This window comes from Pseudovibrio sp. Tun.PSC04-5.I4, assembly GCF_900104145.1.
In the GTDB taxonomy this organism is placed as follows: Bacteria; Pseudomonadota; Alphaproteobacteria; order Rhizobiales; family Stappiaceae; genus Pseudovibrio.
Genome location: NZ_FNLB01000008.1, coordinates 461,371 through 519,041, shown reverse-complemented (window position 1 = coordinate 519,041; position 57,671 = coordinate 461,371). Strand labels below are relative to the sequence as shown.

The 57,671-nt window shown below is 49.9% G+C and carries 53 protein-coding genes and 3 pseudogenes; 39 read left to right on the top strand and 17 right to left on the bottom strand.

The features are described from left to right. The first annotated feature begins 764 nt into the window (after positions 1 to 764). The 7 genes from BLS62_RS29950 to BLS62_RS29920 are packed head-to-tail and all read left to right on the top strand — an operon-like array spanning position 765 to position 6,372. Positions 765 to 1,265: a hypothetical protein gene (locus BLS62_RS29950; RefSeq protein WP_093191427.1), complete on the top strand. Its 501-nt coding sequence runs from the start codon at positions 765 to 767 to the stop codon at positions 1,263 to 1,265. Then, positions 1,262 to 1,987 carry a nucleotide-binding protein gene (locus BLS62_RS29945; RefSeq protein WP_093191422.1) on the top strand — a complete coding sequence of 242 codons (726 nt, stop codon included), beginning with the start codon at positions 1,262 to 1,264 and terminating at the stop codon, positions 1,985 to 1,987. The genes BLS62_RS29950 and BLS62_RS29945 overlap by 4 nt, the downstream gene beginning before the upstream one ends. 9 nt (positions 1,988 to 1,996) lie before the next feature. Next, positions 1,997 to 2,590 carry a hypothetical protein gene (locus tag BLS62_RS29940; RefSeq protein WP_093191417.1) on the top strand — a complete coding sequence of 198 codons (594 nt, stop codon included), beginning with the start codon at positions 1,997 to 1,999 and terminating at the stop codon, positions 2,588 to 2,590. A 14-nt stretch (positions 2,591 to 2,604) separates the two neighbouring features. Next, the gene (locus BLS62_RS29935) at positions 2,605 to 2,925 is read left to right on the top strand and encodes a hypothetical protein (RefSeq protein ID WP_143521645.1); all 321 of its coding nucleotides are present in this window, start codon (positions 2,605 to 2,607) and stop codon (positions 2,923 to 2,925) included. A 20-nt stretch (positions 2,926 to 2,945) separates the two neighbouring features. Further along, positions 2,946 to 3,272 (top strand): hypothetical protein, encoded by a 327-nt coding sequence (locus BLS62_RS29930; RefSeq protein WP_093191409.1) that lies wholly within the window; start codon positions 2,946 to 2,948, stop codon positions 3,270 to 3,272. Continuing rightward, on the top strand, positions 3,269 to 5,623 hold the full coding sequence (locus BLS62_RS29925; protein ID WP_093191406.1) for a VirB4 family type IV secretion system protein: 2,355 nt from the start codon (positions 3,269 to 3,271) through the stop codon (positions 5,621 to 5,623). Before BLS62_RS29930 ends, BLS62_RS29925 begins: the two co-directional genes overlap by 4 nt. After that, a complete protein-coding gene (locus tag BLS62_RS29920) occupies positions 5,605 to 6,372 on the top strand; it encodes a hypothetical protein (RefSeq protein WP_143521644.1) in 768 nt (255 codons plus the stop codon). The genes BLS62_RS29925 and BLS62_RS29920 overlap by 19 nt, the downstream gene beginning before the upstream one ends. On the opposite strand, the gene BLS62_RS29915 is transcribed toward BLS62_RS29920, so the two are convergent. Further along, a complete protein-coding gene (locus BLS62_RS29915) occupies positions 6,351 to 6,953 on the bottom strand; it encodes a hypothetical protein (RefSeq protein ID WP_093191397.1) in 603 nt (200 codons plus the stop codon). The genes BLS62_RS29920 and BLS62_RS29915 overlap by 22 nt on opposite strands. A 58-nt stretch (positions 6,954 to 7,011) precedes the next feature. Between BLS62_RS29915 and BLS62_RS29910 the strand changes: the two genes are divergently transcribed. The 13 genes from BLS62_RS29910 to traI all read left to right on the top strand — a co-directional run bounded on the left by BLS62_RS29910 (position 7,012) and on the right by traI (position 21,899). After that, positions 7,012 to 8,046: a type IV secretion system protein gene (locus BLS62_RS29910; RefSeq protein ID WP_159436612.1), complete on the top strand. Its 1,035-nt coding sequence runs from the start codon at positions 7,012 to 7,014 to the stop codon at positions 8,044 to 8,046. Positions 8,047 to 8,062: 16 nt separating this feature from the next. Continuing rightward, a complete protein-coding gene (locus tag BLS62_RS31160; protein ID WP_159436611.1) occupies positions 8,063 to 8,233 on the top strand; it encodes a hypothetical protein in 171 nt (56 codons plus the stop codon). After that, on the top strand, positions 8,220 to 8,990 hold the full coding sequence (locus BLS62_RS29905) for a VirB8/TrbF family protein (RefSeq protein ID WP_093191389.1): 771 nt from the start codon (positions 8,220 to 8,222) through the stop codon (positions 8,988 to 8,990). The genes BLS62_RS31160 and BLS62_RS29905 overlap by 14 nt, the downstream gene beginning before the upstream one ends. Continuing rightward, positions 8,987 to 9,973: a TrbG/VirB9 family P-type conjugative transfer protein gene (locus tag BLS62_RS29900; protein WP_093191385.1), complete on the top strand. Its 987-nt coding sequence runs from the start codon at positions 8,987 to 8,989 to the stop codon at positions 9,971 to 9,973. The genes BLS62_RS29905 and BLS62_RS29900 overlap by 4 nt, the downstream gene beginning before the upstream one ends. 2 nt (positions 9,974 to 9,975) lie before the next feature. Next, positions 9,976 to 11,094, top strand: coding sequence for a TraB/TrbI/VirB10 family type IV secretion system protein (locus tag BLS62_RS29895; RefSeq protein ID WP_093191381.1), 1,119 nt, complete (start codon positions 9,976 to 9,978; stop codon positions 11,092 to 11,094). Between the two features lie 21 nt (positions 11,095 to 11,115). Then, positions 11,116 to 13,242, top strand: a complete 2,127-nt coding sequence (locus tag BLS62_RS29890) for a hypothetical protein (RefSeq protein WP_093191377.1) — start codon at positions 11,116 to 11,118, stop codon at positions 13,240 to 13,242. Between the two features lie 133 nt (positions 13,243 to 13,375). After that, positions 13,376 to 14,332 (top strand): ATPase, T2SS/T4P/T4SS family, encoded by a 957-nt coding sequence (locus BLS62_RS29885; RefSeq protein WP_093191371.1) that lies wholly within the window; start codon positions 13,376 to 13,378, stop codon positions 14,330 to 14,332. Beyond that, positions 14,329 to 16,278, top strand: coding sequence for a type IV secretory system conjugative DNA transfer family protein (locus BLS62_RS29880; protein ID WP_208991306.1), 1,950 nt, complete (start codon positions 14,329 to 14,331; stop codon positions 16,276 to 16,278). The genes BLS62_RS29885 and BLS62_RS29880 overlap by 4 nt, the downstream gene beginning before the upstream one ends. A gap of 18 nt (positions 16,279 to 16,296) precedes the next feature. Next, complete coding sequence (locus BLS62_RS29875; RefSeq protein ID WP_093191366.1) at positions 16,297 to 16,686, top strand: hypothetical protein; 390 nt, start codon at positions 16,297 to 16,299, stop codon at positions 16,684 to 16,686. Beyond that, the gene (locus BLS62_RS29870) at positions 16,686 to 16,895 is read left to right on the top strand and encodes a hypothetical protein (RefSeq protein ID WP_093191362.1); all 210 of its coding nucleotides are present in this window, start codon (positions 16,686 to 16,688) and stop codon (positions 16,893 to 16,895) included. The genes BLS62_RS29875 and BLS62_RS29870 overlap by 1 nt, the downstream gene beginning before the upstream one ends. After that, complete coding sequence (locus BLS62_RS29865) at positions 16,892 to 19,270, top strand: zincin-like metallopeptidase domain-containing protein (RefSeq protein ID WP_093191359.1); 2,379 nt, start codon at positions 16,892 to 16,894, stop codon at positions 19,268 to 19,270. The genes BLS62_RS29870 and BLS62_RS29865 overlap by 4 nt, the downstream gene beginning before the upstream one ends. Continuing rightward, positions 19,267 to 19,659 carry a hypothetical protein gene (locus BLS62_RS29860; protein WP_093191356.1) on the top strand — a complete coding sequence of 131 codons (393 nt, stop codon included), beginning with the start codon at positions 19,267 to 19,269 and terminating at the stop codon, positions 19,657 to 19,659. The genes BLS62_RS29865 and BLS62_RS29860 overlap by 4 nt, the downstream gene beginning before the upstream one ends. Continuing rightward, positions 19,656 to 21,899: a TraI/MobA(P) family conjugative relaxase gene (traI, locus tag BLS62_RS29855; RefSeq protein ID WP_093191353.1), complete on the top strand. Its 2,244-nt coding sequence runs from the start codon at positions 19,656 to 19,658 to the stop codon at positions 21,897 to 21,899. Before BLS62_RS29860 ends, traI begins: the two co-directional genes overlap by 4 nt. Positions 21,900 to 21,948: 49 nt before the next feature. Here the strand turns inward: traI and BLS62_RS29850 are convergent, their stop codons facing one another. Continuing rightward, complete coding sequence (locus tag BLS62_RS29850; RefSeq protein ID WP_093191350.1) at positions 21,949 to 23,136, bottom strand: M48 family metalloprotease; 1,188 nt, start codon at positions 23,134 to 23,136, stop codon at positions 21,949 to 21,951. 704 nt (positions 23,137 to 23,840) lie between these two features. Between BLS62_RS29850 and BLS62_RS29845 the strand changes: the two genes are divergently transcribed. Continuing rightward, entirely contained in the window at positions 23,841 to 24,920 is a 1,080-nt protein-coding gene (locus BLS62_RS29845; RefSeq protein ID WP_093191347.1) for a helix-turn-helix domain-containing protein, read from the top strand. Here the strand turns inward: BLS62_RS29845 and BLS62_RS29840 are convergent. Further along, positions 24,883 to 26,267 (bottom strand): annotated as a pseudogene (locus BLS62_RS29840) (IS3 family transposase); the annotation flags it as partial. The gene BLS62_RS29845 and the pseudogene BLS62_RS29840 overlap by 38 nt on opposite strands. Before the next feature lie 153 nt (positions 26,268 to 26,420). Between BLS62_RS29840 and repC the strand changes: the two are divergent. From repC to BLS62_RS29800, 7 genes and pseudogenes are all read left to right on the top strand, one after another. Continuing rightward, on the top strand, positions 26,421 to 26,906 hold the full coding sequence (repC, locus tag BLS62_RS29830; protein WP_093191344.1) for a replication initiation protein RepC: 486 nt from the start codon (positions 26,421 to 26,423) through the stop codon (positions 26,904 to 26,906). An 18-nt stretch (positions 26,907 to 26,924) separates the two neighbouring features. Continuing rightward, positions 26,925 to 27,410, top strand: coding sequence for a hypothetical protein (locus tag BLS62_RS29825; protein WP_093191340.1), 486 nt, complete (start codon positions 26,925 to 26,927; stop codon positions 27,408 to 27,410). 4 nt (positions 27,411 to 27,414) lie between these two features. After that, positions 27,415 to 27,843 carry a putative periplasmic lipoprotein gene (locus BLS62_RS29820; protein WP_093191337.1) on the top strand — a complete coding sequence of 143 codons (429 nt, stop codon included), beginning with the start codon at positions 27,415 to 27,417 and terminating at the stop codon, positions 27,841 to 27,843. Between the two features lie 482 nt (positions 27,844 to 28,325). After that, positions 28,326 to 28,820 carry a helix-turn-helix domain-containing protein gene (locus BLS62_RS29815; RefSeq protein WP_093177166.1) on the top strand — a complete coding sequence of 165 codons (495 nt, stop codon included), beginning with the start codon at positions 28,326 to 28,328 and terminating at the stop codon, positions 28,818 to 28,820. Positions 28,821 to 28,911: 91 nt separating this feature from the next. Beyond that, entirely contained in the window at positions 28,912 to 29,565 is a 654-nt protein-coding gene (locus BLS62_RS29810) for an Abi family protein (protein WP_093177169.1), read from the top strand. Between the two features lie 574 nt (positions 29,566 to 30,139). After that, positions 30,140 to 31,650, top strand: a protein-coding gene (locus BLS62_RS29805) for an IS3 family transposase (RefSeq protein WP_208991317.1) whose coding sequence is annotated in 2 segments (ribosomal slippage) — positions 30,140 to 30,560 and positions 30,560 to 31,650 — 1,512 coding nt in all. Because the reading frame shifts where the segments join, the coding sequence is not laid out codon by codon here. Positions 31,651 to 31,791: 141 nt separating this feature from the next. After that, a pseudogene (locus tag BLS62_RS29800) lies at positions 31,792 to 31,950 on the top strand (IS6 family transposase); the annotation flags it as partial. 317 nt (positions 31,951 to 32,267) lie between these two features. Here BLS62_RS29800 and groL read toward each other — a convergent pair. From groL to BLS62_RS29750, 9 genes are all read right to left on the bottom strand, one after another. Beyond that, on the bottom strand, positions 32,268 to 33,917 hold the full coding sequence (groL, locus tag BLS62_RS29795; protein WP_093191332.1) for a chaperonin GroEL: 1,650 nt from the start codon (positions 33,915 to 33,917) through the stop codon (positions 32,268 to 32,270). Between the two features lie 65 nt (positions 33,918 to 33,982). Further along, positions 33,983 to 34,270, bottom strand: coding sequence for a co-chaperone GroES (gene groES, locus BLS62_RS29790; RefSeq protein WP_093191327.1), 288 nt, complete (start codon positions 34,268 to 34,270; stop codon positions 33,983 to 33,985). 554 nt (positions 34,271 to 34,824) lie between these two features. Then, positions 34,825 to 35,352 (bottom strand): hypothetical protein, encoded by a 528-nt coding sequence (locus BLS62_RS29785; protein WP_093191321.1) that lies wholly within the window; start codon positions 35,350 to 35,352, stop codon positions 34,825 to 34,827. A gap of 8 nt (positions 35,353 to 35,360) precedes the next feature. Further along, positions 35,361 to 35,888, bottom strand: a complete 528-nt coding sequence (locus tag BLS62_RS29780; protein WP_143521643.1) for a hypothetical protein — start codon at positions 35,886 to 35,888, stop codon at positions 35,361 to 35,363. Continuing rightward, positions 35,827 to 36,273, bottom strand: a complete 447-nt coding sequence (locus BLS62_RS29775; protein WP_093191312.1) for a toxin-activating lysine-acyltransferase — start codon at positions 36,271 to 36,273, stop codon at positions 35,827 to 35,829. Before BLS62_RS29775 ends, BLS62_RS29780 begins: the two co-directional genes overlap by 62 nt. Positions 36,274 to 36,711: 438 nt before the next feature. After that, a complete protein-coding gene (locus tag BLS62_RS29770; protein ID WP_093175281.1) occupies positions 36,712 to 37,971 on the bottom strand; it encodes an IS256 family transposase in 1,260 nt (419 codons plus the stop codon). A 46-nt stretch (positions 37,972 to 38,017) separates the two neighbouring features. Further along, entirely contained in the window at positions 38,018 to 39,244 is a 1,227-nt protein-coding gene (locus BLS62_RS29765; RefSeq protein WP_093191307.1) for a glucose-6-phosphate isomerase, read from the bottom strand. A gap of 51 nt (positions 39,245 to 39,295) precedes the next feature. Then, complete coding sequence (locus tag BLS62_RS29760) at positions 39,296 to 40,573, bottom strand: TRAP transporter large permease (RefSeq protein ID WP_159436609.1); 1,278 nt, start codon at positions 40,571 to 40,573, stop codon at positions 39,296 to 39,298. A 576-nt stretch (positions 40,574 to 41,149) separates the two neighbouring features. Next, positions 41,150 to 42,187: a TRAP transporter substrate-binding protein gene (locus BLS62_RS29750; RefSeq protein ID WP_143521642.1), complete on the bottom strand. Its 1,038-nt coding sequence runs from the start codon at positions 42,185 to 42,187 to the stop codon at positions 41,150 to 41,152. 468 nt (positions 42,188 to 42,655) lie between these two features. On the opposite strand from BLS62_RS29750, the gene BLS62_RS29745 reads away from it, so the two are divergent. The 8 genes from BLS62_RS29745 to larB all read left to right on the top strand — a co-directional run bounded on the left by BLS62_RS29745 (position 42,656) and on the right by larB (position 51,810). Continuing rightward, positions 42,656 to 43,558: a PfkB family carbohydrate kinase gene (locus BLS62_RS29745; RefSeq protein WP_093191287.1), complete on the top strand. Its 903-nt coding sequence runs from the start codon at positions 42,656 to 42,658 to the stop codon at positions 43,556 to 43,558. A 3-nt stretch (positions 43,559 to 43,561) separates the two neighbouring features. Beyond that, positions 43,562 to 44,425: a class II fructose-bisphosphate aldolase gene (locus BLS62_RS29740; RefSeq protein WP_093191282.1), complete on the top strand. Its 864-nt coding sequence runs from the start codon at positions 43,562 to 43,564 to the stop codon at positions 44,423 to 44,425. A gap of 42 nt (positions 44,426 to 44,467) precedes the next feature. Beyond that, the gene (locus BLS62_RS29735; protein WP_093191277.1) at positions 44,468 to 45,898 is read left to right on the top strand and encodes a lactate racemase domain-containing protein; all 1,431 of its coding nucleotides are present in this window, start codon (positions 44,468 to 44,470) and stop codon (positions 45,896 to 45,898) included. Between the two features lie 15 nt (positions 45,899 to 45,913). Continuing rightward, positions 45,914 to 46,864: a triose-phosphate isomerase gene (locus BLS62_RS29730; RefSeq protein WP_093191273.1), complete on the top strand. Its 951-nt coding sequence runs from the start codon at positions 45,914 to 45,916 to the stop codon at positions 46,862 to 46,864. Positions 46,865 to 47,060: 196 nt separating this feature from the next. Continuing rightward, a complete protein-coding gene (locus tag BLS62_RS29725) occupies positions 47,061 to 48,926 on the top strand; it encodes a SulP family inorganic anion transporter (RefSeq protein ID WP_208991305.1) in 1,866 nt (621 codons plus the stop codon). Positions 48,927 to 49,074: 148 nt separating this feature from the next. Further along, positions 49,075 to 50,346, top strand: coding sequence for a nickel pincer cofactor biosynthesis protein LarC (locus tag BLS62_RS29720; RefSeq protein ID WP_159436607.1), 1,272 nt, complete (start codon positions 49,075 to 49,077; stop codon positions 50,344 to 50,346). After that, entirely contained in the window at positions 50,339 to 51,142 is an 804-nt protein-coding gene (gene larE / locus BLS62_RS29715) for an ATP-dependent sacrificial sulfur transferase LarE (protein WP_093191260.1), read from the top strand. The genes BLS62_RS29720 and larE overlap by 8 nt, the downstream gene beginning before the upstream one ends. Then, a complete protein-coding gene (gene larB, locus BLS62_RS29710; RefSeq protein WP_093191256.1) occupies positions 51,142 to 51,810 on the top strand; it encodes a nickel pincer cofactor biosynthesis protein LarB in 669 nt (222 codons plus the stop codon). Before larE ends, larB begins: the two co-directional genes overlap by 1 nt. Positions 51,811 to 52,132: 322 nt before the next feature. On the opposite strand, the gene BLS62_RS29705 is transcribed toward larB, so the two are convergent. From BLS62_RS29705 to BLS62_RS29700, 4 genes and pseudogenes are all read right to left on the bottom strand, one after another. Next, positions 52,133 to 53,455, bottom strand: a complete 1,323-nt coding sequence (locus BLS62_RS29705; protein ID WP_208991304.1) for a protein kinase domain-containing protein — start codon at positions 53,453 to 53,455, stop codon at positions 52,133 to 52,135. Positions 53,456 to 53,598: 143 nt separating this feature from the next. Continuing rightward, positions 53,599 to 53,730: a hypothetical protein gene (locus BLS62_RS32700; RefSeq protein WP_280141895.1), complete on the bottom strand. Its 132-nt coding sequence runs from the start codon at positions 53,728 to 53,730 to the stop codon at positions 53,599 to 53,601. A gap of 93 nt (positions 53,731 to 53,823) precedes the next feature. Continuing rightward, a pseudogene (locus BLS62_RS32435) lies at positions 53,824 to 53,972 on the bottom strand (IS6 family transposase); the annotation flags it as partial. Positions 53,973 to 54,315: 343 nt separating this feature from the next. After that, positions 54,316 to 54,624, bottom strand: a complete 309-nt coding sequence (locus BLS62_RS29700) for a hypothetical protein (RefSeq protein WP_093191251.1) — start codon at positions 54,622 to 54,624, stop codon at positions 54,316 to 54,318. A 67-nt stretch (positions 54,625 to 54,691) separates the two neighbouring features. Here BLS62_RS29700 and istA point away from each other — a divergent pair, with 67 nt between their 5' ends. Further along, positions 54,692 to 55,945: an IS21 family transposase gene (istA, locus tag BLS62_RS29695; RefSeq protein ID WP_093189048.1), complete on the top strand. Its 1,254-nt coding sequence runs from the start codon at positions 54,692 to 54,694 to the stop codon at positions 55,943 to 55,945. Further along, positions 55,942 to 56,769 carry an IS21-like element helper ATPase IstB gene (istB, locus tag BLS62_RS29690; protein WP_093175407.1) on the top strand — a complete coding sequence of 276 codons (828 nt, stop codon included), beginning with the start codon at positions 55,942 to 55,944 and terminating at the stop codon, positions 56,767 to 56,769. Before istA ends, istB begins: the two co-directional genes overlap by 4 nt. An 18-nt stretch (positions 56,770 to 56,787) precedes the next feature. On the opposite strand, the gene BLS62_RS29685 is transcribed toward istB, so the two are convergent. Further along, the gene (locus BLS62_RS29685; protein ID WP_159436606.1) at positions 56,788 to 57,480 is read right to left on the bottom strand and encodes an IS5 family transposase; all 693 of its coding nucleotides are present in this window, start codon (positions 57,478 to 57,480) and stop codon (positions 56,788 to 56,790) included. A 40-nt stretch (positions 57,481 to 57,520) separates the two neighbouring features. On the opposite strand from BLS62_RS29685, the gene BLS62_RS29680 reads away from it, so the two are divergent. After that, complete coding sequence (locus BLS62_RS29680) at positions 57,521 to 57,655, top strand: helix-turn-helix domain-containing protein (RefSeq protein WP_280141898.1); 135 nt, start codon at positions 57,521 to 57,523, stop codon at positions 57,653 to 57,655. Positions 57,656 to 57,671 lie beyond the last annotated feature (16 nt).

Here is a 57,671-nt window from a genome sequence, read left to right as displayed (position 1 = left end):
AAAATCAAGACCAGCGACCAGCAGATGAAGAGGGGATTTACGAACAAAGGACTGGTAACTGTGCGCCAATGCAAATTGTACGTTGCTCCTTTGGGGGGAGAGTTTTGGTTTATCAGGATGACGCTTTGATTTCCGGCTGCGGTGTTTGGAATACCGGTATAGCTCGGGTTTGGAAATTCCAGCAGTAAGGAAGATGGTGCTAACTAGAGGATAGTATCTGGTTTCTCGTGCTTGCTTAGGTCTAAGTTAAATAAAAATTTTACTATGTAGCATCAAGCAAGACCAAGAAGCAGCCCCAACAACATTAAGAATTAGAATCAGTTAATTGTGTATTTTAATAAAATCGATTTTGAGTTCGCGTATTCTATAGCGAACGTTCCCAAAAATTAACCATGAATGCGTGTATAGCAGCAAAAAATAACAACCAATGGCTGTGGATAAGCGGAGTTGTGATTACGAACTGCGACTTTATACGTATAGGCAAATTGATTCCGGCGGGACTAGGTTGAAGGTGCCCGGACGACCAAACTTAAAAAAGTCGTCCGAGCTGGCACAAGCCATGCGTCAACATGTTTGTGCCAGCAAGTAACATCCATTCCATGTCACCTGCTTAGGAGGTATTCTCAAAATTCATTAGGCCCAGCCAACAGGCGCACAATATCGTGCGCTTGGCTGGCCTTTTATTTTTTATACTCCACCACATCCCAATCTCAAACTTTAACGCAATTCAAGGCGCTCGACGTTGCTTGAGCGAATGATGACGCATGTCTGAATTAAAGCGGATGATCCGATTAACATGGGGTCAGGCTCAAATTGAAGCTAATTTTCTCAAGGATGCAGCATATCCACTTGTAAAACAAGGGCTTGCGGCCTCTGAGATAAAACGAAGGTTGTCGCAAGACACACCCGTCGAAATGTCTGACAGGGCATTTCGCACCTTTATCGGTGTGTTGAAAGGCGAGTGGGATCGTGAACTTACGGGGTCTATTGGCAAGATTATTAGTGTGAATAACTGCAAAGGCGCCCCTTTGGATGCTCCGCAAAGCGCCTTTTTGCCGCCCAAAGCCACACCTTCGCCAAAGAGTGGTCCCGCCAGAGTGGTGGCTGATTCCATAAATCCCTCAATTGTTGCTGAGATTAGCGACACAGAACCCGGCAATGCGGCTGCGAGCGATGAAATCGCAAGCACACCAAAAAACGGCCCTGGCGGTTTCAAGTTTAATCCCAATCCTGACCCCAAAAAGATATTCGGTGAAGATAAATGATCTACGTTCATATCGGCCTTCAGAGTAAAGGCGGGGTTGGAAAAACATATTCTGCAAGTGCCCTTGCGCAATACTTTCAGCACAAAGGTGCTGATCTGACTTGTATTGATGCAGATTCAAGTACACCCACACTTTCTTCTTTCAAATCCTTAAAGGCTGTGCAGATCGCCATCACAGAAGGGAGCCGGATCAATATTCGTGGTTTTGATGCCATGATTGAGAAGATCTGTTCTTTGCCAGACGGCTCCACTGTCGTGGTCGATACAGGCTCTTCTACCTTTTTGCCCTTGGCGCAGTACTTTTCCGAGGCTCCGGTGCTTGAGCTTTTGAAAGATCAGGGCTGTGAGGTCGTCATCCACTCCGTCGTGAAGGGCGGGCAAGAGGTTTTAGAAACCATCAACTCGCTGGCCTCCATTATTGAGGGATTTCCAGATCTGCCGGTGGTTGTTTGGAAAAACGAATTTACCAATCCGGTGGCCTATGACGGCAAAGCGTTTGAAGCGTCCCCTTTTTATCAAAAGTACAAGGACCGGTTCCGGGCGGTGATCACATTACCGGAATGGCAAAAGGATACTTACGGCGAGGATCTGAAAGCGGTTCTTGAAAAACGGTTGACCTTTGCGCAGGCCCTTGCAGATCCAGCCATGAACCTGCTCGCACGCATGCGTGTCAAGGCGATCTGGAATGATCTGATCAACTCCCTTGAACAAGCAAAGCTTTAGGGGCCGGATATGGACGAGAACCCAGATCCCACAAGCTTTGAGCCAGATCTCAGCGAAAGCGGGATTGAACCTGGCACTGACTTTGCCCCGTACGGCCGACCTATGACCAAAGGGCAGGCGCAGCGGATACTTGCTGAAACCCATGGTGTGGTGGTTGGGGACCGAGATCCTATTTTGATGCTGGTGACGTTGCTACAAGGTTTCCATAAGGATCAGCAAATGGTGCTTGGCGCGTTTGAGCGGCAAGTCAATGCGGCGCACAGCGATGTTCAATCTGACGCTCAAACCACAGCAAGTGCGCTTGAAACCACCTTGCAGCAAGTCACCCGGCAGCAAGGAAAAATGCTGGAGGAAGCTGCAAAAGTGATCTGTGAGGCGGTTGAAACCAGCCTGCAACCTGTTGCGGGTTTGGGTAATGAGATCGTCAACCGGCTTGGAGAACGCTCGCTGCAGCAAACCATTGCTGTTGTGTCTTCACACTCTGCAAATGTGGCTGATTTCAAATCATGGACCCGCTTCCAGCTTAGACGCTTCACCTTTTCCATGGCGGTTTTGACCGCTCTTAATCTGGGCGCGGTGGCCGCGCTGTTTTTTAAGTCATGACGGAGTTTGAACTCATGAACACTCACCTTAGAACACTCAAGACCAAGGTCCGAGCCGCGTTTGTTACGCTGACTTGCGGCATGCTTTACGCCCCGGTTGCCTATGCAAAAGGCTCGGCTGCATGGGCTACAGAGGGAACGGATCTAAGCTGGGATCTTGCCAGTGGTCTGAAATCCTTTGGTGGTCCCATTGTCGGGGTCGCGATTATCGCATTTGGCCTGTTCGCACTTCTGCAAGGCAAGATCGACATGCAGCGCTTTATGCACCTGGTCATGGCGGGCGGCATCATCACCGTTGGTCCGGCAATGGTGACCGCGCTCATCAAACTTACTTAAGTTTAACAGGAGCACCGATCATGCGGGCAGGCAGTGCAATAAATGTCCATATTCAAAAGCCTCTGGCGATCTTTGGGATGCCGCCTCTTTTTGCGACCATCGTCCTTATTGGCGAAATCGTGATGCTGGCATTGCTCGGTATTTTTGCTGGCGGAGCCATCACTTATGTCGTGGTCCTTGCCAGCGCACCGCCTGCCATCGCAGCAATTGTGATTGCGCGTCGCCGTGACCTTCACTGCGAAACACTTTGGATGCTGCCCTTGCAGTTTTTCAAACAAAAACCCTCGCGCGTTTTACTGGCGGGCGTCTCCCAAAACATCAAAAAAACAAAGCGGGTGAAACGATGATTGGCGGAACAGCCCTCCTATTAGGTGCAGCCCTTGCTGGCGGCGCGCTGGCAAACAAAGCGGTAAACTCCTTTGTCCTTGGAGATATTGAGCGGGACTGGCTTGCTGATGAGCTGGAATTTGACAGCATCCATCCAGACCGCAAGACCGTGAGTTTAAAAAGTGGTCAGGTGATGCGGGTTTTTCAGCTCAAGGGGCAGGCTTATGAAACCAAGTCCTTTGAAGAGGAAGAAACTCTTTTACGAAACCGCACAAACGTCCTGCACCAAAGCGCAAAACCGGGAGTAACTCTGCGCTTTTTCGGTGTGAAGCGCATGCGCGATGTGTCTTTTGACGCCCAGTGGCCCTCCATTACTCTTGAAGAAATCGGCAAGGCGGAGCAAACGCTGTTTAAGAGCGCTTATTCTGTGAGCTGGTTTCTGGTTGTTCAGGCACCCAGCCAAAGCCTTCTCATCAAGACCTGTAAGAACCTTACAAGTGGCTTTAGCTCTTATGGTGCAGAGCAGGTTGAGGCGGCAGAGCTGCCAGATAAACCTTGTCCATTGTCCCGCTTCATCAATTATCTGATGAGCGGCGAACTCATTGATGAGCTGTGTTCGCCAAGTGCAAACCTTTCTGGAAACCTGCCTGCAAGTGATCTGCATTTTGACCGGACCAACGGCACGATTGACAGTTACACGCCTAACCGTAGACGCACACGGGTTATTGGGGTGCGGTTGTGGCCCGAGCAGGTCAGCGGCTTGCTGGTCTCGCGCATTATGGCGCTTTCCGGTGAGGTCGAAGTTAGCCAGATCTGCAAGGCGCTGCACAATGAAAAGTCTCTTGCCTTGCTTCACCGTCAGGCTGCAGAACAGCGCTCAAGTTTCTTTGGATCTGCTGCTGTTTTGGAGGAGATTGAGGAAACAAGCGAAAGCCTGACCAACAATGTTCATTCGCTTTTTGAGACACAATTCCAGATTGCCTTTAGAGCGCGCAGTGATGAAGACCTTGAGGTGCTTCAGGACGAAATCACGGATATCTTAAACAAGGCCCGGGTGACGTTTTCGCTGGAGACCAAGGGTGTGGGGGTTGTCTGGTTTAACCGGATGCCGGGGCGTGAGAACCTGCTGCGGCCGCTGCGCATGTTTGATATCAACATCGCGGCTCTTTGGCCGTTCCAGTATTCACCTGAAGGCAAATACACCTCGCCCTTTGGTGACCGGCCTGTGCGGCTTTTTAAAACCCCGACCGGCCAGAACTATGCTTTTCAGTTTCATATTCGCGACAAGAAGGAATCTGCTGGAAACTATCTTGTGTTTGCCCCGACCGGCACGGGTAAATCCACACTGATCATGCACTTGCTCAGCGGGTATGCAAAGTTTCCAGGCGTTCGCAATTACATCTTCGACAGTGAAGAAGGTGCCCGTTACATGATCGAATGCATGGGCGGGGTCTATCAGGGTTACAATGAGCTGGCTCTCAATCCGCTGGATATGGATTTGAGCGATAAGGACGGCCAGCACTCAGCGCACCTGATTATGCGGGCCATGCTGGGAGAGGTCTATTCCTCTGATATGGATGATCACATCCAGGCGGCCATTGACAATGCTGCCGAACTGGAGCCAGGCCTGCGCACCTTTAACAATATCTACAATGCCTCGTTCCCGGCACGATCCGTCATCCGTCAGGAATTTGCCAAATGGATCAATGATGGTCGGGGCAGAGATGGCATTTACAGCCATATTTTCAACTCCCGCCGCGATCAAATTGCAGCCTACCTGGATAAGAGCTTTCTTGTCGGCATTAACATGAACAAAGCGCTGGAAGATGTGGTGCTTGGTCCTGCGATTATCGCCCATATCACTCAGGCAATTTCCAGAGCGGCGCGCACCTCTGAAGATGGGTTTACCATCTTCGTCGATGAAGCGGCCAATCTGCTGCAAAACGCCGGGTTCCGTACAGAAATTCTCAAGATGTACCGCGAATATCGCAAGCGCGGCGGTCTTGTGGGGCTGGCGTTTCAGGAACCGGGTGCTCTTCTCAATTTTGAAGATTCCCACGGCATTATCCAGAACACGCAAACCATCTTCCTGTTTCCAAATTCCAAGGCAGAAACCGAGGATTTGAAGGCGCTTGGCCTGACCTCAGAGCAGATTGATTTTGTCAAAGGCGGGCTTGAAATGCGCGGCGGCCGGCAGGTGCTTTTGATCAAGCAGGAGTTGGCCTCCAACTACAATGAAAGCACGATTTTGGACATTGATCTGTCCGGGCTTGGCGATGCGCTGCGCTTTTACAGAGCGGGCGATAACGTCAATGCGCAATTGAAACTTCTCAAAGAACAGCATGGGGACCAATGGCTTACACAACTCTAAGAATGGCGGTGGCAGCTGGCTTCATCCTGTTCAGTTCTGCGGCCAGTTATGGCGCAATGGCTGTTTATGATCCAGCAAATCTTGCCGAGGCACAAAAACAACTTATTCAGCTCAAAGAGCAAATCAAGACAGCTCAGGAACAGCTCAAAGCTGTGACGAAAATGCGGGATGATATCAGCTCGACGCTGAATGCGATTGGTGAGGCGACAAGCCTTTCTATCCCGAGCATAAACTTCAATGAGCTCTCCTCCCAGATCATGGGTGATATGGGGTGTCTCGTTCCAGATTATCAAAAGATGATGCCTTCGCTTGATTTTGACAACATTAGCTTAGGAAGTGTGTGCGAGCGCGGAGATGCTTATCGCTCAGGTTTAATGTCTTCACCCGATGATGTGGTGGAGTTGAACTGGGAAGAAAAGCGGGATCGCCGCAAGGGTATCCAAGCCAACCGTTCGCGGGTGATCACCGATGCCACCACCAAAGGTCTGGCACAGGCAGATAAAGCGCAGGAAGATGCGGCCACGACGCTGCGAACAGCTCAAGAATATAAAAATGCGGGATCATCAGCAACGACGATGAATGACCGCTTGCAGGTTTTAATTGAGGTTGAGGTTGCTCAACTGGCTTCGCAAGCTGCAGCCAATCAGATGATGGCGCAGCTTTTGAAGGTCATGTCGGCGCAGGTTATTCATACATCCGTGCCGCTTGAAAATGACATGGCAAAATCTCAGTCGGAGGATGACAGTTGATCAATCAACTTTTGCCTCTCCCCTTCCGGCATGTTCATGATGGCCTCAAAAGCTTTGCCAAATTTTTGGTTTTTGGCTTTGCGTATCCGAAGAGTGATCTTGCGGGCGCGTTCCTTGTCGGACTGCCAGTCGGGAATGGAGCACGTGTCTCCCATCAGGAACCCGAACTGCTTTTGAAATCTTGGGCAGACGTCCTGTTCCCATGCCGCCCATTCGTCACGAAGCGGCGGAGCGTCGCCTGCATGTCTGCGCCACGCTTCGAGGATCATAACCAAATCTCGGGTGCGGGTGAGACCAGCCGGGTTGTCATAGGTCTTCAGCGTATCCAGCCGAGTTTGCCGTGTTTTACGGATCTTGCGATTGGAAACAAGTTTACTGTTCCATATAAAGTATTCGTCATAAGCCCTGTTCAGCTCTGGAAAGAATTCTTCTGCAGTCTTGAGGTCCTGCCAAACCTGCTTGGCATATCCGGCATCAAAAAACCATTCTGGACGGAACTCTTTGGGCCTGCTTTGGCACTTGCCGCTATAGGGCTGCACGCTGCCTGTAATCTTGTAGATTTTCCCGTCCGAAGCTTCCACGCTTATGGGACTGCAGTCCTGCTTGGGTCTGGCGGCGACACTCCCGGAGGCCAGACACATGGCGAATGACAATAATCCCGCTTGTATCAGTTGTGAAATCTTTGTGTCGTACCAAGACCACGCTGATAAAGTCATTGACGGCTTTTTTGATAGTTTTAATGGCGGCATGTTGGGCCTGTTTGTTGCAATTCTTGTTGTCTGGATTGTATTTCAAGGCATCAAAATGGCAATAGGCACCATTGATATTCAAGGGGCTGGTCAACAGTTTGTCTATATACTTGTGGGATTTACCTTTCTTCAGGGATTGGGAGAAGGTTTAGCCCAGCAAGTACTTGATACCTCCATTTCCATCATGAGCGGGTTGTCAATCAAGATCATGAGCCTCGGGGTTGATAATATCAACGAAGACGGCGGACTGATTGCACTGATTGGTGCCGTGGAAGGTGTCCTGCGCAAGGTGTTTTCCGTAGCAGTGGCTATCATTGAAAACGCCAACCTTCCTTACATCAAAGAGCTGTTTTATGCGGCAGCTCTGGTCATTCCCTATGCTCTCTTATTGATCCTGTTCCTGGCTCATATCACGACTGCGCTGCTGCGCCTTACGGTTCTCACTCTGATCAGTCCGCTTATTGTTCTGGCTGCAAGTTTTCCGTGGGGCCGGGATATGGCGTGGTCTGCGGTGCGGGTGGTGCTGAGTGCCATCCTTACCTTGTTTGCTGTGTGTACTGTGTTTGCAATTATCATCTCGCTGATTAGCGGGCTTAACGTGGGCGATTCAAACACCACTTCAACAAGGGCCAGTGACGTGCTGAGCGGCCCGTATATGCTGGCTGTTGTTCTTGGCTTTATGGCAACGGCCCTTCTTTCTGAAATCACATCCATGGTTGGCAGTATCGGCGGAGCTATGGGCGGGGCTGGTGCCGCCATGATGACGGGCGGGGCTGCAAAGGGCGCTTCAATGGGAGCAGGTCTTGCAGGCCGTGTTGGCGGTGCAGCTGCAAGTTCTGTCTTGAAGCGGACCAATTCGGACATGCATCAGAGCGGCCAAAATATAAAGGACAAGCTCAATGTTGTTTTCAAAGACAAATCCTAAGGGTGAGAAACTTCCAATGAAACAGTTAGTTAGTGTTGTGGCACTTGGCCTTTTTCTTGCCGGTTGTGCCAATGTGGAAATGCCGTATGAGCCAGAGGGCAGTGATGAGATGAGAAAATCTCCGTGTGCCTGCCTGGCGATTGATTACCAACCTGAAGGGTTTGAGTGGATCAATGTTCAAGCGTAATTCCAGCGCCAAAGCACTGAGTGACGCAAAGGACCTGGGAAGCCCCGGTGAGCCTGCGTTAGCCGGGGCACCGCCAATAGAACCGCAAGCGCCTATGAGTATTGAACCCCATTCATTCCGTGAAGTCGATGAGTTTGCTTTTCGTTCTTCTCATCGCCGCATTGCATGGTTTTTGAAACTGTCGGTTGGTCTCAACATTATCTTTGGTCTTGCAACCGCGAGTGTCTCACAGGCTTTGATTGAGGCTTATCCGCTCAAAGAAACGCGCATTGCGTTGCTTCGGGCAGATCCAGCCGACAACCGCATTTACCGGGTTGAGCCAATCTCGCAGGAGGTGGACGGCTTTGAAATGATGTTGGAGCAGTTCTCGCGCCGCTATGTGTCTTTGACCCTGCCCATTGACAATATTACGCAAAATGAGCGTTTCAAAGAAGCAATGATCTACTCCGATCGCAAACATTGGAGTGCGTTTTTGGACAAACGCAAAGAGAACATTGCTGATGCTCTCAAGGACGGTTTGAACCGCTCCATCATCGTTCACAGCTCTAACTTTATCGCCCAGTACGGCGATGTCTGGCAGTACTCGGTTGAGTTCAGTCAGATTGATGAACTGGAGCGGACCCCGCGCACCACCCGCCAATACCGCGCCTATCTGGAACTGACCACACGCCCTCAGGAAATCAAAGAAGCCGAGCTTTATGAGAACCCGCTTGGCATCCGCGTTGTCGGAATGGTCGTTAAGGAAAAAACATTATGAATACGTATATTAAGACCTCACTCCTTTCTGTTGCAGCGGTGGTCACGCTCTCGTTTGCTGCCAATGCACAAACCGCAATTAACATGCCTTCAAAGCCTTCTGTTCAAACCAGAATTCAAAACGGCTCAAGCGTTATGGCGGCTAAAGGTATTGTTCCTGCTGCTGTCAAAAAACAGGCGCAGCAGCAACGCCGGGGCAATTACGGTGAGATGGTCCGGCCAACGTCTGCAGGCGGGCAAATCCAGCAAGCGTGGGATAGCGCAGGTAAGACCAGCGGAACGCACAGCCAGATTGAGTGCGAAAGCTGCGTTTACCGGGTTCGGTTGCGTGAGTACATGGTCACAGCGATCCAGCTTCCAGAAGGGGCAACCATCACCTCAACGGATCTGGGAGATGGCAGCAAGTTCGAGGTCGAACCGCGTAACGCCAATACGGTTGTGGTCAAACCTTATGGGGCGGGCGTGGACAGCTCCTTGCAGATCTACACTGAGGAAGGCAAGGTCTACTCGTTTTATCTGCGCTCTGAGGGGATCAGCTCAAAAAACCTGCCTGACTTGATGTTCAAGATCGAGGGGGTGCGCCGCTCTGATATCAGCTACACCCAGTGGAGCAATCAAGCGGGCGCAGCGCTTTTAAATCCTGCTATCCCTTCAGGGGGTACGGCAGAAAAAGTAACAAAGGATTTCCTGAAAACCGCTCCTTTTGATCCTGCCAAACTGCGCGGATGGAATGACTATAAATTGTGGGGTGATGAGACACTTAAGCCCGCCTCGGTCTTTCGCGATGACAATTTCACCTACATCCAGTTTGGCGAGAAGTGGAACGACCTTGAGCTGCCAGCGGCCTATGTGGTGGTTGATGAAATCGATGAGATGGTCAACACCCGCGTCAGCGGCACAACCTATATTATTGAAAGCACTCAGCGACTTATCACATTGAAGTCGGGTCAGTCTTTCATGTGCATCCAGTACACAGGGGCTTGAGAATGGCTCTGTGTGATTTGATAGCCTGGACTGGATTGCTGGTTGGTGTATGCGCAACCCCACAAGACCAGATTCCGCGGTTGCCACAAACAGATGATCCCGGCGTTTTTGACTATGTGGCCCCTCCCAAGCCAGAGCCTCGGGCCGTGGTCGTAACACCTCCCATTATCATCAGGCAGGAGGTGCCGGTTGAAAAAACGGTGGTGGTCAAATCAAAGCCGCCAGCTCCGATCATCAAAACTGAATATGTCAAAGTTCTGGTTCAGCCGGACCCGCCCAAAGTGATTGAGCCTGATCCTTATGAGCTTGAGTTGCAATCAGAACTGATGGCGCGGCGCGGTTCTCAAACTCGTTTAGGGTCAAACGGTGGGGATTTTGATCAGGCCGGGACTAAGCGCCCTGCTTTGCCGATACCGGGGCCAACACCACAAGACATTGTGCCGGCATTCCTGCCCCCCGCTGGGATCGATAAGAACAACAATGAGTACGCAGCACCCCGCCGTTTGAGTACCAGTGCGGTCGATAACACCCGGATCATGGGGTCGGATCGTTACATTACCGGTATTTTGGAAGGTGGCATCAACTCGCAACTGTCCTCGCAGGGAGCCGTTGTTATTCAGGTGAGCCGTCCCACCTACGGCTACCATGGCCGCACGATCCTGATCCCGCGTGGATCACGGTTGGAGTGCAGTTATGAAAGTGCTGATAAAGCCGGTCAAACCCGAATTGGCTTCAATTGCCACCGCATAAGACTTGGTGAAAGCCGGGCCGAGATTTACCAGCTCAGCGCGACAATAGGAGATGCGCAAGGCTATGGCGGCGTCTCTGGTGACGTTGATAACCGCTGGTGGGAAAAATACGGCTCTGCGGTCATGACCGTGGGGATTGGTGCAGCAGTTGAAAGTGCCGTTACGCTCGCCACACAAAGCGGCGGTTCGAGCGGTGAGGGCAAAGGCAGTGCTGCCTCTGAAGCCTTTTCTGGAATTTCTGAAAACATCGGTGTGCTGAGCAGTCATTTCCTTCAGGAAACGGTCGATCTGAAGCCGGTCATTCGCATCAGTCAGGGAACGAGGGTGCAAATCCGGCCCAAGTACGACTGGTATCTGGCAAGTCCAAACTAAGTGAGGAATGGGGAAACTATTATGAAATCCAGGATAATACTGGGGGCAACACTGCTATCTTTGGCAGTCCCGATCTCAGTTGGAATTGCACAAACTGCTGGCATTCCAACGCCTATTGAAGCAGATGCGGTAACAGCTTCTCAAGCCGCGAACTCGTTGGAAGATCAAGCGGGAAAAACGGCCGATGCAGCCGACAAAAAAAAACTTACCGAGAACCTGTTTTCCGTAGGCGTTTCTGAACTTCTGGAACTGGAAAAAGGCAAAGCAATAGAAACATCTTTGGTGTTTCGGTCCCAGCCAAAGGTTGACGAGCCAGTCTCCATTGAGGGGGTGACCATTGACGGTTACACCAGCTATGCGACCTACAATGGGAAAGTCATCGGCCAGACAGTCATCACCAGCTTGAAAAAAGAAGGGATGATTGTTGATCTGGATGCTCAGGATTTTTCCTCCCAGTACAACATGGATACGCCCAGGATTGATCCAGAACAGGAAATCTCAATCAAGGGAAATGAAGCGGCCTTGGTGCGGGCGTTGAAAACATTGAACGGGGAGGATGTTAAAGAAGAAGAGGAGAAAGGCGAGGAGGAAGAGAAGGAAGAAGTTCAGGAAAAATCTGATGGAGGTTCCCCTGCTATAAATAGCTCCGGGGCTAAAGATAAAGCGGCAAATGGGTATCAAACGCCTGATCGCCGGGAAGTGGCGGACCCTAAGGAAGAGATTAAAATTACTGAAGAGGGCTGTAAGCCGGTTTATGATTCAGTCCAAAATGTTGTCAAAGGACAGAACAAGACGCAGACCTTCAAAGATGGTGTTCTTGTTAATGAAACAGTATGTGAGCCTTCAGGCGTAACCTTCACTGTTCAGCAGCAATATGGCACTTGTCCAGATGTCGTCGATGTTCCGGGGCGTTCAGCAAAACCTCAGTACCAAGCCTACTATCTGGATGATGTTAAAGTACGTAAGGATTTAGGGGAGTGTCAGCCTGATCTGAACCAGACTTTCAGTATCAGCGAAAAAGACAGTTGCCCGATTAATATCGATCTGGTCGCCAAAACAGCAACAGTCGTCTCTTCCCTTGTTTACACGGATCGCAATAACACTGAGCGTGTGGTTCAAAGCTGCCAGCCCTCAGAAACGACCCCTGCGCTACCGTTGATTTTGAATACGGCTGCGTGTTCCATCAAACATGACTTTTACGCTGGTAAATCCAAGGAGATGGGCACCTGGACTTACATGAAGGACAATGTGACCTATCAGGCGTCAGATTGCATCGATACGGGGAACGTCTTTACGCACAATGTGTTGTTTAAGGAAAACGGCGTTGATGTATGTCCGGTCATCCTAAACATGGATACAAAAATTGCCATACCTCAGTCTCGTACTCAAATCGAAGTAAAGGGCACAAAACAATTCATTGATGAATGCAAACCTGACCAGACAGTCAGCAAGGGCATCCGTGCAACGACAGATACATGTGATGATCCTGCAAGCTTTACACATGATCTTGGTGCAGGAATTTCTTATGGTCGTGAACGGTATTACTATGAAAACCCTGACCGTATCTTCGTGAATGAATGCCAGCAATCAGCTACCAGCTATACGCATAGTGTTGAGATCATGGGCTGGGTGAATGATGATGCAAAGCTGTCTGGACAGGCGCTTTCAACAGTTTCCATCAGTGTAGATGGCACGAGATATAATATTACCGAAAACACGCTTTTGGCTGGTGCACCTCAGGTCGGTTATTCTCTCGTCAAAGAGGAAGACATTCCCCGTGACGGTGATGCGGCGATTGATGGGTGTCAAAAGACAACCCCGTCAACACTGGTGCGCACCTACACAAGACCGGATGGCAGTGAATACGTTCTTGAGGCGGGTGAAGGAAACGGCATTGTTTCTGATGTTTGCACGCGAGACTTGGAAAACAAGAACTACAGCAAGACTAAGAGCTATTCTCGATACCCTTCGGACTGTTCTCAGGTCTGGGGAACAATTACGACATATCAGGAATACAAAACCCGATACAAAATCAAATACCCGGATGGGCGTATTGAGTACACCTCGTGGTCCAGTAAGAAGAAAAAGTTACTCTCTTCGAAGCAGGGATATATCAAAGGCCCGAGATTCGGCAGCAGTCAGTGCTGATTACGCTTAACTGAAACTGATCTGGCGGGTTGATGCAATGCGCCTGCCAGTATCACCAAAAGACAATTATCTAACGCAATCAGAGTATTAGTTGGAACATCCTGCAATCTTAATCAGGGTGAACGGGGAAGTTATGTCTGACATTTTGCTTGAACAGCTTTTAAAGCCGTTGGCTGAGTTTTACGACCATGCAGATGTTGTCGAGGTGCGTATGAGCGAGCCTCAAAAGATCATTATTGAACGACGTAATCTTGAGAACAGAACGGGCGAGCAGGACGCGCCCAGACTAACACATTTTCAGCTTGTGAAAATCTGCCGTGCGCTGGCCTATTCAAAGGGTCTGCGGTTCTCAGAAGATGAGCATCCCAAAGTCTCAACCACCTTGCCCGATGGGCACCGCTTTGAATGTTTGATGGGAGCTGCCTCATCTGGTCATCTGTCGTTGTCCATTCGCTGCAAGCATCCTCATAAGATCTCCTTTGCCAATATGGGCCTTGACGATGAGATGGTTGATTTCATCCTGAACGCGCTTGAGCGGCAGGCCAATATTGTCATTTCAGGGGGAACGAATACCGGCAAGACAACCCTGCTCAACAAGCTGTTGTCCCACTTGCCGCAAGAGCGGCGCGTCGTCAGCGTTGAAGATACGCCTGAGCTTGAGGTTGATCGGTTTCGTGATGGTGTCGCGCTTTTTGCAGCTCGTGACGCCAGTCAGGGCATTGGCCTGCAGAGCTGGCAGCAGCTTTATGAGCATATGATGCGGATCTCTCCTGAAAGTATTATTTTTGGCGAGATTTCTACCCAGAACGCCTTCAATGCGCTGAATGTATTGAACACCGGAGCGCGGGGCTGGATGTGCTCGGTTCATGCCGACCGGCCGGAAATGGTCAGCGCAAGGTTCCAGGCAAATATCGATGCGTCCGGGGAGAAGTTGGATGCCGATTACTTCATGAGACAGATGGTGGATCTGGTCATCCACATCACCCGTGATCTGAGCGGAAAACGCAGCATTACCGATATCTGGGAAATGAAAAACGACACTTACGTCATGCGTAATGGCGAAATTCTAGATCGGGAGATGGCGGCATGATGCAGGCAATTTCTCTTTTCTCCCTTGTCGTTATCATAGGCGGAACACTGACGAGCTGGTATGTTCTGATGGGCTTTGATCCCTTAGATCCACGCTGGTGGGTCTGGATCGTTGATTATTACAAGGCCACCAAGCAGTTCCCGAACGATATCGCCTATCCGTTTTATGCCAGCAGTGCAGCGGGCGCGCTTGTTTTACTCCTTGGCCGGGTCATTCTTGCCCGCGCAGGCGTCTCCACACTCTCAGGCGATCATGGATCAAACAGCCTGCACGGATCGGCTAAATGGGCCACCAAAAAGGATATTAGTCGGTCGGGACTGCTCAATGATACGGGCATCGTTGTTGGCGGTTTTAAAGGCAAAACACTGCGTCATGACGGGCCTGAACACGCGCTGGCGTTTGCTCCAACCCGGTCCGGTAAGGGTGTCTCGCTTGTTCTTCCAACCCTGCTCTCATGGAGAGAGAGCGCGATTGTCCTTGATATCAAGGGCGAGAATTACGCGCTCACAGCAGGCTGGCGGGAAAGTCAGGGCCAGAGGGTTCTGTGTTTTAGCCCTGCCTCGATAGAGGGTTCACTGCGCTACAATCCGCTGGAAGAAGTGCGCATGGGATCGCTTCATGAGATTGCAGATTGCCAGAACATTGCCTTGATGATCATTGACCCGGACGGCAAGGGCCTGAAGGATTTTTGGATGCAGGAAGGTTACGCCTGGCTTGCAACTGCGATCTTGCATGTTCTTTACCGCATAATGATCAAAGAAGGCCGCACAGCAACACTGGCAGATGTGAAGGGCTTTATGTCCGTTGGTGATGAGGATCTGGATGATCCCGTTCGGCAGGATCAGGGAAATTCAGAGCAGCAGCAAGACGAAGATAAGAAATCACCCAAGCCAAAAAAAAAGGGCGCACCCAAATCGGATGATGACAGCTTTGAACGGCTGCTGGTTGATATGGAAAATTTCAAGCACGGCCGGAAGCTGGTTGATGACGAAGTGCGCATCGGGGCATCGCGGATGCGCAAGCGGGCGGGTGCGGAGCGCTCAGGTGTTCATTCTACCGGGACCAGTCAGCTTGCTGTCTATGCAGATCCAATCGTTGCAAAAAACACCTCTGATTGCGATTTCCGTATCAATGATTTGATGAACGGGGAAACGCCAACCACTCTTTATCTGATCATCCCACCTTCGCAAATTGAGCGGATGCAGCCACTTTTGCGTATCATAATGAACCAGATCCTCTCCCGATTGACGGATAATATGGAGTTCGAAAACGGGGCGAGCAAAAAGCATTACTCTCACAGGCTTTTGCTTTTGATGGATGAGTTTACCGCCATTGGAAAACTGGAAATATTTGAAAAAGGGCTGGCGTATATGGCCGGTTACGGCCTTAAAGCGTTCCTTATCATTCAAGACCTCACCCAGCTTCACAAGGTTTACGGCAAGGAAGAAGCAATTACCTCAAACTGCCATGTGCGTGTTGCCTTTGCTCCCAACCGGATTGAGACGGCAAAGCTCCTGTCTGACATGAGCGGCAAGACCACTGTTGTTTCCAAAAAACGCTCTGCAAGTACCGACATGGATAAGGTTGGAACGCGGATTTCAGAGAGTATTTCAGAAGTGGCACGGCCTCTCATGACTGCAGATGAGTGCATGCAAATGCGCCTCATAGGAACGGGGGGCAAAGGCAAAAGAGTTGCTGCAGGAGAGATGCTGGTGTTTGTCGCCGGTCATCCAACAATCTTTGGAGAGCAAACGCTGTACTTCGAAGACAAAGAGCTGTTGAGACGGGCGCAAATTCCGCCCCCATCGTCCTCGCCTTTGCTGCCTGCACAAGAACCGCAGAAGGGTCCTGCCAGCAACCCCGCAAAAGCTGATCCTGAGCCGAGCGATCACGTTCGCAAACAAGCCATTTTATCACGCATCAGCGCTGCTGCAATGCGTCCATGAGCGAGGGAGAACAATCAGATGAAGATCTTAAATGCAGAAGGGCTGGCACAAGAAGGATTTGTGCTCATTCGTGCACTGTTGGACAAACGGATAGAAGGCGGGGAGAGCTTAGCACTTCAAGTCGCTGAAGCGTTACACAATATCCCTGTTCGCGAGAATGAGTTCACGGAACAAATGACCGTTGAACGGGTGTTGGAACTTCAAGTTAAACATCCGGAACACAAACAATTGCGAAATCTCATGCGTTGGGTCGAGGGCGAGCTTCCAATTGTGAGGGAAGTTGCTGCTGCAAAGAAACCAGCAGAGGTAATGCAAACTGAAGAACTGATGGTTGTTGAACCAGTCACTACAGACGAAAAGCAAAGCCTGTTGAAGCGCTTTGCCAAGTTTGCAACACGGAATCTGTGATGAACCAGCCTGAACCTGTAATCCTGATTGATGACCAGGACCAACGAGATGTTGAATCGCGCACGATTGTTCTTCTGGCGGAGGCTGGCCTCAATCCTGCTGTTGATCCTGATCTTGCCGAAGATATGGGCGCGTTTGAAGATCACGCTTTGGATTTTGCCGTCTTGCTTGACCAGAACAGCACAGCAACCGGCGAGGATGAGCAATGACAGCTTCCTCTCAAATCCGGGAGTTTCGTGAGAGCGTTACCAACGAAATCCTGACCCGCCTCGGGCAAGGTCTTGCCCCGTGGCACTCAGAGCAGACACCCACACCAGAGCGCGAGTTACCTTACAGTCCTGGCGAGGGGGAGCGGTATCGCGGCATCAATGCCCTTTGGCTCGATATGCAGGGACGTCAGGACCCGCGCTGGCTCACATTAAAGGAAATTGCCAATGCAGGTTTGAGTGTGCGGGAAGGCGAGAAAGGCGTTCTGGTTGAGCACTGGCAATTTACAGGTGTTGAGGCTGGACAAGCAGTTAAACTTGAGCGACCGGTGGTTTCCTATCCGAGCGTTTTTAACGGCGAGCAAATTGAGGGCCTTGCAGCTTTTGAGCAAAAGCCCCGCAGTCTTGATCCAGTTGAGCGCGCTTCGCGCCTCCTTGCGCAAAGCGGCGTTACTGTTGGTGAAAGCGCGAGCGACAAAGCCGTTTATATGGCGGGTGAGGACCAGCTTGAGTTGCCCGCTCAAAGTGCCTTCAAGAACGCCAAAGACTATCACAGCACTGTGCTGCACGGTTTAACGCAGGCTACAGCCCATGAAACACGCCTTGCACGCGAAACCAATCCCTTTGGGGCACAGCAACATGCTCATGAGGCGTTTCGCGCTGAGATCGCCTCCTATCTCGTTTGCCGGGAGGTTGGACTTTCTCCAGATCCGTCCAGTCACAGTGCTTACGCGCAGCGCTGGATGGAGATGATCAGCGAGGATCGCAACGTTTTGTTCCGGGCAGCGCGAGATGGTGAGGTGATGCGCACATGGGTGATGGAACCTGAAAAGCGCCTGGACCTGGAACGCACTGCACATCTCCGCGCACAGCTAGCCTGCAAGGATCAGATCATGGAACCGGTCAATGATAAAACTCAGCACCTTTTGAACTCACTGGACCGCTCAGCAAATCGTGACGACAATACAGATAAATCACTGTCTTTGCAGCCACCCAAGCCCGGCCGGACTTATCTTGTCGTGCCCTTTGAAGACAAAGACCAGGCCAAGGTGCTGGGTGCCCGTTTTGATCGCAAGACAAGCTGCTGGTATGCGCCAAATGAAGCCGCTCTTGAAAAGCTGGCTCACTGGAAGGTCAATGAGGCTCCAAAATCCTTAGGCCGAGCGGATATTGAAAAAGAGTTTACCGCGTTCCTGACGGTCTCGGGGGCTGAGCTTGGCAAAAAATCGCTGGTGATGGATGGCAAGTGGCACCGTTGTTATCTCATCGGGGAGAAGGAATCGAACGCCTCTTACTGCGTTCATACAGATGGTGTTCCGACCGGGTTGCTTAAGAACTTCAAAGGTGAGCTGGAAAAATGGGTTGGCACCGGCCAGAAGGTTTCCAAAGAAGAGCTTGCAGCTCTTAGCGCACAGGGACAGCTCAAAGCAGCAGAGCGCGCGTTAGAGCGTACCAAGGAGCAGGGCAGGGCAGCAAAACGGGCCTACGGGATCTGGGTCAACTGCAAAACGTGGGCGAACCAGAGCAACTGCGACTATTTGAAGAACAAGGGCTCACGGGGCTATGGCGTCAAGCTCGATGGCGAAGGGCGCATGATTGTCCCTCTTCGTGATGAGAGCGGCAGGCTTCAGTCTTTGCAATTTGTTGGTACCGACAAAAAAGCCTATTTGACGGACGGGCGAAAAGAGGGGCTGTTCCACACAATAGATCCTCAAGGGTATTTGCGGGACGGGTCAAAACTAAAAGCCACAGATACGCTTGTCATTGCAGAGGGCTATTCCACCGGCAGTACAGCTCATGTCATCACCAACAAACCAACCATTGTTGCTTTTGATGCTGATAATCTGGTCCGTGTTGCTAAGGTTATTCGCGAAAAATATCCGCACGTTACAATCTTGATTGCTGCCGACAATGATCACCACCTTCCCCAAAAGCAAAAGCCTCTTCCAAACAAGGGGCTGGTTAAGGCTGAAGAAGCTGCAAAGGCCACGGGCGGTTTTGTTATCACACCGCACTTTGACAAAGTGGAACAGCAAAAAGGTCTGACGGACTGGAATGATATGGAAGCCTCACGCGGGATTGATGCGACAGCGCGTGAGTTTATCAGCGAGGCCAAACAGGTCATGCCGCGCAAAGAGCAGCGTTTGGTGCAAACACCAGCCCAAACCCAAGCTGCGGTTCAGGCCCAGATCCAGACACAAGATAAATCCGGAAACAAGAGCCAGATCCAAAGCCTGCCGCTGGCAAAAGAGCAGCGCCGTGACCAGGTGCTTGAACAAGCGCAAACCAAAGAACAGGAAAAAGAGATCGTCACAGAGCGCGCGCAGGCGAAACCGCGCTCCCAAGCTCAAGGCCAGGAACAAGGAATGGCGATGTGAGCAAGGATAAATCTGCGACGGGTAAATCTCGCTACGCCCGTTCTCACCTCTCGCCACTGAAGGAAGGGGCACGGGTTCCTGTGAAGGCGCATGTTCTACCAGTACTCAAAGCACAGCTGAAAAATGAAGCTGAAGAGCGCACAATGTCTGTTTCCCAGCTGGTGGAATACATCCTCAAACACCGAGCGGTGCCAGATATTTCCGCGCGTCAGAACTTTCAGGGTCTTTTGAAGATCAATGCAGATATTGCCCGTCTTGGGAACCTGTTTGATGAGGCGTTGAAGGATCCTGTTCAAATGCATCACCATGTTGAAATGAGCAAGCTTTTGCAGGAGCTGCGGGATTTGCAGGGTGTTTTGAAGACACGGGCGCGGGAGATCAAGCTGTGATCGCCAAGGAAGCGCTCAGCAGGCGGGAGGGCAAATTTGCCACTCTCGCCACCTACATTGCCGGCGCAAAAGACAAAGGCGAAAAACTGGATGATCTTTGGGTTGTGGGCTGCAATGCCGGCACACAAAAGGATGATCTGGATCTGGTGATCAGCGAGGTCGAGGCGTCCCAAAACCTCAACACACGCGCAAAAACCGCCAAGAACTATCATCTCATCGTCTCATTTGGAGAAGAAAAGCCCTCACCTGATCAGTTGCGCGAGATTGAAAAGGAGTTTGCTGCAGCACTGGGGTTTGAAGAGCATCAACGTGTTGTGGCAACGCATAAGAATACCGACAATTTCCATATGCATGTGGCCTATTCCAAGATCCACCCGCAAACCGGACGGATGCACAGTCCCTGGAAGTCCAAGGAAACGCTTTTAAAACTCAAAGCGGAGCTTGAGAAAAAATATGACCTGAAGGTCGATAATGGATTGGAAAGTGTGAAGGAAAACGCCAATTCGAAAGCGCAGGATCATGAGCGCCATACCTGGGAACTGTCGTTTTCCTCCTATGTGAAAGAGCACAAGGAAAAGCTTCTGGAGATCCGGGAGAAATCTCAAAGCTGGGATGAGTTCCAAAAGGGAATTTCTGATTACGGCGTGGAGATGAAAAAGCGCGGCAATGGTCTGATTTTCAAGGATATGGACGGGGAGAATGCGGAAAAGGCCAGCGCGGTAGATCGCAAGTTTTCCAAAAAAGCGATGGAAGACAAGTTCGGGGTGTTCCCGCAGCGCGAGCAAAAAGCAGAGCAAACCCAGTCTCAAACCCAAACTCAAAGTGAACCGTCTAAGGACAAGTATGAACGTAAACCCGTTGACCCCAAAGCGCGCAAATCCAAGTTCTGGCTAAAGTATCTGGGTGCGCGCAAGCGCGGCCGTGCGCGTAACTGGCGCGGGTATCTGCAAACACAAGCTCCAATGCACAAGGAAGCGGCGGAGTTGATGAAGGCCCAAAGCTTGTTTTTCTCCCTGTTAACCGGCGGCAGAGGTGGCGGCGGTGGCAGGTCCAGTTGCAACCGGCAAAACCGGAATGATCATGCCCGCGCCAAAAACGAGTTTTTTCTTGCCGTTGCCCGCATTGAGACCAAGGAAGCCAAGCAAGCAGGAGCCTGGTGGGACAAGAATGAACAACGTTGGTTTGCACCCAACTTTGATACTTATCGTGACTGCGCCAAATGGCACAAACCGGCCACTTTGCAAGAGCAAAGCGCAGCAGGTTTTGAGGCGGCTGCCAAGAAGTTCGTCAAGGAACAGGGCGGCGAACTTAAACACGGCATGATCATGGATGGTCTATGGCACCGCACCAAGTTTGAAGATGCAGATACAGGCTTTTACCGCGCCTTTGCGCAAGGGGTGCCCTGCGTTGAAATCGTGAAGGCGGATCTGGATGAAAACGATACCCGCAATGTATTGGAACTCAAAGTCGATGCCAACCTGAAGGAATCGGGCCGCGAAGGCTTGGTGTGGCGCGATCAGGCTCTTGGTGACGCTGAACTTGATAAAATCAATACCATCAACGAGGAGCGCATTCGCGATATGCGCGCACGGCAAGCTTATGTGGTTTGGAATAATCTCAGCGTTAGCCCGGATCACAGTAATTGCTCTTACCTGGCTGAGCAACAAATTGCGGCTTATGGAGTTGGCCTGGATGCAAAAGAGCGCATCGTGGTTCCACTGCGCGACATAGAGGGCCAGTTGCATTCTCTGCAGTTTGTTGACGGCAATGGAGATGAAGGATTGCGCGGGGCGAGAACGAGCGGGCTGCTGCACATGTTAGGTGCGCCCGATCCCGGCAAACCAAGCGAACTTTCAAAAGAGGATGATACGGTTCTCATCGCGCAAGGGTACGCCGATGCCGCAGCCTTGCATGAGCTGACAAAACGGCCCGTTGCCGTGGTGTTTGATGAGGAAAATCTATTGCTTGTTGCGCAAGACATGGCGCGCAAGAACCCTGACAAAACAATCATTATCGCGACAACAAGACAGGATCAGGTCCTTGAACGTGAGGACGTCAGGGCGCAGTTAATCAAGCCGGTCATACGTCAAAACGAGAATGGAATTGAGAAAATGGGTTGGAATGACTGGTTTAGATCAGTTGGTGAACACAAAGCCATTCAGGATCTTGAAAGCCAACACCGTACGATCGTGAAAGACAGCAAGCAAAAACAGCAGCAGGAATACGGCATGGAAAGATAACAAGGTTCGTGAAGGAAGTCGTTCGCTTTAGCCCTGTGAGATTACCAACTTAATTGGTGCTTGGTTGTGGGAGCCATTGTTCAAGCGCAGCAACGGCAGCGTTATCAGGGGCATACCAGCGCTTGGAGGTCCAATCAAACTTTGCGCCCAGAGCTTTGGCCTGGTCCTTTTGAACATAGGGAACATTTAACCAGACAGGTCCAGAAGATTGTGGTGCTTGATCTTCTTTCCGTTCTGGTGTGATGGGGCTTTCTTCAACTGGATCAATCCTGGGTGGCTGGACTTTGAAGGGATGCCTTTTGCTGGCGTAAAAGCTGGTGAGGAACTCCTGTGGGACTGGATCGATATGGGCAGGAGCGCCGCCATTATCTGTGAGCTGGACAAGTTCATCGCGGCGCAGCTCAGAGGGGGGATGCGAACTGGTCAAATTGGCATAAACACCAGTGATGGCTTCCTCATTGGTGACGAAGGTGTTGAACAGGCTTGCAAGGCCGGCTTCTCCCAGCAGCGAGAACGCATAACGGTCGGCTGCATATTCCTTGCTGGTTGAAAGGGTTTCTGAAAACGAGAACAAGCCATTGTAAAGCAACATGACGAGGATATGAATCGGGCGGGTGATCAGGTTTACGATTGGAATAAAGGAGAGGAACTCGAAAATCGGCGTGAAGATCCGTACAGGGAACAACAACAGATCGTAATATAGATTTTCCCGTGCATCGCCATTGCGTAAATGCCCCAGTTCATGGGCGGCAACCCCGGCAAACTGCTCAAAGCCATCTGCGCTTTTGCGCGCATGTTTTAAAAGGCCGGTGGTGAAGTAAATCCGGTTCCTGCCATAGGCTGCCGCATTGATTTGAGCGCTATCCTTCACCAGCCATTTTGCATTTGGCAGCTTCACGCCATTGGCCTCGGCCTGAGCCTGCAGGTAGGCTTTGACCGGGTCAATTTGTGTAAGCTCGCGTGCTGAGGGGCGGCGGCTTCCAGCGCGCATATCCAGCACACCTTCAATCAGACCTGGAATACTCAAAAGGGCCATTGGGAACAGAAAGGTTGCAGCAAAGCTCAAAGCGAACCCCAAAGGGCCGTTTAGTTCTTTTGGAACATCGTAGAAGAACTCCGCAAAGTCCAAAATGATGCACAGTGAGGTGAAATTGACTGTACTGCCAAGCGCAATCAGAAAAGCAAAGTACAAGCCCCGAACCAAATCAATCTTTAATGTGCTGAATAACCCGAACATAAAACAACCCTCTATACTACTTAATATATTATAGATTACACGTATATGTTGCAAGTTAATATTGATGCGTCAGGCATGTAAAACTAGTTATAATTCATTTGTACTTCAATTCATCTTAAGTAAAGTCATAACATGAGAAGTAATCGAAGGTATGGCACCTTAAATCTTAAGGCAGTTACCTTGATCATCCAGCATTGTAAATGAGCTGCCTTACTCGCTGAAGAGCGGTAAATGTTAACCAATGTTAACACAGTGGCACGTGCCATTAAGTGAGCATTATCAATAATTTGGCGGAAGAATAAAACGAAGTTCAAATTTTCCATAAAGCTCTGGATAACCGGATGCAGGCCGCACTCAGCCGCGAATACGAGTAGAGTTGATACTCGTTTCAAGTGTAATATTTTCATGGATTTTATTTGGTGGCTTTGTGATTCATCTACGGGAGTATTCTCGCGTTAAAGACACAAACACAGCAAGCAAACATCAATAAAGGAAGAGAAACAGGCGGACATAGTCCATAAAAAAGTAAACCCTGGAAGCCAGAGGCAACCAGGGAGCACAACATAAAACCAATAGAATAAGCACCTACGGTTTTATGTTGTTCTCCCAAAAATTGCAAGAGTGAAGAACGCAATAGTTTTTGCGAACGGGATTTTTTACTCTCAATTCTGCTCAAAGCTTCCGTTTGTAACGGAAATTACGACATGCATATTGAAGCGGCACGGCCGCAAACCCCGACAAAAATAGTCGGAATCGGTAACACATCGCGCCAGCAAAATGAGATGGCTGAAGAGGCTGCAAAAGACTTTGTTGGATTGCCGGACGGGGTGAGCCACTGGGATGTGCTCTCCTTGTTGAAGCGGGCGAGGCTTGCAATGAACATTACAGGCGCGCTGATTTCCTATCTGGAGTTTTTGATGGGTTTTACGCGGCTGCAAGATTGGCAACCTGGCAGCAGTCCAATTGTCTATCTGACCGTGAGTGCGGCCGCGAGCCGGCGCGGGATCAGTGAGCGTCAGGTTTTAAATATTGAACGTGCGCTCAATCGCCTTGGATTACTATGCTGGCATGACAGCGGCAACAAACGTCGATACGGCCACAGATCTCCAAGTGGGGAACTGAAGGAAGCCTATGGCGTTAATCTGGCACCACTGGCCGCTCTCTATGAACGCCTTTTGGATTTGGTTGAAGGCCAGGAACAACGGGCGCTGATCTGGAAGCAGGAAAAAGCAGGGGTTCAGATCCACAAACGTGTTTTGCGCGAACGCCTCACCTTGAACCCCGGCCATGCGGCTGCAGACCAGGCAATGAGCCTGCTGAAAAGCCTTCCAAAACGGGTTGAGGCGCGGGTGACAATCACCCAGCTGGTTCAGTGGAGCCAGCAGATGAAATCACTCATCGAGGCGTTCGAAAAGCCCGCTACTCCTGATGGTGAAACAACCCCAAACGGGGCTAGTACCCAACATCCAGGCGAGACTAAAACAGCACCCTTGAAAGAGCGGAAAACCGCCTTTGGTGGGAAGAATACTTCCGACAGGTCGGAAATTAATTTCCGACACATAAATACAAACAATACAAAACAATCACTTTCTAACGAAAGAAGTAATAGGCGGACATTGCCTTCCGGCAACGACTTGAAATCTCCCTTAGCCGCTAACGCGGAAATGGCTCTTGAGAAAAGAAAGCATGGAAGCGCCGCCCCTGCACGGAACGTGTCAACGACTTTGAGACAGTGGCATTTGGACTTTAAGCTTGATTTTCTTTCTCTGGCTTTGGTGGATTGATCCAGACGGCCGTCGGGATTTGAGGTGGTTTTGGCGGTTTTAGTACGAAGCGCTCGGGTGTACTGATGAACGCAGCCTCGAGAGTTGCTTGGCGTGCGGCATAGACAGCCTCGGCCTGTCCAAAGTGGACCTGATCAGGGGTCATGAGTCCGATGCCTGCATGATGGTGTTGTTCGTTGTACCATGCAAAGAATCTGCGGCAAAAGTCGCGAGCTTGCTCGATGGTTTCAAACTTCCTGGGGAATTCGGGCTGATATTTCAGCGTCTTGAAGTGGGCCTCTGAGAACGGGTTGTCGTTTGAGGTATGGGGTCGGCTGTGGGATTTGAGCACACCAAGATCCACCAGCATCAGAGCCGTTGTCTTTGCCTTCATTGGCCCGCCACGATCGGCATGCAATGTCAACTGATCGCGTGGAACAGCATGCTTTCCCATCGCATCCATGAACAGTTCCTTGAACTGGCTGGCGCTTTCGGCCTGCTCAATGCGCCAGCCAACAACACGGCGGCTGAAGATGTCCAAGATGACATAGAGATAGAAGTAAGACCATTTCACCGGGCCCATCAGCTTGGTAATATCCCAAGACCAGACCTGATTGGGAGCTTCGGCTAGAAGTTCCGGCTTTTGATAGACAGGGTGCGTGCGCTGACGGCGACGCTCAATGACTTCGCCCTGAGCGGCCAGTATCCGATACATCGTGCGGATCGAACAGAGGTAGGTGCCTTCATCCAGCAAAGTGGCGAATACCTCGGTGGGGGTCTGGTCGGTAAACCTGGGCCCACACAGATGGTCCAGTACCCGAGCCCGTTCATTTTCCGGCAAGGCACGCGCTGAGGGGGGACGTGGCTTTACCGCGCGTGGCGGAGCAGCCAATGTAGCGCGATGGCGAAAAACGCTTGCCCGCGACAAAGAGAGCGCGGAGCAAACGGCTGAGGTCAGGCCGCTGCCTGAGGGCAGAGCAATCGCGACGGCCATCATGACTTGCCGCTGCGCTCTGGCGTCTGCTCCATCTCGTCCAACAATGTCGCCACTTTTTTTTGGATTGCAAGGATGGCTTCCGCCTGGTCCAGACGCCGCCGTAGTGCTGAAACTTCACGGTTAGCCTTGGACAGTTCGGCCTGTAATGGGTTGGCGGGTGCTTTTTGTGGGCCACGTTGACGCGGCTGCAATGATCCCAATGAGCCTGCAGCGCGCGCCCGACGCCAATCCGTTAGCGCAGAAGAATAAAGCCCTTCGCGCCGTAGAATGGCTGTAACACCACCTGTGTCTGCTGCTTGGTCCGTCTCGTCCAGAATGCGCAGTTTGTATTTGGCTGTGAAACTTCTCCGCTTAGGGATAGCGGTCAACTCGGCTGTAGGCTGCACTGGCGCTGTCACCATGCGGGTTGGCGGTGGCGGGGGCACAATATCATCAGGTCCAGTATCGGGTGAAAGCGGTGTCTGTGAAGGCATAACCATGGGTTCGTTCTCCTACGCCATCAAGTGTAAACTTTGGCCAGTGGAATGTCTCACACTTATTGGCACGGAGGGGCAGGTCAACACCTGAAGGAGCTTGAGGGAAGACCCAAGTTGCTTCCCCTTCCCTCCCCTTTGCCGCCTTCAGCACACGCAAATTATTGCAGCTCCGGCATCGAGCACATCACGCTCAAGCAAGTTCTGGCCTGTGCCAGCCTCATGCTGCGCGACATGATCCGCAATGCCTCAAAACCGGGTGGATCTGACTGGGCTGCTGTTGTTGAAGCGGCACAGCTGGCAGCTGGTTATCTGGGGATCTCCGCCCCTGCATGGCAGGAAGCCTATAGCAAACTGGGAGCAAGTGCGGCCGCAACAATTGTCGTGATTGCCGAGCGCAGAAGCACCGATCCGAAGACAACGATCAACTCATATGGTGGTTTTTTACGGGGCTGTTTAGCCAAGGCCGAGGCCGGGGATCTCCATCTTCACAAATCTGTTTTTGGACTGCTCAGCAAGGGAAACCTTGATGAATAACCCTGTCAGAAATCGGCTGTGTTGCCGCTGGTCGCTGTTATGGACAAAGGCGTTAAAGTTCATCAAACTACTGAATTTATTACCTTTTTGCGTGAAGTTTACGCTGAAAATCCTAGTCCTGAGTTCACACAGAAAGGATACAACAGAATGAGACGAGAAGGAGAAAAAGCAATGACTGGTGCCACTCAACACATACTTGGTGATGACAGAGTTCGGCAATTAGCACAGGAATTCACAAGAGCTATGGCACAGGACGGAAAGCTCTTATTTCCGGCAAATGCGATGCTTGGGCATCGAAACAGGATCGAAAGCAGAGCCCAATCGCTAGGGGCCGCGATCACGGCGGAAGGTTGCGAGGCAATGGTACTGGCCTGTTACGCGAATTACCCTTCCACGCCCAGGGAAGATACCGTTGAGATGATCCAATTAGTCGATATGTTCCTGACCAATCCAGCAATAAAACGTCATCGCAAAAAGTGCTTCCCGCATAAGGCAAAGGATTGAACCAATGAAGAAATACGTCTCTCTTATCGCAGCCTCAATGCTGCTTGTGGCCTGCCAAACCACAGCCCCTGTCACCGATGAAAACCCACCAAGGGCAACCAGTCAAAAAAGTGCCCAGCAAGTCTCAGCTTATCTTGCCAAGGAGTTCCGTGAGCAGGGGTATGAGATTAAAACTCAGTCCAGCAAAAAGGTGATTGCGACCAAGGTGATGGATCCAAAAACCGAGGGGCAGAGATACTATGCGGATCGCTCAACCGGGCTTCCCCATCATAAGCTGAAAGTGGAGTTCGCGAAGACAAAAGACGGAGTTGAGGTCATAGGTTGGACTGGAATACTCATGAATCCGGGAACCGCGAAGCAGTATGATTTTTCCGTGGTATCGTCAGCAGATGGCCAGCGATTGCAGGGCTTGCTCAATAAGGCTGCTCGATAATGACGAAATCGAAAGAAAATCGTGCGGAAAGTTTTGATCTGCTTGTGGGGCACAACTTGAGGGTGAACTTCAAACCGATTTTGTAAGCCACAAAACCCACCCTAGGCCCTATGGGCACATAGCTGAATGAGGATGTTAACCCCACTCGAATTAATGTCGGTAGGTCAATAGGATACGGTCATGTGAGTATATTTTACACGTATCCTCAACAGACCCCATGTAGACTGTGGTTTAAGAAGCTGACTGACTTCTTTTTTCACGTGAAGGCGGGGAAAATTGGTTACCCAGGAGTAGGGAAATAGTTTTCCTGAGCTAGGGGTGATGAATGACCATCTAAGTAACGTATATCGAAGTACCGTATCTTCTAAGTAGCGGAATGAACGAATATACAGGTAGGGAAAAATGTTGCCCCACCATGACGCCCTAGCGAACTTGTTTGAACCTCGTGATCCATCTACTGTTAAGTTGAAAGCGAGGTTGCAATGACACAAGCAAACAAGGAAGTAATTCCTTTTACTGGAACTGCAGGTACGAAGAGTAAAAAGCAATCATCCACAGAGAGGATCTGGGGGAAGGATGTGTGTTCCCATGGATATGCGGGCGTACCCTCAATCCTTATTAGGTGCCAACAGCGTTTGGGGCTGAACCCTACCCAGATGAACATAATTCTTCAGCTGTTGAACTATTGGCATGATCCGCGACGCAAGCCATTTCCGCGAAAAAAAGAGCTTGCTGACAGAATTGGCGTTACACCAAAGACAATTCAAAACAATATTAGGGCTTTGGAAGTTGCTGGATTGATTAGGCGCGAGCAACAAAAAACAGCGGCAGGTGATTGGGGTAGCAATATCTATCATCTCGATGGGCTAGTCGAAAAGGTGAAGAGCTTCGAGCCAGAGTTCACAAAAGAAAGAGACGAGAGAAAGGCTAAGAAGGAAGAACTTGAAACGCCAAAAGGTAAGCGCAAAAGTAGTTGAAAAATAATTTACCCCGGCCGCGTGCATAAGCAGAGACGGTACCGGGGTGTACAACACTTATATACGCTAGGTAGGGAAAATAATCAAGGCAATGTGTGAAGTGCTGCAATATCAAGGGTTTGAGACTGCTTTGTCACTGGAGAGGTTCGGTCGTTACCTAGAGTGGGCAGGTGGTGATAGAGAGAAGGCAATCTTGTTGTATTCTCTTAATACTCGGATCTCGGAAGCTTTTTATCCATCTCTGCAGATGTTGGAAGTGTCGTTACGTAATCGTATTCATACAGTAATGACAGACTTATATAATAATAGATGGATCTTTGATGAAAGATTGATTTTGAATGCTCGCCATCAAGAACAAATAGCTAGTGCTCGAGAGGATATAAAAGAGAGCAAAAAAGAGGAAACTCCTGACAGAGTTGTAGCTGAGCTTACTTTCAGTTTTTGGACCGCCATGTTAGGTCCAAGTCATGACGCCCTCTGGAATCAAGGGCTTCATAAAATTGCAAAAAAAGCTGATGGCAAAGGTCTTCGTCGTAAGGATTTGTCTTCTCCCCTTACTCCGATCCGGGTACTACGCAATCGCATTGCTCACCACGAACCTATAATCGCTTGGAACTTGAGAAAGCATCACAGCAACATACAGAATATTATTCTCTGGCTTTCTCCTGCCGCCCATGACTGGTGCAACGACCACTGCCGTTTTAATGCTGTTTATCCTACCCAGCGAATTGAGCTTATCAAGTGAAGCTACGAGCTAGAGGTTCCCATTACTCGCTTTCGACCCCTCTAGAGCACCAATAAGAAATAATCGCATTACGTGACATGCCACGGCGTCAGACCATGCTTTTCGCTGTAGGCCCCATCGGAAGGTTTGTGCGTAGAATCCAGTTAAGGAGGAACGTACGTATAGCGAACAATGATATAGGACCACGCAATAAAACTGTTGCCGAACAACAGGTTGCAAAGACGAGGCATTTTAAGCCAATTTATGATCTTGGGCAGGCAACTCTACCTGTCTCAAAATCGACCGTTATAGAGGCATAAGCCGCCGAGCCTTGCCAAGTGTCAAAATGACCCGTTATTGTGTCTCTAAACCTGTCTTTTTACGTTCTCCGTCCTAAAACTGACGTTAGACCTTTAAGAGAATTTAGACCAGCAGCAAGGTTTCTCATTTGTTCTCCCTTAGCGGGATCGTACGCACAAACCCCCCTGTGTCAGGGATGTTGTCCGCTGTTCTATTTTTCTCTATTTTAAGGTGGGCGGGATAGGAAGATGACGTGGGATATTCACCGGAACGAAAAGCGGCAGTGCTTAAGCGGATGCTGCCACCGGGCAACATAGCCATTCGGCAGTTGTCGCGCGAGGAAGGGATTTGCGAGGCGACGCTCCATAAATGGCGGGCTGAGGCGCGCGGCAAAGGCCAGCTTTTGCCCTGCGCTGACACGAGCCCTGAGGGATGGTCCTCGCGTGATAAGTTTGCCGCTGTGTTGGAAACGGCGGCGTTGAATGAGGCTGATTTGGGCGAATACTGCCGCAAGCGCGGGCTCTATCCGGCGCAGATCGCTGCATGGCGGGTCGCTTGTGAGCAGGCAAATGACTGGGACCGCGCCAGCACTGCGCGTCTTGGTCAAGCGACGAAAGAAGAGAAAAAGAAGGTTAAGGATCTGGAACGGGAACTGGCCCGAAAGGAGAAAGCTCTGGCTGAGGCTGCTGCGTTGCTTATTCTCAGAAAAAAGGTCTCAGCGATCTGGGGGGGCGCAGAGGACGCATGATCAGCACCCCAGATCGCACAACCGCAGTCGCTCTGATCAACGAGGCTGTCACCGCTGGCGCACGACGCCTCATGGCCTGCGCAGAGCTGGAGATCAGTGAGCGGACATTCAGGAGATGGACGAAAGACGGCCAAATTCAGCCCGATCAGCGGCCTATTGTGCCGCGCCTGGAGCCAGCTAATAAGCTCAGCGAGTATGAGCGTGCCGCAGTGCTGGAGGTCTGTAATTCAGAGGAATTCGCCAGCTTGCCACCCAGCCAGATTGTACCAAAACTGGCCGATCAAGGCCGATATCTGGCGTCTGAATCCAGCTTTTACCGCATCCTGCGCACAGATGGTCAGCAGCATCACCGTGGCCGTGCCAAGCCTCCTGTACGGCGCAAACCACCCACCAGTTATCAGGCCAGAGGGCCCTGCCAGGTGTGGACATGGGACATAACCTGGATGCCCGGACCGATTGCGGGCATGTTCTTCTACCTTTACCTGATCGTGGACATTTTCAGCCGGAAAATCGTCGGCTGGGAAGTGCATGAGCGAGAGAGCGCAGAACGAGCTGCTGAGCTCATCGAAAAGGCGGTGCTGGCCCAGGGCTGTGTTCTGAAACCTCTGGTCCTCCACGCAGATAACGGCAGCCCAATGAAGGGGGCTACCATGAAAACAACGATGGAAAGGCTGGGCATTACAGCGTCCTACAGCCGACCACGTGTCAGCAACGACAATCCCTTTTCAGAAGCGTTATTCCGAACCTGCAAATACCGCCCTGACTGGCCCTCCAGGGGATTTGCCACAAAGGCCGATGCGCAGGCGTGGGTAAAATCCTTCGTCATCTGGTATAACAGCGAGCACTTGCACAGCGCGATCCGCTTCGTTACGCCAGACGCGCGCCATGCAGGGCAGGACCGAGCAACGCTCGATAACCGTGCCAGGATTTATGCAAATGCACGTGCGCAAAAGCCAGAACGCTGGTCAGGAAAAACACGCAACTGGCTACCTGAAGGACCCGTCTGGCTAAACCCGGAACGCGAAATCAGCGGCACCGAAATCAGAGACGCTGCATGAAATTGGCGGACAACTTGTTTGACAAACACCGAAACCTTCCGACTGGGCCTATGGCGATGAAAGGCTTCTGCCCGGTTGTTCAGGCCCTCTTGCAAATAATATTCGGATGCCTGCTATTTGGGTAAAGCGAGAGGTATTCCAGTGAGCGGTGATTTCAAATGGCGGCATTATCGTAGTGAAGTCATCCTGTGGGCTGTTCAGTGGTATTGTCGCAACGGGATTAGCTATCGTGATTTGGAAGAAATGCTTGAAGAGCGCGGTGTGGATGTCGATCACACTACGATCTACCGCTGGGTTCGAGAGCACCAAAAAATGTGGGGCAGCTGTTGATTGTCGAACTTTTCTTGATATCGAAACGTTGTGGAACTGCTTGTTTTCCGCATGCTCATCTCATGCTGCAAACCCGGACACGCACGCTGGATGGCACACTGCGCACAAAGTTCCTGCAATGGTATCCCAGCATGAAGCCAGACGGGGAAGCAAAAATGGCAGCCTAATTGCCCCACGCTTTGTTGTACTCTCCCTAGTCAGCGAACAAACCCCGCGATGGCGTCTACTCTCCAAAAAAGGGCGCCTCAAAGGGCGCCCTGATCTGTTTAAGCGTTGGAAAGCTTGGCTTAGAAGCCCATGCCGCCCATACCGCCCATTCCGCCGTCCATAGGAGGCATTGCAGGGCCGTCAGATTTTGGCATTTCAGCAACCATTGCTTCGGTTGTGATCAGCAGGCCAGCTACAGATGCAGCGTCCTGAAGGGCAGTACGAACAACCTTAGTTGGATCGATGATGCCAGCTTCAATCATGTTGACGTATTCTTCGGTCTGCGCGTTGAAGCCGAAAGTTTCGTCAGCAATGTTGTCCTGGATCTTGCCAACAACGATAGAACCTTCAACGCCGGAGTTTTCAGCGATCTGGCGAAGTGGGGTTTCAAGAGCGCGAAGAACGATCTTGATACCAGCTTCAATATCAACGTTGTCAGAAGAAATCTTCGCAACAGCAGCTTTTGCACGAAGCAGAGCACAACCACCACCTGGTACGATACCTTCTTCAACAGCAGCACGTGTTGCGTTCAGGGCATCGTCGATGCGGTCTTTTTTCTCTTTAACTTCAACTTCAGTTGCACCACCAACGCGGATAACTGCAACACCACCGGCAAGCTTAGCAAGACGTTCCTGCAGCTTTTCACGGTCGTAGTCAGAAGTAGTTTCTTCGATCTGAGCTTTGATCTGAGCAACGCGTGCTTCGATGTCAGCTTTAACGCCAGAACCGTCAACAATAGTGGTGTTCTCTTTAGAGATGTTCACCTTGTCAGCAGTGCCGAGCATTTCGATAGTAACGTTTTCCAGCTTGATGCCGAGGTCTTCAGAAACCACAGTACCACCAGTCAGGATAGCGATGTCTTCAAGCATTGCTTTACGACGGTCACCGAAACCTGGAGCCTTAACAGCAGCAATTTTCAGGCCGCCGCGCAGTTTGTTAACAACCAGAGTTGCCAGTGCTTCACCTTCAACGTCTTCTGCAATGATGAGCAGCGGGCGGGAAGACTGAACAGCGCTTTCAAGGATAGGCAGAAGTGGCTGTAGGTTGGTCAGCTTTTTCTCGTGCAGGAGAATAAGCGGCTTTTCCAGGTCAGCAATCATCTTTTCAGCGTTGGTCACGAAGTAAGGTGACAGGTAGCCGCGATCGAACTGCATGCCTTCAACAACTTCAAGCTCAGTCTCAAGAGACTTAGCTTCTTCAACGGTGATAACGCCTTCGTTGCCAACACGCTGCATTGCTTCAGCAATATCCTGGCCGATCTGAGCGTCGCCGTTAGCAGAGATTGTGCCAACCTGTGCAACTTCGTCGGTAGAGGAGATTGACTTAGAACGTGCAGTCAGATCTGCAACAGCAGCTGCAGTTGCCATGTCTACGCCGCGCTTCAGGTCCATTGGGTTCATGCCAGCAGCAACGAACTTTGCACCTTCTTTAACGATAGCCTGCGCCAGAACAGTCGCAGTTGTTGTACCGTCACCAGCGATGTCGTTGGTTTTGGAAGCAACTTCACGCACCATTTGTGCGCCCATGTTTTCGAACTTGTCTTCAAGTTCGATTTCCTTCGCAACAGCCACACCATCTTTGGTGATGCGTGGTGCGCCGAAAGATTTGTCTAAAATAACGTTACGGCCTTTAGGACCGAGTGTTACTTTTACAGCGTTTGCAAGGATGTCTACACCACGGATCATTTTGTCGCGGGCATCAGAGCCGAATTTGACTTCTTTAGCAGCCATGGTTTTGTCTCACTTAAATTCTTGAAAAACAGAAGGGATCGTAGGGTCTCAACGAGGGCTTGGAATTAAGCCAGGATACCCATGATGTCGGTTTCCTTCATGATCAGCAGGTCTTCGCCGTCAATCTTAACTTCGGAACCGGACCATTTGCCGAACAGAACGCGGTCACCAGCTTTAACGTCGATAGCGATGAGCTCACCATTGTCCATGCGTGCACCAGTGCCAACAGCGATAACTTCGCCTTCCTGTGGCTTTTCTTTTGCAGTGTCAGGAATGATGATGCCACCAGATGTTTTTGCCTCAGACTCAATGCGGCGAACGACAACGCGGTCGTGTAGTGGACGAAACTTCATAATCGTTTTTTTCTCTCATGCGCAAGCGCCCCCAGGAGGCAGCGCCCGGACGCGAAGGTTAATAGGTAATGCTCTAATCTTTATGGTCTCAAGCACTCCCAAAGGCAGAGTGCTAACAATCGACAATTGATGTAGTTTCCCTTTTTTTGTCAAGGAGAGTTCGAAAAAATATAGGAGGATCGGAGTTAGGGTTCGTTCCAACAAAGGTAATGGAATGGACTGCTCCTTCCCGGGACGTAGGGCTGAGCGGAACGACAGACCGTCATAAGAGGCGATTTTTGCAAAAGTCCTGAGTTTTGAAATGCTGGCGATGAGACTGAAACTTAAGGGATATTTTGATGCAAAACATATATGCGAAACGATTTACTTATGCAGTGTGTTTCGCATGGCTCCGCAGAAAGTACGGCGCATGATCTATTACAGTTTAACCAATTGAAAACTGTACGACATGTTCTTGAGCATATATCGTTATGTAGCTGTTTGGTAACAGTTATTTTGCTGTTCTATGTCCATATATCCTTATCCTCTGTTTACATGATGTCTGCTGAAATTTCTTATGACGGGCTACCGTTCCTCTCAGCCCTACGTCCCTGGTTCAGCGTGATTTCGGTGTAATCTGGATCAAGGGTGAAGTTCTGCGTACCCAGCACATAGGCAAAATCAACATATTGATCTTCGCCTATCCCGAATCCACCATGCTCGAAAGGCGTATTCCATTTTCTGGGGCCTTTGAAGAGGTCGTCGTCAAAAAACTCTCCAAGTTTTAATGTCACCGAACCGTTTGCGTTTAGTTCGGCAAGTTTGGACGGCATTTTTTGCGAAAGAAAGGACTGAAAATCAGTTTTGTGGTCGCCATTCAAAAGAGCCTGAATGCCCGGTAAAAAACCCGGGTCAATCAGCCGCCCAAGATAGGTGTCCTCAAACACACTAATCTGGGGTACGTAAACCGTTACCGCCCCGGCATGATTAAACGTATACCGATCATTCAAACGACCGGTATTGTAAAGATCAGTCACAGCCCTTGAAGTTAAATCTGTTACGCTGTCAACCCGATATTCAGTTCCGCCAATATTTACAAACATATGCTTACCTACCCAAATCTTGCCAGATAAATACCACAGGAATCAAAAAAAGCCCAACCAGTTAGCCGTTTAGTGTGGGGCAACTGGTATGAGTACCTAGTTTCTACATTCCAAGCATGCTCTGGCCTGTAATATAAAAATAAGGGGCCATTGCCGCGATCAAAGGAACTCAGATAAACCGCATTTTCATCTGCTTTTGCCTGAAGCCAATTATCTGGAATGCCCACAGCGATTTCCTCGCCACGATCTCTTGCCACCTGCACCGTGGTGATCTTCACTTGGTCTTGCTGCACATCTGGATAGATCTCATGAAAAAAGGAACGCACCAGTGTTTCTTGCTGCGCGAAAAACGGCGGACCGCTCCAGCACACTCGGCTATCGACAAAAAACGCCCCATAAATCAGCGCTGGAAATATCCCAAAGATCAGCAGCAGATAGGTAAGTGTTTTTGCCAGACGCCGGAGCCAGCGATTTTTAATTCGGCAGAACATGCGGCTTTTCCGATTTTGCAGCTGGTTTTTGAAGTGTTTTGTCAAGCAAGGAGATTTCCAGCATGGCTCTTTTATGGGGGCCACTGTGCCAGTCCTGAAGTGTTAAAGTCAATTCAGGGTTGACCTCTAACGCTTGCTTTACAGCATCAGATACCATTGCATAGACCACAACTGAAACTGGTTGCAAGTTCAGCTTACCCGCCTCTGTTTCCTTGGTTCCTGCACCTGATGTAGTGTTCTCAACATATTGAATATGAAACTGGCGGAGTAATATTCCAGGCATAACCAGACGTTCGATCTCAGCGATTGGTTGCGGTCTTATGTCCGCGCTTTGGTTCATAATCCAGACGATCTCCCCTAAAACTTCGGCAAAAGTTTTGTTTGACACTGGGTCTATACTGGTTCCTTGGGGTGTATTTTCGTTCTTCATTACGTTCCACCAATAGGTCTTACTCAAACTGAGCCAACAGGTTGTAAATTTGCAATACTCATGCTGCACGCTAAGCCAGTCAAATCAATCCAACTCAATGTCAGACAGTAATTCTAGGTGCTGTCACGTTAAGTTGAATTTGATCGCAAAACCCAAACTGGCGCACTTCATACGTCCATCATGGCAGCCACTTACCATTGAGCAAAGGCGTTAATTCGATGAAGGTGGGGTGGGTTGAGGATACATGTAAAAACCGGTCACAACGGCATTTCGACGGGCAAAGGCGCAGGAGAAATAGCGTCCTTTCAGACTGACCTAGTTCCAGAAAGCTTGGTAGAGCTCATTTTCCGGTTGTGAGAGCCGATATTCTGCGCGCCTTCAACAAGACTGCCAATGTCATGCTGTACAGGAGCTAACCGCAAAAGTTGGTGATGGGTTTCACGCGGCGTGATTTTGGTTTGCATCACTCTCGATGCCATTCGTGAAGATGACACCCTGTATTATCTTAGGCAATTGATTTTTGCCTCTCAATTTCTGCCAGCGCTTCTCCGCTGCCTTGATCAGCATGAAGACCATTGGCATTGCAGTATCCCGGGAGAGGCAATTCTTGGTTTGCCTTGTTCTATGGCGCACAGTTGCAAAGGTTGATTCAATTGGATTGGTGGTTCTGATATGCCCCCAATGCTCAGCAGGAAAGTCATAAAAAGCCAACAGTTCGATCCTATCCTTGGCAAGGCATTGCGTGGCTTTGGGGTATTTAACCTCAAATTTCTCTATGAAAAGATCAAAAGCCGTCTCTGCATCTGCACGATTTTCCGCCATCCAGATATCCTGTAGATCCTTTTTCGCTTTGGCCTGCAAGGATTTAGGCATTTTGCTTAGGACGTTCATTGTCTTGTGGACCCAGCAGCGTTGAGCTTTTGTTGTGCCAAAGACTTCCCGCAATGCCGCCCAGAAACCCAGAGCACCATCTCCCACTGCTAATTTCGGTTCGATCTGCAGGCCACGAGCTTTGAGAGCAAGCAATAGTTCCCGCCAGCTCTGAGTATCTTCCCGGTAGCCATCATCAAAGCCAATCAGCTCTTTCTTGCCTTCCGGTGTTGCCCCGATCAACACCAGAATACAGCGACTTTCCCGTTCTCCCCGGGCTTTCAGATAGATGCCATCTGCCCACATATAAACGTAGTTGCGCGCTGACAGGTCTCGAGTTTTCCACTCTTCCCATAAAGATCGCCAGCTTTTGACAAGGCCGCGGATGACATCCGGCGAAAGGTTGGGAGCATCAACACCCAACAAAGCACTTAAAGCTTGCTGAACATCATTGGTGGAAACCCCACGCAAATAGAGCGCTGGGATCAATTCATCAAGACTGGTTGAACGGCGCAGATAATTAGGTAACAGATTGGAATGGTAATGAATTTTCTCTTCTGCATTCTCATCTCGATCCCGGATCCGAGGTTTGCTGACCGTGACAGGCCCAACCCCAGTTTGGACCTGGCGCTCTGGCAAATGCCCATGCCGGACCACCCGCTGACGGCCATCTGGTAATTTTAAGTCCGAGTAAAGCGAAAGCACGCTCATGACTTCACTCTCAATGGCCGCTCGCAAAAGTTGCTGTGCACCCGAACGCAAAACTTCCGTGAGCGCATCTTGAAATTCCCCTGGCTGCACAAGCGGGATAACACTATCATCTGTCATAGGCGTATCAGCTCCTCTGGAGTCAAAAGCAAGCTTCGAACACTTGCTATGATACGCCGCAATTCACTCCGTCACCAAGATTCACCGTTAGCTCCATGAAGAAGTACAGCAATCCACCCAGATGGTATGCGTCGAGCTTCTCAACGGTGATAAGAATATTCGGGACATCCCCCTGAGTATGAGCCTTCAGGCTGGCCTCCAGGATACTGTCTTGAATAAACTGCAAAGAGCGCCCCTCAAGGAAGTTCAGATTGTCTATGTCGTCTGGGTCATTTGGAATGCAAACATCTTCATATTCCTGACCAATGCTGACAGTTGTTTCAAAGAAGTGACGGCGTCCTTCCTGAACATACTGACCTAAGGAATGAAGGTCGGTGGAATAAAGCGCACTGGCGGGAAATAGCCCTTTGCCGTCTTTTCCTTCACTCTCGCCAAACAACTGCTTCCACCATTCAGCTATGAACGTGAAATACGGCTCATAGGTAACAAGCAGCTCAATTGCTTTGCCTTTTTGATAAAGGATCTTTCGGGCCAGAGCATAATTTAGCGCAGGATTGTGATCAGCATCTAACGGCAGACAATCTTTGCGAATTGCCTTTGCACCTTCGATCAATGCGGTGATATCAATTCCGGCAACCGCCAATGGAAGCAAGCCCACCGGAGTAAACACAGAAAACCTTCCACCAACCTCATTCGGCAAGTGGAAAAGCGGATAGTTATATGCCGCTACCATGTCCTTCAGGGGCCCACGGTCTTGGTCAGTGGTCACAAAAATGCGTTCACGAGCACCCTCAGGTCCAAAGCGCTGCTCCAGAACGTGTTTCAAAATGCGGAAGGTTACCGCTGTTTCCAACGCAATCCCTTCCTTTGCAATCACGTTGATGCAATAGTTTTTCTCGGCAAGCCTGTCGAGGACTTCTCGAAGATAACGCCCGCTAAGCGTGTGTGCAGCAAAAATAATCTCAGTGCCTTCACCCCCTTTAAACGCAGGCGAAAGCGCTTCAATTATTGCTTTGTGACCTAGATAAGACCCACCAATGCCAATGCAAACAAAACAATCAAACTTGCTTTTGATATGCTTAGCAGTCTCCTTAATTTTGGAGAGGTCATTCTCTTTGATCTCATCTGGAAGATCTACCCAGCCGAGAAATTGGTTCCCAGCTCCAGACCCCTCACGAATTTGCTGAAGAGCAAGTTGTCCGTACGCAGTAAGTTGCTTGAACTCATGCTTCCCGATGAACTGATCCAGATACTGATTGTCGAGTTTAATCATGTTAAATCCAAGTGTAAACGGCTTTGCACTTAAGTGCGTGGATCCGAAGCCTTAGAGGAAAATTGTCGAGATTAGAGGGATGAAGGTGATCAAAAGCAAGGCCACGAACATGCCGAGCAGCATTGGCAGCGACCCTATGAACACGCTTTGAACCGAAGTTCTGGAGATTTGATTGGCAACATAGAGGTTTCCGCCAAGTGGAGGCGTGATGAAGCCCAGGCCTAGTCCCATAATAAGCATGATACCGAATTGGTATCGGTTCATTCCAAATTCCGTTACCAACGGATAAAGCAGTGGCGTCAGGATGATGATGGAAGCAAGGGTATCCATAAAGCACCCAACAAAGATCAAAAGTGCAATAATGACCAACATGGTGCCGATTTTACCCGATACAGATTCGGCCATGATCGTTGTGATCAATTCTGGAACGGCTTGTGACGTCAGCAATTTTCCGAGTGCGACAGCGAACGGAATCAAGAACATTGCCACAATTGTGATGATCGCGGCCTGTGAAAGCACCGAATAGACTTCTTTGAACTTAAGGTCCTTATGAACGAAAACTCCAATAATGAAAGCATAAAGACAAGCAACCGCAGCGGATTCTGTCGGTGTGAATATGCCGGAGTAGATACCGCCCAAAATGACCACAGGAGTGAAGATTGCCCACCGTGCCCGTTTCAATGCCACCAGACGGGTTTTCCAGGTACCCTTTTCGCGTACACCACCCCAACCATGCTTCTTTGATACAAGATATGCTGGAACTGCCATGCTCAGAGCAAAAACTATTCCAGGAATTATCCCGGCAATGAACATTGTTGAGACTGATGTGCCAAATTGGGTAAGCGAATAAATGATCATAGGATTTGAAGGCGGAATAATAATCGCAATCACACCTGAACATGCGGCAACACCTGCAGCAAAACCTGGTGCGTAACCTTGTTTGATCATGGCGGGAATAGTTATGGAGCCAACAGCTGCTACGGTCGCAGGAGCGGAACCTGAAAGTCCACCAAACAAAAGACAAGCAAAGACGGTTACGATAGCCAATCCGCCTGGCATGTGACCAATGAATTCATCCGCCAAATCCAAAATACGCTGTGCCACTCCCCCAGTGGCCATCAGTACCCCGGCAAGAACAAACATGGGAATTGCAAGCATTGGGAAGCTATCAAGTGCCTGATAAGCATCCATGGCAATTTCGATTGTATCGAGCTCAAGTGACCAGAACGCAAGAAATAGCGACAAGCCTAAACTGATCGCAATTGGAACATGAATTAGTATCAGTAAAAAAAACGTCGAAATGACAAAGATGATTTCTAAAGTTTCCATTGTCATCCTCCCCCTAGGTTATAACTTTGATGTTACTGCTTTGTTATAGTTTATAATGCAGTAATACATGCTTTGAAGAAGACGAATTATTGTAATAGAAAAACTGAATGGAAGAATTGAAATCAACATCCAGTAAGGAAGGCGTAATCCTTCAGATTCTGTTTCTAACATGCGGTGAAATTCTGCTGCATTACTAGAGGCTAAGATGAACAGATAGCAAAATACAACAAACAGCAATTTAGATACGAGTTGAAAAGCTAACCGTACTTTGGGAGAAGTGGTTTCGGGCAACAAGTCAATGATCACGTGTCGGTCAGCTTTCACGGCCCATGGCACGCCCATGAAAACAATCGAGATCATAATTATTCTTGCGATTTCATCGGTATATGCGCTTGGTGAGTTCAGCACGTAACGAATAAAAACTTCGAAATTTAGCGATAAAGCCAAATACCCAAGTAAAACGCTACAAACAAATTCCTCAAATCTGTCGGCGACCAACCTTATTATTTTTATAATCAACTCACGTACTCCAAAAAAAAAGCGAAAGGGCTCCCGTGGGGAGCCCAAACGTTCTAATTATTTCAGCTTTGCGGTCGCTGCTTTAACGGCGTTGTAGAATTCCATTTCGTCATCATTGAAATCTTTGATGGCGATTGCAGCAGAGCTATCTTGGATCACTGTACGGAATTCTTCACGCTCTGCGTCTGTAGGGAAGTAAACTTCCACATTTTGAGCTTCAAGCGCTTTGTAAGCTACGTCGAGGTTTGCCTCAAACTCAGGGATAGTTTCCATAACTGCTTTATCAGCAGCTTCCTGGATCACATCACGTACGTCCTGAGGGAAGCCTTTCCATGTCTTGTAGTTCACGAAGTACAAGGTGCCATGTGGCTGAAGGTTCAGCACATTCAATTTTTTACCGACTTCGTGTAGAGCGAATGCAACGGCGGTTGCTGGTGGGATTGCTAAACCATCGACTGTACCGGTTTGCAATGCAGTATAAACTTCAGAAATACCCAGAGTGGTTGGGCCGCCGCCGAGTTTTGTAATGATGTTGCGTTCAACAACACTTGGTGTCACCCGAATTTTAAGTCCCTCAAGGTCAGAAGGAGTGCGGATAGACTTTTCAGAAGTCATTAAGCCGCGGAATTCAAATGGAACAACTGCAAGAAGATGCAGATTTTTCTTATGCAGGTTCTTCTGGAATGTATCAGTAACCTCACCACTCAGACGCCCATTAGGGTAGAAAATATCCATTCCCTGTTTTGCATCTTTAATGATGAATGGAATGTCCATAACACGGGCAGCTGGAACCACAGCGCCGGTATTAGCAGCAGATGAACCGGCACTTTGAACTTGGCTACCAAGTTGTGTCTTTTGCAAAAGCTGTACGTCATTTCCGAGCGCTCCACCGATGCTCAGATCAATGTTTACGCGCCCTTCGCTGAGTTCATCAACATACTTCTGGAATGTCTGAACTGTGGTTGACCACGGCGTGCCGTCGGCGGTTGTCGTTGCCAAAGTCATGGAATAATCGGCGGCGCTCGCAATGCTGCTGGCAGCCATGAATGAGAGCGCAATTACGGATGTCTTGATCGCTTTTGTTGATAGTAGCACTTCTAAACCCTCTATTTTCAACTCCCGCGTATTTACTTAGCGAAAGCCTGCAAGACATTATCAATACTCCAGGTATTGATAATACTACTAGATTCACAAGCTAACTCGCCAAAATACATCTTTGTGATATACTAATTTCTAAACGCGAAAATTGGGCAAAGTACGTATTTTTTGTAAATTATTTGTCATTTATGTTGATATGTGTCGATAAATGAGAAATTTGGTAAGCAGTGAACAGTAATTATTCCAGAATGTTACAATAATATACTATAATGATCATTATTATGCTTGAACAGACAAATATCAACGAGTATGGTAGTTTAAACGAAAGGGAAGCAACACAAAGTGATGTCGCTCTCTTGCTGCCATTAAAAATAAATCTTCGAACATCGCTTTGTGACCGGGTTTGTAGAGTGCAACTGATGCTGCAAAAAAGAGCATTTGGTCATTTTTGGAAAGTTCAAGCTTATGCCAATTATACTGTGTCTTGGAAATAGTACTTGGGACAGGATCTATTCTGTTGAAGAAATTCCATCGCAAGCCACCAAGTATTTCTCAAATCAACTCTTGGAAGTTGGAGGTGGCGTCGCAGCGACTGCTGCCGTCGCAGCGGCTCGCTTGGGTGCTCGCGTTTTCTTTGCGGGTCGCCAGGGTAACGACACTGTTGGAGATCAAATCACTCTGGATTTTGCAAAGTATAATGTAGATACCAGATTTCTTCGCAAGTTCGATTCTGTTCTCTCACCCAGTGCCGTGGTTCATGTTGACAAACGGGGTGAGCGTCAGATCACCGTTCTCAAAGATCTCAATATGCCGACAGATGCGGCTTGGATTGATGAGACAATGCTCGATGGCGTTGATTGCGTGCTTTGTGATTGCACATGGCCAGAAGGTGCAGAGCGCATTCTGTCTCTTGCCCGAGAGCTAAACATTGAAACCGTGATTGATGCAGATATCGGCGGTGAAGGTCTTCGGAAGCTACTTCCTCTGGGTACTCATGTTGCCTTTTCCCATCCAGCGCTCCGCGATTTCTCAAAAACGGACAATACTGAAGAGGCACTGAAGATCGCGCAGCAGTTCGTCAAGGGAACCGTTTATGTGACGCAGGGCGAAAAGGGTTGTTTTTGGCTTGAGGGTGGAAAATTGCAGCACCTTCCAGCCTACCAAGTCGATGTGGTTGATACCACCGGCGCTGGCGATGTCTTTCATGGCGCTCTTGCCCTTGCAATTTCCGAAAAAGCGCAATGCGTAGAAGCCGTTCGCTTCGCGAGTGCAACCGCTGCGCTCAAGTGTACACAAGTCGGTGGGCGCGCCGGCATTCCGCAAAAAGCGCAAGTTCTCGAATTTATAAATAATAATATACAGGAGTAACAGATGCCTTTAGTAACATTGCGGGAAGTACTGGATGACGCCCGACAGAATAACTATGCAGTCCCAAGCTTCAATGCAGTTGACGTCAACCTGGCACGCGGCCTTATATTGGCAGCTGAAGCTGAGCGCTCACCAATCATCTTGAATCTTGGTCAGGGACAATTCCGCTTTACTCCACTGGAAATCATGGCGCCGGTCATGAAGCAATTGGCGGCAGAAGCTACAGTTCCTGTGGTGACCCATCTAGATCACGGTAAGTCCGTTGATGTGTGTATTCGCGCATTAAGACAGGGCTTTTCATCTGTTATGTATGATGGTTCCGCTCTGCCAATCGAAGAAAATATTGCAAACACTATCGAAGTTGTACGGATTGCCAAGTATTTTGGAGCTTCTGTTGAGGCCGAAATTGGTAAGGTTGGAAATACTGAAACCGGTGACGAAGAGCAGGATAACACAGAGATCACAGATGACCTTCTGACAACTCCTGAACAGGCCGTTCGTTTTATGGAAGCTGTAGAAGTAGACGCGCTTGCAGTCGCTTTTGGAACAGCGCATGGCCTTTACAAAGGTGATCCGAAACTTGATTTTGAGCGTTTGCGCTCCATTCGGGAAAAAGTAAGCGTCCCGCTTGTTATGCATGGTGGTTCCGGTCTGGAAGACAGCGCCTTCCATGAAGCCATTCGCCATGGTGTTGCAAAAATCAACTACTTCACCCAGATGTCGCATGACGTGGCAAAACAATGCCAGAAAGCCTTTCATGAGGCTGAAGATGAGTACTATCACGACGCCATCCTGACAGCCGTATCAGCCACTCAAGAGCATTCTTCCAGAGTGATGCGCGTTTTTGGCAGTAGCGGCCGCGCATAAGCAAAGCTCAGGTTTGGACCTCAAGAGATTTATGAGACTTTCATGAAGACAGTACAGTTCGAATATGGTTCAGGGTTTATGCCAGCAGAGCTGCCAGACAGCGCTGACATTTTTATTCCTGGCGAGACTGTTAAGGATCCAGCACATCTGGAAGATCCTATTGCAGCAACACGTGAAGCCATCCTTAACCCGATTGGCATGCCTCCAATAAGCCAAAGCGTAAGCAGGGGCTCAAAAATCACAATCGTGTTCCCGGATCGTGTCAAAGGCGGCTCCCACGATACGGCACACCGGCGCGTTTCCATTCCTATTGTATTGGAGGAATGCCTCAAAGCTGGTGTCGAGAAAAAAGACATCGCCCTGATTTGCAGCAATGGCCTGCACAGGAAAAACACGGAACAGGAACTGCTTGAGATTCTAGGCCCGGAAGTATTTAATGCATACTACTGGGAGGGGCAGGTCACAAACCACGACAGTGAAGACTGGGACAACCTCGTTGATCTGGGCCGCAATGAACACGGCGACAAAGTTGTCATGAACAAGACCGTTTATGACTCCGATTTGGTTGTCATGATCGGGCATACGCTTGGTAATCCATATGGTGGGTACTCCGGCGGCTACAAACATACCGCCACCGGCATCACCAATTGGGAATGCATCGCATCGCACCACATTCCTCGGGTTATGCATCGTGATGACTTTACTCCTGTCAATAAACACAGCCTGATGCGCCAGAAGTTTGACCAAATCGGCAAATGGATGGAAAAATGCATGGGTAATAAGTTCTTCACCTGTGATGCTGTCCTTGATACATTTGGTAAACAGATCGCTGTCTTCGCTGGTGGGTGTGGGGATATTCAACCCCTGAGCTTTGAAGTTGCTGATAAGCGGACCTATGCAAACTGGGCGACTAAAAAGTACGACATCATGATGTTCGGCATGCCGCAGAACTTTCACTACGGCAATGGACATGGCACCAATCCCGTATTGATGATGCAAGCAATCGCAGCGCAGATCGTCCGCCACAAACGAGTCATGACCGACAACTGTGTTGTCATTTGCTCATCTCTTTGCAATGGGTATTTCCATGACGAGGAGTTTCCCTCCTATCGCAAACTATATGACCTGTTCCAGAGCGAGTATCACAACACACTTGTCGATCTGAACAAGCATATCGAGTATCTCTCCCTCGATGAGGAAATGATCAAGAAGTACCGGTTTAACTACGGGTATCACCCATTCCACGGCTTCTCCATGACGTCTTGTGGTCACATCGCTGAGATGAATACCAAGGCTGTTTATATTGTCGGTGCTCAAGAACCGGGCTTTGCTCGCGGCATGGGCATGAAAACGCGCGCCACTTTTGAAGAAGCCTTGCAAGATGCAACCCGTTACACCGGTGAAAATCCAAACATCCTGGCATTGCCTCATGCATTCACGCGCGCAGCTATGCACTTGGGCAATAAGGATTAGGACGGGGTCAGGCGTATGAATAAGAAAGAAATCTTGATAAACCTGAAAAGGTTTGAAGTTAATCGTGAACTGGGTGGTGTCTGTGATGGCACACACCCAGGTGAGTGGCTTAAACAGACCATTCAACGCATTGCTGAGGCCGGTTTGGGGTGCGCAGACCAGTTTAACCTGAGCATTTTTGTATCTGATGTGATGCTGCCTTTTGCATTGGAGCAATATGCGTCACTTGATGCAGACACAAAGACCAACTTTGCTATCGGTTCGCAAAGCTGCCACTTTGATGATGTCAGCCCCGGTGGAAATTTCGGCGCCTTCACGTCTCACAATATCGCTAGTACTCAGGCAACACTTGGTGCAGCAAGCTGCCTCATTGGTCATTGTGAAGAACGTATGGGTCTTCGCAAGGTCATTGGTCTGTTTGCTGATGAAATTCAGGCAGAAAACCATCTGCATGACAAAGCTGCTAATAAGGTCGCCAGCTCTGTCCTGGGCGATAAGATATCTTGTGCTTTGAAGCAGGACATGAAGATCGTTCTGTGTGTGGGTGAAACAGCTGAACAACAAGGCCCTGGTTCATTTGAAGATCAGCAGCCACGGATCAAATCTGTTATCGCCACCCAGCTCAAAGAGGGGCTATCCAAAGCAGCATCAAAACTGAGCTTGGAAAATCTGGTAATAGCATATGAGCCCGTCTGGGCGATTGGGCCGGGAAAAACCCCGCCAGACCAAGAATACATTGAATTCATTGCCAGCTTTATCAAAGAGCAAGTGAAAGACACAATTGGATTTGCTCCAAAGGTTGTTTATGGCGGTGGTTTGAAGCGTGAAAATGCTGCAATGCTTGCGGGTGTTGAGGCTCTTGATGGTGGTTTGATTGCTTTGACCAACTTCACCCCACCTATTGGTTTTCAGGTGGATGAACTGTGTCGGATACTCGAAAGCTACACATCACAAGCACCTAAATAGCTTTCCGCGGTGAATCTAATGCCGGTTTTGGTTCTGCGAACTGGCATTAGGTCGCGAGTAGCCGCCCTAGCTCCATCCAGGCCTTAAAGAACACAAGGACTAAACATCAGCGCGACAACTGAACCTGTGAATTTCATAGGCTGCTGGATTTGGTTCCAAGACCTGAATTTTTCCTTTTTTATGCGGAATGCCCAGAATGGCAAACAGTCTTCTATCATCATTTTCACTCGCTCGTTCCTGGCATAAACAGGTGAACAAGAATTCCCTTAGAGCAGACGCTATTGCTGGCTTGACCAACGCCGCAATTGTTCTGCCTCAAGGAGTTGCCTTCGCTATCATTGCCGGACTGCCCCCTCAATATGGCCTTTACACAGCAATGATCACACCGATTATTGCAGCGCTTTGGGGGTCGTCTACCATTATGATTTCCGGTCCGACCACAGCAATTTCTGCGGTCATGTTTGCTGCGATTGCTGAGCTGGCTGTTCCGGGGACGCCACTTTATGTTCAGTTCGCCTTAGCGCTTACAATCATGGTTGGCCTGTTTCAGCTCATCGGCGGTTTGTGCCGGTTGGGAGGCCTGATCTCCTTTATTTCGCATTCGGTGATGATCGGCTTTACAGCAGCAGCAGCAGTGCTAATTGCGGTTTCACAGTTAAGTGGAGCATTTGGAGTCTCGGTTGAAGGCGGTGGCGGTGTTATTGTTCGTTTGATGCGTTTGAGTGGAGAACTGGTGAATTTCTCGCCACTGGCGTTGGGTATCGCTTTAGCATCCTTTGGAACCATTGTTCTTTCGCTGAAGATCAGCAAGAAACTGCCCGCCTATTTTCTTGCGCTTGTTGTCGGAATGGTCGTCGGAAAAGTTTTCAATGCCGATGAAGCCGGGATCGCAATGTTCAAGGACTTGCCTTCCATTACGCCTGCATTTGGAATTCCTCAGATATCCTTACATGAAATTGGTTTGCTGCTTCCAAGCGCTATCTCAGTTGCATTTATTGGCTTGCTCACTTCCATTAGTATCGGTCGCACCTTTGCCATGCGTCGGGGCGAGCGCTACGATGCAAATCAGGAAATTGTCGGGCAGGGGCTTTCCAATATCGTCGGCGGGTTTCTCCAGTCCTACGCCGGGTCAGGGTCGTTCACCAGATCGGCTCTCAACGCAGAAGCTGGCGGAAGAACACCATTTTCTGCCATCTTCGCCTCGGTATTTCTGGTGGGCCTGTTGTTTATGGTTTCTCCGCTTGTTTCCAGCATCCCAGTTCCGGCGATGGCGGGCATTATCCTAAACGTTGCTTACAGGCTCATTGATTTTAAAGAGATAAAACACATTGTCTCTATCAGCCAGAGTGAGGCAGCTATTCTCTTCGTAACCTTTTTTACCGGTATCCTCGTCAACCTGGAGACTTCGATTTTCTCAGGAATCTTTGTCTCACTGATTGTGTTTATTAATAGAAGTGCAAAAACAGACGTCGCTGCAATTGCACCAGCAATTTATCACGGTCGCAGGCAGATGCGGGATATTGAAGCATATAAGCTCGAGCAATGCCCGCAGATTAACATCTTGCGGATCGAGGGGTCTCTGTTCTTCGGCTCAGTGGAAGGTATCGAACAGGAATTTCGCCGCCTCGAAACACGGTTTCCCGACGCCAAGTTTAAGCTCTTAGTCTTAAAAGGTATCGGTCATATAGACATGTCGTCTTCTGATCTGATCATAGATGAAATCGAAAAACTACGTGCAAATGCGGGCGATTATCACATAGTGGCCTCCTATATTGGGCTGACAAGCGCCTTAAGGCGAATGCACGTTACTGATGTGTTGGGCGAAGAGAATCTCCACGCATCAAAAGCAGATGCGGTCGCGGTTCTGACCGAACACGTCAATCACGACATTTGCGCTAACTGTCATATTCGAAACTTCCATGAGTGTGCATCCAAACCATGTCCTGTGGGGTCTATGCCCACAAATGTCCCCGCAGAAATTTTGGACCTGCCCTATGAAGAACCGCAGGCAGTCTCCGGGCTGCTGGGAGTGAAGCATTATTTGAAACGGGTGAGGGGCTGACCAGAACGCACACTCAAACACAGACAGAACGCTGATCGAATGAACTGAACGAAAAAATAAGGCAACTTACATGTGTACCAAAGAAGAAAAAAAACTCGCACATACTGTTACCACCCCTTCTTTTCATCAGAGCACCGTTGATGGGGGGATGGATAAAAAGCAGCTGCACGTACACTTGGATGTAACAGGTGGTATTGCAGGGGATATGTTTGCAGCCGCGATGTTGGATGCCAATCCCCGGCTCAGAAAACCGCTTTTGGAAATACTCAACTCTCTGGGTTTGGAAGAAAATCCGGATGTTGAACTTGCGCAGTACACAGATGGGATGTTCTGCGGTCAGCAATTCAAAGTCACCTTGCCTACCAATGATCTCCATCATCACGATCACGATCACGATCACGATCACGATCACGACCACGACCATGACCACGACCACGACCATGACCATGACCATAGCCATGCCAGCTGGAGCAATATCCGCAACTGGCTGAATAAACTGGAACTTGATGCAGAAGCAAAGCGCCAGGCACACGGCATTTTTTCTCTACTTGCCGAAGCGGAGGCAACCATTCATGGCAAGTCTATTGATGACGTCTGCTTTCATGAGGTCGGTGCCTGGGATTCGATTGTAGATATTATTGCCGCAGGGTGGTTGATTGCCCGATTGGGAGACGCCTCTTGGAGTGTTTCTACTCTGCCATGGGGGGGAGGCCTCGCCCGAACGGATCATGGCCTTATTCCGGTCCCTGCACCTGCAACTATGGAGCTTTTGAAAGGGTTTGTGTTTCGTGATGATGGCGTTACCGGAGAACGTATCACACCGACCGGTGCGGCAATCCTTGCATGGCTTAAGCCAGATTTCAGAGCGCTATCCGGCGGATTAATTGCATATGGTCATGGTTTCGGTTCGCGAAAACTGGAGGGCATGAGCAACATTCTTCGTGTCAGCGTTGTTGATCGTCAAACGAAACAGACCACCGATACGATTGTTGTCATGGAGTGCGATATTGACGACCAGAGCCCGGAGTCGCTTGCCGTAGGCTTGGAGCAGCTGCGCCTGGATGATCATGTGCTCGACCTTTTGCAAACACCTGGATACGGCAAAAAGAACCGTATGACCAACCAGATCCGTCTGCTGGTTAAAACTGGTCATCAGGAACGCATCGCCAAACAAATTTTTGCTCAGACCACCACAATTGGAATTCGTTGGTATCAGGCCGAACGCTTCACACTGCGAAGAGGCGAACTGTGCTCACACCCACATGATGTGCGTATCAAATGGGTGGAGCGGCCAGAGATTGGCAAAACGCTGAAAGTGGAAATGGACGATCTGGCAAAACATGGACACCACCATCACCACCGCGAGGAAATCCGCCGCGAGTGTGAGAAGACGCTCAAAGGGGAACTTAACAATGAATAGTGAAAAATATGAGGAACTGCGGGCGGTCATCAAGGGCTTGAAGACGTGCAGTGTTGCTTTGAGTGGCGGTGTAGACAGCATGACGCTGGCGGCAGTTGCCCACGATATTCTTGGTGAGCAAGCCACCATGGTCCATGCCGTTTCCGCAGCAGTGCCTGAGGAAGCGAGTCAGCGCGTGAGAACTTACGCTAAGCGGTTGGGCTGGAAACTGATTGAGATCAACTCCGGCGAAATCACAGCTCCAGATTATAAGCGTAATCCTGCAAACCGTTGTTATTATTGCAAAAGTTGCCTCTATACCTCTATTGCTATGCTTCAGGTGGGTACAATTATATCCGGCACCAATTTGGATGATCTCAGCGATTATCGCCCAGGCCTGATTGCAGCCAAAGAGCGTGAGGTTCGCCATCCGTTTGTTGAAGCTAAGATCTCAAAAGCAGAACTTAGGCAGATTGCGGAGTTTCTTGGGTTAGATGATCTTGCTCAGCTTCCGGCCTCACCATGTTTGTCCAGCCGCATTGAAACCGGCATTCAGATCAATCCGGATGATTTGAGACTGGTCGAGAGAATTGAGAGCAAGGTCCGCTCACAGATTGAAGCTGAAAATATTCGGTGCCGGGTCCAACCAGAAGTATTGAGCGTTGAAATTGATGAGCCGGTTCTTCTTGGTATTCCTGAGGATGAACGCGACGCCCTGATCAGCACACTAGAGCCGATTGTTGCCGAACATCAGATGAACCGGAAAATCTTGCTTTCGCCCTATAAAAAAGGCAGTGCATTTAAGGTGATACAATAATGGAAGTTCAGCTTGATCTATTGCGCCGGGTGCGCACGGGGCTGGAAGAGGCAATCTTTTGCGAAGGCAAGTCTCCAGACCAGATCAACGGAATTTGCGAGACTGCCAATTCCAGTGGTTACCGATTGCTCCTCACCAGATTGACCAGTGAGAAATTCAGCTCGCTTTCTGAAGCCGCTAGAACGCTCATAGATTATGACGTGGTATCGAACACTGCAATCCTTGGGGAAAAAACTCTTTCCCCTGCTGCGCACGTTGCTGTCGTTTCCGGCGGAACCTCTGATGTCCCAGTCTGCAAAGAGGTTGTTCGAACACTCAATTATCACGGGTTTGGCTGCGACGAATTTTACGATCTGGGCGTGACAGGCCTTTGGCGTTTGATGGACCGCCTACCAGATCTCAGAAAATATAAAGTCATTATTGCAGCCGCTGGAATGGAGGCTGCACTGCCAACTGTTCTTGGTGGACTTATCAAAGCGCCTGTGATCGCTCTGCCCACGTCCATTGGTTACGGGGTGGCGCAAGGGGGTAAGGTTGCATTGCAGTCTTGCCTCGCAAGTTGCTCAGGAAGTCTACTAACAGTCAATATTGACAACGGCTTTGGGGCGGCTTGTGCTGCCATCAAGATACTTCAGATCAGTGAACCTCAAAACAATCCCTCTCAATAAGTGACACTTCTCTAGTTTTCGATTAGCGCCATCCCGTGCAAAAATCGTACCTGAAAAATAACGCATATCGGGGAATTTGCCGTTTCAAAATTTGATCCACCATATCAAGGGATCGCCATTCACGCCGCAATTATAGGCGCAAGTGTTATTTTGACCTTAGTAGTTATCATAGCTGTCGTTAAGGCTCGCTGGCAAAGATAAGGCCTGTTGCAAACTATATTTCAGGGTCTATCAGCCCTGAAATCTTTTTGTCTATGCTGCGACCAGAATCCCCTGCCGTTCCCGCAATATCCCAAGGCCTCACCAATACCGGAGTATTCCCTCAAGCTGCGCGCATATTAACGATGTCCAGTGCTTGTTCGGCGGATAATCTTTCCTCCGGGGAGAGTTTCAGTAAGCCTTTTATCGCACCCTTGATGTTCTCGGGGACCTCAAGCAAGTGTCCCTCAACCTTCTCGTCCAGCTGGGCCTGATCGTTGCTACTGCCATTTCTGAAGATTTGCAGTTCATCAATCAGTGCTTGCTGGCTTGTTTTGCCGGATGCGGCAGCCACCAGCAAGAGGCCACCAGCCCACGAATCCACTTTGCCAGTGATGTGCTCACCATCCTTAAATCGCTCAGGCGGTTGAATGTTGGGGGCGCCACCGATTTCATAATTGAAGTGTTGTCCGTCTTCACAGTCTGCTGCAATGCCCTCATGGGCAGAGGCTGCATCAAAATCAATAATGATTGGTTCGGTGCTTTCTGGGTCACGGAAGAGAATATTGTCTGCCTTTAGATCTTGATGGAAAATGTTACGTTTTTGCAAAAAAGCGACACCGGCGAGCAAACCATCAGCAAAGTCATTCAGCGGTTCCTCGTCCATCCCCTTGTCATCCGGCAACCGTGCGTCCAGACTACCGCCGGTCAATTTCTCCGTAATTACAAAAGGTTCCCCAAATTCTGTCAGGCCAGAGCCTTTTACCTTCAGCACATTTTTACTTCCCTTAGCCTCATCAAAATGAGAAAGAGCCGTCAAAATCTTTGCCTCATGAATAAGCATTTCTGCACCGATGAACGTCAACGGTTGATCCGGCCCGTTGCTGTAGGTATTGGGACGTTTGATGACAGCATTTTCGATATGGGGGTAATCTTGCAAGACGCCTGTCGCGCCAAAGGCGAGGACATTGGCTGCATTGGCCGCCCCGCCGATGATCGGTGGACCCAATTTGCCCGTAACGTCCATAGCATGTTCAGAGGCTCTGAAGTGATTGCCGAGGGCTCCCGCATTCCGGCCGCGCAATCCCCCAAATTCAAAGGCGGAGGGGACGGAGGCGGCGTCAATAACCATGGTGCCGTCAGGTTTGTCGCTTACTCTGATTGGGCTGTTATCCGGCGGTGTTTCGCGGCGCGTACGTTGGTTTAATTCCCGATGAAGCGGAACAGATGCTTCACGTTCAAACTCAGGAAGTGCATCAATATCACCTTGCTGAGCTTGAGGCTCGGACATATCCTGCATCTGTACAGAACCGGCGATGAGGGGCTCATCCTGTGCGGCAGCAAGGTCAATGTTGAGCGCTTTCGCGACGTCGGTCACCCACTGATCATGCTCTGGGTGCGAGGGATCATTAGCTTCCTCTGGGACGTTATCATTCTCGCGAACCACTACCTAACTCCTGAAATCAGTTCGGTTTTTGGGGTAGTATCGACGGTCTCGCCTAGACTGCAAGGCAGTCAGCTAAAACGAAGTATAGGTGTGCCTACCATAACTAAGAAAATTGCACTGCTTTGCTTCATTCTCTGTTATTTTTATTTTATGGTCTCAGCAAGTTCCAACACCTCAATTTCCGAGATGTTATCTTGCTGGCGACATCGAAAAGTGGCTTGTTGCTCTTCTCCAATCTCGATATCATCATGCTCTTCATCATCTCTTAATCTCAAATTGAGAATCCTATCTATCACCTAAATCCGTTGCTCCTGTTCTGGAGCTAAGTTTCATCAATGCGCCAGCTCGGCTTCCAACCAGCTCGACGCGTGCCAACGAAGGCGCTTTACAGGTTGCAGGGCGTAGTGCTGAACCCGGCGATAGATGGTGATATGGTCCACTCCACTCCTAGTCCTCACTCGGCCAGCATTTCCTCAAGATCACGATAGATGATGCCATATTTTCAGTAACGCCTTATGGCTCATAAAATGATTTCACCTGAGATGGAGAAACTTGAAATCTGACCTTGCGACGCTCCCCTGTCTGACGTCAGCCCTTATGGGTCCAAATAGCAGTATTTGATAAGAGAGTGTTGTTGGCTCATCGTAACCACTGAGGAGTGGTACATGAGACAGACCATGTTGCATGGGTCAGAATTAGCGCGTGGCTTGCCCAAACCCGTAAATTTGGGTTTAAGAAACACGCTCGAACGCGGGGCGTCCGAGGGCAGTCATTGTGTTGAGAACGGCGACGCTAACTTTTGCCTCCGTCTTCTGATTTTCAAACTCTCGTGATTAGAGCCTGGCCCCGATCACTTGCTTTTAGCGGCCCATCAAGGTTTCTCCTCGCGCCCGTTGACCGTACCCGGTTTGCTTCTGCCAGGCCATCTTGCCATTCGTTTGAATGGCGAGAATATCCTTGTCACGCGCAGTGGGAGCGGTCTCAGCCTGAGGGCTGGGAACTGCGGTTTTGGGTGGCGGAATAATGACCTCCACGCCCTCAAAGCGGTTCGCCAATTCTTTCCGGTTTTGCTCGCCATCATAGGCTGTCAGTGCTGGATGTATTCTCTCCAAAAGCGCTGGTTGAAAATTCCCCACTTTTTCAGCTTTGACTTTTGTTTGAAGGGGCATGCCCCTTCAAACAAAAGTTGGCCAAACTCTCCTCTACGTTCCTGTTGGAAAGAAGGGGTGTGGAGGAGTGGTCAATCTAGGGAAGATCGTAATGATCCATAATTTGAAGCAGCAGGGACTGTCTGTAAGTGCCATAGCGCGCAAAGCCGGGCTGGATAGAAAGACGGTCAGCAAATACTTACACCAAGGCCTTGAAGCTCCTGTCTACGGCCCCCGCCAGCGTGACGGGCGTGTACTGGAGGAATACAAAGGCTATTTACTTGAGCGACTGGAGCGGTTTCCCGGTCTATCTGCCCGGCGCTTGCTTCGTGAGCTGAAGACACTGGGGTTTAAGGGCGGTTACTCCACTGTAACGGAATATCTTCGCCTGATCCGTCCAGCTCCTCCGCATGCATTTGAACGGCGCTTTGAGACAGCACCAGGCCAGCAGGCACAGGTAGATTTTGCTGAGTTTCAGGTGGCGTTCACCAGTGAACCAGATGTGGTGCGAAAAGTCTTTTTGTTTTCAATGGTGCTGAGTAATTCACGGTTTTTGTGGGGGCGCTATTGTGCCAATCAAAAACTAGAGACAGTCCTGCGTTGTCATATCGCGGCCTTTGAGGTCTTCGGCGGAGCGACACTGGAAGTCCTGTATGATCGCATGAAGACAGCCGTTCTGGGAGAGGAGCCAGATGGCACTGTTCTTTTTAATCCTGCTCTTGTCGCTCTTCTGGACCATTATGGCGCTCAGCCGGATGCCTGCCAGCCCTACCGGGCCAAAACCAAGGGCAAGGTGGAGCGGCCATTTCGTTACATCCGGCAGGATTTCTTCCTTGGTCGTACGGTCCGCGATCTGGACGATCTTAATGCCCAGTTCACACGCTGGTGCAAGGAAATTGCCAATGCCCGTGTTCATGCCACCACCAACCGTGTGGTGGGCGAGGTCTTTGGAGAGGAACAGCCCGCTCTGATCCCTTTGCCAGCGCACCCTTATGATGCTGTTTTACTGGTGGAGCGGCGAGTCACGCGTGATGGCATGGTCTCCGTTGGAGGTAATCTTTATTCAGTGCCGGACACCGTTAAGAAACGGATGGTCGAAGTCCAGCATCACCCGCAAGAGGTGCGCATCTATGAAAACGGTCAGCTCATCGCCACCCATCCGGTCATGGAGGGAAAGAACCAGCGCCGGGTTGATCCATGCCATCGCAAGGCTCCTCCACGGGCAACACAGCGCCGTCGTCTGGCTGCGGAGCCAACCAAACACAGCGGTGTAAACCAACGCCCACTGGAGTTCTATGAAGCGGTAGGTCAACGACTTGCCAGTACTGGAGGTAAGCCATGAGTTCGCTCAGTAAACGCATTCAGTCTTCACTGGTAGGCTTAAAAATGCCGCGGGCTTTAGAGGTGCTCGACCACACGCTGAGCCAATTGGAACAAGGGGAACTCACGGCACTGGAGGCCCTGGATTCTCTGCTCAATGAAGAATATTCAACACGCGAGGGCCGCCGTATCGGCGTCGCCCTGACGACAGCGCGGCTTACTCCGATAAAAACACTGGAAAGCTTCGACTTTACCTTCCAGCCCTCGCTGGACAGGGATCGCATCATGGCTCTAGCCGAACTGGAGTTCATCACTCGCAATGAAGTGGTACACTTTCTCGGTCCACCTGGTACAGGAAAGAGCCATCTGGCAACTGCTCTTGGGGTTGCAGCCGTTAAAGCGGGTAAACGGGTGTATCGCATTGCTTTAGCTCACCTCATCGAAGCCTTGGCAAAAGCTGAAAAAGAAGGGCGGTTGACTGAGAAACTACGCTTCTTTGCACGAACTTCACTGCTAATCGTCGATGAAATCGGTTATCTGCCAATTACCAATGGGGGAGCAAACTTGTTCTTCCAGCTCGTCAATGCCAAATATGAAAAGGGATCCATGATCCTCACCTCAAACCGTGGCTTTGCGGAATGGGGGGAGATCTTTGGTGATCGCGTTATTGCCACAGCCCTTCTCGATCGGCTTTTGCATCATGCCGTCGTCATCCAGATCGAAGGTGCTAGTTATCGGTTGCGCAGCCATGCGGACCTCATGCCAGAGCACGTACGGGCTAACGCTTCAATAGCTCCACCTCCACCACCAAAACGACGCGGCAGGCCACCCAAAAAGGAGAGTTAGACCCACAGAAAAGGCTGGTCACCAAATACTCAAACTGAGGACTTTCCGTCCAGCACATGTGGGGAAATTTGACTCAGCATTGACATAGGCACCATCGCCAAGAAACCTGGCAACCGGGCCTTCAACTTGGCCCAACAATTCTGGCAAGGTCGTCGGGTCGCCAACACTCTCTTCAGTGAGTTCAGAGCACAAAATTTCGCCGGTGTTCAAGTCCCGGCCAAGGTGCAATTTGCGCCAGGATCTGCGCTTTATCCTGGTTCCATGCTTGGTTTCCTGCCATTCACCTGCACCAAAGATCTTCAAGCCAGTACTGTCAACCACCAGATGCACGGGCTCTTTTCCAATCTTTGATTTTATGTTTGAAAGCTGCAAGTTTCCCGCTCTGCGAGACAAGGTTGAAAAATCAGGTACTGGAAGATCTAGCTTCATAAGCCTGAACACAGAGCGCAGGAAACCTTGCGTCTGGCGTAGCGCCAGACCAAAGACCGCTCGGGCCGTCAGGCACACTTCAATCGCCAGAGCAGAGTATTGGGGCTGGCCACCACGCGTTGTTCTCTTGCTTGCTGACCAACTCTGAGCAACATCATGGCTGATCCACACACTCACATCTGCGCGCTGCCTCAGGCTCTCATTGTAATCACTCCAGTTCGTGACACGATAGCCGGGCTTCGCAAATTTGTGGCGCTGTGAGGCGTTGTACTTATGCGGCATTAGAACCTGATGAGACCATGAAAAGTGCTGAAGCTTAAACCTGTGTCTCGATCCCTGCAACAAGGTCCGACGCATGTACGATACCAGCGAATATTCCATTTCCGATCTGGCGGAAATGTTTACCGTCTCCCGACCAACGGTGTACCGCACATTGGCGAGAACTAAAGTCTCTTGAACTCTCTTGCCTAAAT

Excerpts from the sequence above, each read along its gene's own strand:
- BLS62_RS29950 (WP_093191427.1), top strand. The coding sequence starts at position 765 with ATGTCTGAATTAAAGCGGATGATCCGATTAACATGGGGTCAGGCTCAA.
- BLS62_RS29945 (WP_093191422.1), top strand. The coding sequence starts at position 1,262 with ATGATCTACGTTCATATCGGCCTTCAGAGTAAAGGCGGGGTTGGAAAA.
- BLS62_RS29940 (WP_093191417.1), top strand. The coding sequence starts at position 1,997 with ATGGACGAGAACCCAGATCCCACAAGCTTTGAGCCAGATCTCAGCGAA.
- BLS62_RS29935 (WP_143521645.1), top strand. The coding sequence starts at position 2,605 with ATGAACACTCACCTTAGAACACTCAAGACCAAGGTCCGAGCCGCGTTT.
- BLS62_RS29930 (WP_093191409.1), top strand. The coding sequence starts at position 2,946 with ATGCGGGCAGGCAGTGCAATAAATGTCCATATTCAAAAGCCTCTGGCG.
- BLS62_RS29925 (WP_093191406.1), top strand. The coding sequence starts at position 3,269 with ATGATTGGCGGAACAGCCCTCCTATTAGGTGCAGCCCTTGCTGGCGGC.
- BLS62_RS29920 (WP_143521644.1), top strand. The coding sequence starts at position 5,605 with ATGGCTTACACAACTCTAAGAATGGCGGTGGCAGCTGGCTTCATCCTG.
- BLS62_RS29910 (WP_159436612.1), top strand. The coding sequence starts at position 7,012 with ATGGCGAATGACAATAATCCCGCTTGTATCAGTTGTGAAATCTTTGTG.
- BLS62_RS31160 (WP_159436611.1), top strand. The coding sequence starts at position 8,063 with ATGAAACAGTTAGTTAGTGTTGTGGCACTTGGCCTTTTTCTTGCCGGT.
- BLS62_RS29905 (WP_093191389.1), top strand. The coding sequence starts at position 8,220 with ATGTTCAAGCGTAATTCCAGCGCCAAAGCACTGAGTGACGCAAAGGAC.
- BLS62_RS29900 (WP_093191385.1), top strand. The coding sequence starts at position 8,987 with ATGAATACGTATATTAAGACCTCACTCCTTTCTGTTGCAGCGGTGGTC.
- BLS62_RS29895 (WP_093191381.1), top strand. The coding sequence starts at position 9,976 with ATGGCTCTGTGTGATTTGATAGCCTGGACTGGATTGCTGGTTGGTGTA.
- BLS62_RS29890 (WP_093191377.1), top strand. The coding sequence starts at position 11,116 with ATGAAATCCAGGATAATACTGGGGGCAACACTGCTATCTTTGGCAGTC.
- BLS62_RS29885 (WP_093191371.1), top strand. The coding sequence starts at position 13,376 with ATGTCTGACATTTTGCTTGAACAGCTTTTAAAGCCGTTGGCTGAGTTT.
- BLS62_RS29880 (WP_208991306.1), top strand. The coding sequence starts at position 14,329 with ATGATGCAGGCAATTTCTCTTTTCTCCCTTGTCGTTATCATAGGCGGA.
- BLS62_RS29875 (WP_093191366.1), top strand. The coding sequence starts at position 16,297 with ATGAAGATCTTAAATGCAGAAGGGCTGGCACAAGAAGGATTTGTGCTC.
- BLS62_RS29870 (WP_093191362.1), top strand. The coding sequence starts at position 16,686 with ATGAACCAGCCTGAACCTGTAATCCTGATTGATGACCAGGACCAACGA.
- BLS62_RS29865 (WP_093191359.1), top strand. The coding sequence starts at position 16,892 with ATGACAGCTTCCTCTCAAATCCGGGAGTTTCGTGAGAGCGTTACCAAC.
- BLS62_RS29850 (WP_093191350.1), bottom strand. The coding sequence starts at position 23,136 with ATGTTCGGGTTATTCAGCACATTAAAGATTGATTTGGTTCGGGGCTTG.
- BLS62_RS29845 (WP_093191347.1), top strand. The coding sequence starts at position 23,841 with ATGCATATTGAAGCGGCACGGCCGCAAACCCCGACAAAAATAGTCGGA.
- repC (WP_093191344.1), top strand. The coding sequence starts at position 26,421 with ATGTCTCACACTTATTGGCACGGAGGGGCAGGTCAACACCTGAAGGAG.
- BLS62_RS29820 (WP_093191337.1), top strand. The coding sequence starts at position 27,415 with ATGAAGAAATACGTCTCTCTTATCGCAGCCTCAATGCTGCTTGTGGCC.
- BLS62_RS29815 (WP_093177166.1), top strand. The coding sequence starts at position 28,326 with ATGACACAAGCAAACAAGGAAGTAATTCCTTTTACTGGAACTGCAGGT.
- BLS62_RS29810 (WP_093177169.1), top strand. The coding sequence starts at position 28,912 with ATGTGTGAAGTGCTGCAATATCAAGGGTTTGAGACTGCTTTGTCACTG.
- groL (WP_093191332.1), bottom strand. The coding sequence starts at position 33,917 with ATGGCTGCTAAAGAAGTCAAATTCGGCTCTGATGCCCGCGACAAAATG.
- groES (WP_093191327.1), bottom strand. The coding sequence starts at position 34,270 with ATGAAGTTTCGTCCACTACACGACCGCGTTGTCGTTCGCCGCATTGAG.
- BLS62_RS29785 (WP_093191321.1), bottom strand. The coding sequence starts at position 35,352 with ATGTTTGTAAATATTGGCGGAACTGAATATCGGGTTGACAGCGTAACA.
- BLS62_RS29775 (WP_093191312.1), bottom strand. The coding sequence starts at position 36,273 with ATGAAGAACGAAAATACACCCCAAGGAACCAGTATAGACCCAGTGTCA.
- BLS62_RS29770 (WP_093175281.1), bottom strand. The coding sequence starts at position 37,971 with ATGACAGATGATAGTGTTATCCCGCTTGTGCAGCCAGGGGAATTTCAA.
- BLS62_RS29765 (WP_093191307.1), bottom strand. The coding sequence starts at position 39,244 with ATGATTAAACTCGACAATCAGTATCTGGATCAGTTCATCGGGAAGCAT.
- BLS62_RS29760 (WP_159436609.1), bottom strand. The coding sequence starts at position 40,573 with ATGGAAACTTTAGAAATCATCTTTGTCATTTCGACGTTTTTTTTACTG.
- BLS62_RS29745 (WP_093191287.1), top strand. The coding sequence starts at position 42,656 with ATGCCAATTATACTGTGTCTTGGAAATAGTACTTGGGACAGGATCTAT.
- BLS62_RS29740 (WP_093191282.1), top strand. The coding sequence starts at position 43,562 with ATGCCTTTAGTAACATTGCGGGAAGTACTGGATGACGCCCGACAGAAT.
- BLS62_RS29735 (WP_093191277.1), top strand. The coding sequence starts at position 44,468 with ATGAAGACAGTACAGTTCGAATATGGTTCAGGGTTTATGCCAGCAGAG.
- BLS62_RS29730 (WP_093191273.1), top strand. The coding sequence starts at position 45,914 with ATGAATAAGAAAGAAATCTTGATAAACCTGAAAAGGTTTGAAGTTAAT.
- BLS62_RS29725 (WP_208991305.1), top strand. The coding sequence starts at position 47,061 with ATGGCAAACAGTCTTCTATCATCATTTTCACTCGCTCGTTCCTGGCAT.
- BLS62_RS29720 (WP_159436607.1), top strand. The coding sequence starts at position 49,075 with ATGGATAAAAAGCAGCTGCACGTACACTTGGATGTAACAGGTGGTATT.
- larE (WP_093191260.1), top strand. The coding sequence starts at position 50,339 with ATGAATAGTGAAAAATATGAGGAACTGCGGGCGGTCATCAAGGGCTTG.
- larB (WP_093191256.1), top strand. The coding sequence starts at position 51,142 with ATGGAAGTTCAGCTTGATCTATTGCGCCGGGTGCGCACGGGGCTGGAA.
- BLS62_RS29700 (WP_093191251.1), bottom strand. The coding sequence starts at position 54,624 with ATGCCCCTTCAAACAAAAGTCAAAGCTGAAAAAGTGGGGAATTTTCAA.
- istB (WP_093175407.1), top strand. The coding sequence starts at position 55,942 with ATGAGTTCGCTCAGTAAACGCATTCAGTCTTCACTGGTAGGCTTAAAA.
- BLS62_RS29685 (WP_159436606.1), bottom strand. The coding sequence starts at position 57,480 with ATGCCGCATAAGTACAACGCCTCACAGCGCCACAAATTTGCGAAGCCC.